At 71.4% G+C, this 57,503-nt stretch carries 52 protein-coding genes, 1 tRNA gene and 1 pseudogene (2 of these 54 only partly in view); 36 read left to right on the top strand and 18 right to left on the bottom strand.

The features are described from left to right. On the top strand, positions 1-159 hold the end of the coding sequence (locus EDF47_RS02605) for a heme o synthase (RefSeq protein ID WP_111083966.1). Its footprint begins 768 nt before the window's first position; 159 of the gene's 927 nt are visible here — the last part of the coding sequence; its start codon lies beyond the left edge, outside the window; its stop codon occupies positions 157-159. A 371-nt stretch (positions 160-530) separates the two neighbouring features. Here the strand turns inward: EDF47_RS02605 and EDF47_RS02600 are convergent, their stop codons facing one another. Then, positions 531-1,508 (bottom strand): COX15/CtaA family protein, encoded by a 978-nt coding sequence (locus tag EDF47_RS02600; protein WP_131880196.1) that lies wholly within the window; start codon positions 1,506-1,508, stop codon positions 531-533. Between the two features lie 252 nt (positions 1,509-1,760). Between EDF47_RS02600 and sufB the strand changes: the two genes are divergently transcribed. The 5 genes from sufB (at position 1,761) to EDF47_RS02575 (ending at position 5,954) form a co-directional block, all read left to right on the top strand. After that, a complete protein-coding gene (gene sufB, locus EDF47_RS02595) occupies positions 1,761-3,179 on the top strand; it encodes a Fe-S cluster assembly protein SufB (protein ID WP_111083968.1) in 1,419 nt (472 codons plus the stop codon). After that, positions 3,180-4,445, top strand: coding sequence for a Fe-S cluster assembly protein SufD (gene sufD / locus EDF47_RS02590; protein ID WP_131880194.1), 1,266 nt, complete (start codon positions 3,180-3,182; stop codon positions 4,443-4,445). Further along, positions 4,445-4,771 carry a non-heme iron oxygenase ferredoxin subunit gene (locus EDF47_RS02585; protein WP_111083970.1) on the top strand — a complete coding sequence of 109 codons (327 nt, stop codon included), beginning with the start codon at positions 4,445-4,447 and terminating at the stop codon, positions 4,769-4,771. Before sufD ends, EDF47_RS02585 begins: the two co-directional genes overlap by 1 nt. Before the next feature lie 71 nt (positions 4,772-4,842). Further along, complete coding sequence (gene sufC, locus EDF47_RS02580; protein ID WP_111083971.1) at positions 4,843-5,625, top strand: Fe-S cluster assembly ATPase SufC; 783 nt, start codon at positions 4,843-4,845, stop codon at positions 5,623-5,625. Next, on the top strand, positions 5,625-5,954 hold the full coding sequence (locus EDF47_RS02575; RefSeq protein ID WP_111083972.1) for a metal-sulfur cluster assembly factor: 330 nt from the start codon (positions 5,625-5,627) through the stop codon (positions 5,952-5,954). Before sufC ends, EDF47_RS02575 begins: the two co-directional genes overlap by 1 nt. A 287-nt stretch (positions 5,955-6,241) precedes the next feature. Here EDF47_RS02575 and EDF47_RS02570 read toward each other — a convergent pair whose 3' ends face one another. Beyond that, a complete protein-coding gene (locus tag EDF47_RS02570; RefSeq protein WP_123294377.1) occupies positions 6,242-6,841 on the bottom strand; it encodes a biotin transporter BioY in 600 nt (199 codons plus the stop codon). Between the two features lie 115 nt (positions 6,842-6,956). On the opposite strand from EDF47_RS02570, the gene EDF47_RS02565 reads away from it, so the two are divergent. Continuing rightward, positions 6,957-8,555, top strand: coding sequence for an ABC-F family ATP-binding cassette domain-containing protein (locus EDF47_RS02565; RefSeq protein WP_123294378.1), 1,599 nt, complete (start codon positions 6,957-6,959; stop codon positions 8,553-8,555). Between the two features lie 329 nt (positions 8,556-8,884). On the opposite strand, the gene EDF47_RS02560 is transcribed toward EDF47_RS02565, so the two are convergent. From EDF47_RS02560 to EDF47_RS02550, 3 genes and pseudogenes are all read right to left on the bottom strand, one after another. After that, entirely contained in the window at positions 8,885-9,865 is a 981-nt protein-coding gene (locus EDF47_RS02560) for an SURF1 family protein (protein WP_131880192.1), read from the bottom strand. A gap of 98 nt (positions 9,866-9,963) precedes the next feature. After that, a pseudogene (locus EDF47_RS02555) lies at positions 9,964-10,170 on the bottom strand (hypothetical protein); the annotation flags it as partial. Then, positions 10,170-10,592 carry a DUF3099 domain-containing protein gene (locus tag EDF47_RS02550; protein WP_123294380.1) on the bottom strand — a complete coding sequence of 141 codons (423 nt, stop codon included), beginning with the start codon at positions 10,590-10,592 and terminating at the stop codon, positions 10,170-10,172. The pseudogene EDF47_RS02555 and the gene EDF47_RS02550, both read right to left, overlap by 1 nt. Before the next feature lie 165 nt (positions 10,593-10,757). Here EDF47_RS02550 and fabG point away from each other — a divergent pair, with 165 nt between their 5' ends. Next, complete coding sequence (gene fabG, locus EDF47_RS02545) at positions 10,758-11,471, top strand: 3-oxoacyl-ACP reductase FabG (RefSeq protein ID WP_131880190.1); 714 nt, start codon at positions 10,758-10,760, stop codon at positions 11,469-11,471. 92 nt (positions 11,472-11,563) lie between these two features. Here fabG and serB read toward each other — a convergent pair whose 3' ends face one another. Both serB and glgC read right to left on the bottom strand, forming a co-directional pair. Further along, the gene (gene serB / locus EDF47_RS02540; protein WP_131880188.1) at positions 11,564-12,202 is read right to left on the bottom strand and encodes a phosphoserine phosphatase SerB; all 639 of its coding nucleotides are present in this window, start codon (positions 12,200-12,202) and stop codon (positions 11,564-11,566) included. Between the two features lie 99 nt (positions 12,203-12,301). Beyond that, entirely contained in the window at positions 12,302-13,543 is a 1,242-nt protein-coding gene (gene glgC, locus EDF47_RS02535) for a glucose-1-phosphate adenylyltransferase (protein WP_123294454.1), read from the bottom strand. A 47-nt stretch (positions 13,544-13,590) separates the two neighbouring features. On the opposite strand from glgC, the gene glgA reads away from it, so the two are divergent. The 3 genes from glgA (at position 13,591) to EDF47_RS02520 (ending at position 15,939) form a co-directional block, all read left to right on the top strand. Then, the gene (gene glgA, locus EDF47_RS02530) at positions 13,591-14,790 is read left to right on the top strand and encodes a glycogen synthase (protein ID WP_131880186.1); all 1,200 of its coding nucleotides are present in this window, start codon (positions 13,591-13,593) and stop codon (positions 14,788-14,790) included. A 9-nt stretch (positions 14,791-14,799) separates the two neighbouring features. Further along, the gene (locus EDF47_RS02525; RefSeq protein ID WP_111083979.1) at positions 14,800-15,582 is read left to right on the top strand and encodes an ABC transporter ATP-binding protein; all 783 of its coding nucleotides are present in this window, start codon (positions 14,800-14,802) and stop codon (positions 15,580-15,582) included. 108 nt (positions 15,583-15,690) lie between these two features. Beyond that, on the top strand, positions 15,691-15,939 hold the full coding sequence (locus EDF47_RS02520) for a type B 50S ribosomal protein L31 (protein WP_017887280.1): 249 nt from the start codon (positions 15,691-15,693) through the stop codon (positions 15,937-15,939). Positions 15,940-16,018: 79 nt separating this feature from the next. On the opposite strand, the gene EDF47_RS02515 is transcribed toward EDF47_RS02520, so the two are convergent. Continuing rightward, positions 16,019-16,783, bottom strand: coding sequence for a 3'-5' exonuclease (locus EDF47_RS02515; protein ID WP_243648775.1), 765 nt, complete (start codon positions 16,781-16,783; stop codon positions 16,019-16,021). Between the two features lie 37 nt (positions 16,784-16,820). Beyond that, on the bottom strand, positions 16,821-18,530 hold the full coding sequence (gene treS / locus EDF47_RS02510) for a maltose alpha-D-glucosyltransferase (protein WP_111084171.1): 1,710 nt from the start codon (positions 18,528-18,530) through the stop codon (positions 16,821-16,823). Between the two features lie 113 nt (positions 18,531-18,643). On the opposite strand from treS, the gene EDF47_RS02505 reads away from it, so the two are divergent. Together EDF47_RS02505 and EDF47_RS02500 are read left to right on the top strand one after the other, a co-directional pair. Further along, a complete protein-coding gene (locus tag EDF47_RS02505; protein ID WP_131880184.1) occupies positions 18,644-19,651 on the top strand; it encodes an alpha/beta hydrolase in 1,008 nt (335 codons plus the stop codon). A 5-nt stretch (positions 19,652-19,656) separates the two neighbouring features. Next, entirely contained in the window at positions 19,657-20,730 is a 1,074-nt protein-coding gene (locus EDF47_RS02500) for a glycosyltransferase (RefSeq protein ID WP_131880245.1), read from the top strand. A gap of 104 nt (positions 20,731-20,834) precedes the next feature. On the opposite strand, the gene EDF47_RS02495 is transcribed toward EDF47_RS02500, so the two are convergent. From EDF47_RS02495 to EDF47_RS02485, 3 genes are read right to left on the bottom strand one after another with little or no spacing between them, the layout of a single operon-like run. Continuing rightward, positions 20,835-21,575, bottom strand: coding sequence for a hypothetical protein (locus EDF47_RS02495; RefSeq protein ID WP_131880182.1), 741 nt, complete (start codon positions 21,573-21,575; stop codon positions 20,835-20,837). Positions 21,576-21,632: 57 nt separating this feature from the next. Then, on the bottom strand, positions 21,633-22,271 hold the full coding sequence (locus EDF47_RS02490) for a histidine phosphatase family protein (protein ID WP_133936603.1): 639 nt from the start codon (positions 22,269-22,271) through the stop codon (positions 21,633-21,635). Further along, the gene (locus EDF47_RS02485; RefSeq protein ID WP_166673177.1) at positions 22,268-23,149 is read right to left on the bottom strand and encodes a Sir2 family NAD-dependent protein deacetylase; all 882 of its coding nucleotides are present in this window, start codon (positions 23,147-23,149) and stop codon (positions 22,268-22,270) included. The genes EDF47_RS02490 and EDF47_RS02485 overlap by 4 nt, the downstream gene beginning before the upstream one ends. Positions 23,150-23,323: 174 nt before the next feature. Between EDF47_RS02485 and EDF47_RS02480 the strand changes: the two genes are divergently transcribed. Then, on the top strand, positions 23,324-24,142 hold the full coding sequence (locus tag EDF47_RS02480) for an RNA methyltransferase (protein ID WP_131847417.1): 819 nt from the start codon (positions 23,324-23,326) through the stop codon (positions 24,140-24,142). A 35-nt stretch (positions 24,143-24,177) separates the two neighbouring features. Here EDF47_RS02480 and EDF47_RS02475 read toward each other — a convergent pair whose 3' ends face one another. The 3 genes from EDF47_RS02475 to EDF47_RS02465 are packed head-to-tail and all read right to left on the bottom strand — an operon-like array spanning position 24,178 to position 27,589. Beyond that, positions 24,178-25,800: an AtzH-like domain-containing protein gene (locus EDF47_RS02475; RefSeq protein WP_131880176.1), complete on the bottom strand. Its 1,623-nt coding sequence runs from the start codon at positions 25,798-25,800 to the stop codon at positions 24,178-24,180. Further along, a complete protein-coding gene (locus EDF47_RS02470; protein WP_131880174.1) occupies positions 25,797-26,897 on the bottom strand; it encodes an acetamidase/formamidase family protein in 1,101 nt (366 codons plus the stop codon). Before EDF47_RS02470 ends, EDF47_RS02475 begins: the two co-directional genes overlap by 4 nt. Then, the gene (locus tag EDF47_RS02465; RefSeq protein ID WP_123294389.1) at positions 26,897-27,589 is read right to left on the bottom strand and encodes a FadR/GntR family transcriptional regulator; all 693 of its coding nucleotides are present in this window, start codon (positions 27,587-27,589) and stop codon (positions 26,897-26,899) included. The genes EDF47_RS02470 and EDF47_RS02465 overlap by 1 nt, the downstream gene beginning before the upstream one ends. A gap of 146 nt (positions 27,590-27,735) precedes the next feature. Here EDF47_RS02465 and EDF47_RS02460 point away from each other — a divergent pair, with 146 nt between their 5' ends. The 4 genes from EDF47_RS02460 to EDF47_RS02445 are packed head-to-tail and all read left to right on the top strand — an operon-like array spanning position 27,736 to position 32,326. Further along, positions 27,736-29,067, top strand: coding sequence for an amidohydrolase family protein (locus tag EDF47_RS02460; RefSeq protein WP_123937879.1), 1,332 nt, complete (start codon positions 27,736-27,738; stop codon positions 29,065-29,067). Then, positions 29,060-29,638, top strand: coding sequence for a DUF1097 domain-containing protein (locus EDF47_RS02455; RefSeq protein WP_243648776.1), 579 nt, complete (start codon positions 29,060-29,062; stop codon positions 29,636-29,638). Before EDF47_RS02460 ends, EDF47_RS02455 begins: the two co-directional genes overlap by 8 nt. Positions 29,639-29,663: 25 nt before the next feature. After that, complete coding sequence (locus EDF47_RS02450) at positions 29,664-30,893, top strand: D-alanyl-D-alanine carboxypeptidase (protein WP_123294391.1); 1,230 nt, start codon at positions 29,664-29,666, stop codon at positions 30,891-30,893. Positions 30,894-30,943: 50 nt separating this feature from the next. Continuing rightward, positions 30,944-32,326, top strand: a complete 1,383-nt coding sequence (locus EDF47_RS02445; RefSeq protein WP_131880172.1) for a serine hydrolase — start codon at positions 30,944-30,946, stop codon at positions 32,324-32,326. A 134-nt stretch (positions 32,327-32,460) separates the two neighbouring features. Here the strand turns inward: EDF47_RS02445 and EDF47_RS02440 are convergent, their stop codons facing one another. Further along, positions 32,461-33,267: an SGNH/GDSL hydrolase family protein gene (locus EDF47_RS02440; RefSeq protein WP_243833989.1), complete on the bottom strand. Its 807-nt coding sequence runs from the start codon at positions 33,265-33,267 to the stop codon at positions 32,461-32,463. A gap of 11 nt (positions 33,268-33,278) precedes the next feature. Here EDF47_RS02440 and EDF47_RS02435 point away from each other — a divergent pair, with 11 nt between their 5' ends. From EDF47_RS02435 to EDF47_RS02410, 6 genes are all read left to right on the top strand, one after another. Next, complete coding sequence (locus EDF47_RS02435; protein ID WP_133936606.1) at positions 33,279-34,442, top strand: acyl-CoA dehydrogenase family protein; 1,164 nt, start codon at positions 33,279-33,281, stop codon at positions 34,440-34,442. Between the two features lie 190 nt (positions 34,443-34,632). Then, complete coding sequence (locus tag EDF47_RS02430) at positions 34,633-36,960, top strand: FUSC family protein (RefSeq protein WP_131880156.1); 2,328 nt, start codon at positions 34,633-34,635, stop codon at positions 36,958-36,960. 37 nt (positions 36,961-36,997) lie between these two features. Beyond that, positions 36,998-38,242 (top strand): DNA polymerase IV, encoded by a 1,245-nt coding sequence (dinB, locus tag EDF47_RS02425; RefSeq protein ID WP_131880154.1) that lies wholly within the window; start codon positions 36,998-37,000, stop codon positions 38,240-38,242. Positions 38,243-38,418: 176 nt separating this feature from the next. Next, positions 38,419-40,212: a DEAD/DEAH box helicase gene (locus EDF47_RS02420; protein WP_131880243.1), complete on the top strand. Its 1,794-nt coding sequence runs from the start codon at positions 38,419-38,421 to the stop codon at positions 40,210-40,212. Between the two features lie 25 nt (positions 40,213-40,237). Then, a complete protein-coding gene (locus tag EDF47_RS02415) occupies positions 40,238-40,435 on the top strand; it encodes a hypothetical protein (RefSeq protein ID WP_123294394.1) in 198 nt (65 codons plus the stop codon). A gap of 59 nt (positions 40,436-40,494) precedes the next feature. Further along, positions 40,495-41,823, top strand: a complete 1,329-nt coding sequence (locus tag EDF47_RS02410; RefSeq protein ID WP_131880152.1) for an FAD-dependent oxidoreductase — start codon at positions 40,495-40,497, stop codon at positions 41,821-41,823. A 421-nt stretch (positions 41,824-42,244) separates the two neighbouring features. On the opposite strand, the gene EDF47_RS02405 is transcribed toward EDF47_RS02410, so the two are convergent. Beyond that, a tRNA-Leu gene (locus EDF47_RS02405) sits at positions 42,245-42,330 on the bottom strand. Positions 42,331-42,513: 183 nt separating this feature from the next. Between EDF47_RS02405 and EDF47_RS02400 the strand changes: the two genes are divergently transcribed. Genes EDF47_RS02400 through mshC form a run of 3 tightly spaced genes read left to right on the top strand, consistent with a single transcriptional unit; the run spans position 42,514 to position 45,962 of the window. Next, on the top strand, positions 42,514-43,830 hold the full coding sequence (locus tag EDF47_RS02400; protein WP_131880150.1) for a M20/M25/M40 family metallo-hydrolase: 1,317 nt from the start codon (positions 42,514-42,516) through the stop codon (positions 43,828-43,830). A 60-nt stretch (positions 43,831-43,890) separates the two neighbouring features. Then, positions 43,891-44,721, top strand: a complete 831-nt coding sequence (locus EDF47_RS02395) for an undecaprenyl-diphosphate phosphatase (protein ID WP_111083996.1) — start codon at positions 43,891-43,893, stop codon at positions 44,719-44,721. Continuing rightward, a complete protein-coding gene (mshC, locus tag EDF47_RS02390; protein ID WP_123294396.1) occupies positions 44,718-45,962 on the top strand; it encodes a cysteine--1-D-myo-inosityl 2-amino-2-deoxy-alpha-D-glucopyranoside ligase in 1,245 nt (414 codons plus the stop codon). The genes EDF47_RS02395 and mshC overlap by 4 nt, the downstream gene beginning before the upstream one ends. Before the next feature lie 316 nt (positions 45,963-46,278). Here the strand turns inward: mshC and EDF47_RS02385 are convergent, their stop codons facing one another. After that, entirely contained in the window at positions 46,279-47,214 is a 936-nt protein-coding gene (locus EDF47_RS02385) for a PAC2 family protein (RefSeq protein WP_123312593.1), read from the bottom strand. Between the two features lie 150 nt (positions 47,215-47,364). Between EDF47_RS02385 and EDF47_RS02380 the strand changes: the two genes are divergently transcribed. The 9 genes from EDF47_RS02380 to EDF47_RS02340 all read left to right on the top strand — a co-directional run. Further along, positions 47,365-48,123: an HAD family phosphatase gene (locus tag EDF47_RS02380; protein WP_243698093.1), complete on the top strand. Its 759-nt coding sequence runs from the start codon at positions 47,365-47,367 to the stop codon at positions 48,121-48,123. Next, on the top strand, positions 48,120-49,226 hold the full coding sequence (locus EDF47_RS02375; RefSeq protein ID WP_235035825.1) for a tRNA (adenine-N1)-methyltransferase: 1,107 nt from the start codon (positions 48,120-48,122) through the stop codon (positions 49,224-49,226). Before EDF47_RS02380 ends, EDF47_RS02375 begins: the two co-directional genes overlap by 4 nt. A gap of 43 nt (positions 49,227-49,269) precedes the next feature. Beyond that, the gene (locus EDF47_RS02370) at positions 49,270-50,196 is read left to right on the top strand and encodes a hypothetical protein (protein ID WP_131880148.1); all 927 of its coding nucleotides are present in this window, start codon (positions 49,270-49,272) and stop codon (positions 50,194-50,196) included. Between the two features lie 71 nt (positions 50,197-50,267). Next, positions 50,268-51,299: a WYL domain-containing protein gene (locus tag EDF47_RS02365; RefSeq protein ID WP_123294400.1), complete on the top strand. Its 1,032-nt coding sequence runs from the start codon at positions 50,268-50,270 to the stop codon at positions 51,297-51,299. Further along, positions 51,292-52,263, top strand: a complete 972-nt coding sequence (locus tag EDF47_RS02360; RefSeq protein ID WP_123937905.1) for a WYL domain-containing protein — start codon at positions 51,292-51,294, stop codon at positions 52,261-52,263. Before EDF47_RS02365 ends, EDF47_RS02360 begins: the two co-directional genes overlap by 8 nt. A 149-nt stretch (positions 52,264-52,412) precedes the next feature. Beyond that, positions 52,413-53,165 (top strand): twin-arginine translocase subunit TatC, encoded by a 753-nt coding sequence (gene tatC / locus EDF47_RS02355; RefSeq protein WP_111084003.1) that lies wholly within the window; start codon positions 52,413-52,415, stop codon positions 53,163-53,165. Continuing rightward, complete coding sequence (locus tag EDF47_RS02350) at positions 53,162-55,606, top strand: DEAD/DEAH box helicase (protein ID WP_123339651.1); 2,445 nt, start codon at positions 53,162-53,164, stop codon at positions 55,604-55,606. Before tatC ends, EDF47_RS02350 begins: the two co-directional genes overlap by 4 nt. Positions 55,607-55,617: 11 nt before the next feature. Beyond that, positions 55,618-57,210, top strand: a complete 1,593-nt coding sequence (gene lnt / locus EDF47_RS02345) for an apolipoprotein N-acyltransferase (protein ID WP_243833988.1) — start codon at positions 55,618-55,620, stop codon at positions 57,208-57,210. 145 nt (positions 57,211-57,355) lie between these two features. Beyond that, positions 57,356-57,503, top strand: the 5' end (the start) of a protein-coding gene (locus EDF47_RS02340; protein ID WP_111084006.1) for an RNA polymerase-binding protein RbpA. 203 nt of this gene lie beyond the right edge of the window; only the first 148 of its 351 coding nucleotides appear in the window; its start codon is at positions 57,356-57,358; its stop codon lies beyond the right edge, outside the window.

Raw genomic sequence — 57,503 nt, 5'->3', positions numbered from 1 at the left:
TGGTTCGTCGTCGAGTCGCACCGGCTGTACTCGCGGGCGATCCAGCACGTCGAGCACGTGCAGCCGATGCGTGTGTTCCACAGCTCGATCACGTACCTGACGCTGCTCTTCATCGCCGTGGGCATCGACCCGCTGCTGCCGCAGGTCTTCACCTTCTAGGCACTGCGGGCCGCCACTGGGCGACGTCGTACGACGAACTCGATGTCGTACGACGTCCTTCGTCGTCGGTGCGCGTGCGCGACGGTTGCGCGCGCGGGGATGCGACGTCCTCGACGTCGTGCGACGTCGAGGACGTCGTTCGGGGTCAGCGCGCGATCTGGCGCGGCTGTGGACGTGCGCACGGGGCAGACGGGAGGCGCGGGGCGGCGCCGCCACGGGCCTCCTGGCCGCCGGGGGCGTACGTGGGCGCGGGGCGCACGCGTGTGGTTGCGCCCCGCGTGACCCTGCGCACCGCGAACACGACACCCCGCGAGTCGATCGACTCGTGGGGTGTCGCAGAACGGGTGTTGCGCGTGCGACGCGCCCGGGCGTCAGGCGGCGTCGAGTGGTTCGCGCACGGCTTCGCGACCGGCGCTGGCGCGCGTGGCGAGCACGACCGCCGTGGTGGCCCCGACGAGCAGCCCGGCGAGCACCATGTGCGTGCCCACCAGCCCGACGGGCAGGCCGGTGCGGGCCTGGGTCAGACCGACGGCGATCTGCAGGAACTCGACGACGAGCAGCAACAGCGCCCACTTGCTCGAGATCCGGAGCCGGACGGCGCCGACGACGAGCACGAGGGTCAGCGCGAACAGGGCGTACGCGGGCCAGGCGTGCACGTGCTCCATGACCGCGGGGTCGAAGCCCGTGCGGTGCAGTATCCCGCCGTCGACGGCCTCGTCGGCACCGGCGTGCGGGCCGCTGCCGGTCGTCAGGATGCCGACGAGCACGGTGACCACGACGGCGGCGACCGTGCCGCGGACGACGCCGGTGTACCAGCCGGGAACGAGGCGGTGGCTGGTGCGGGGGCCGTGCATCGTCCGGTAGACCAGGGCCGCGGTGACCGAGGTCAGGGCGGCGGACACGACGAAGTGCAGCCCGACGACGAACGGGTTGAGGTTCGTGAGCACGCTGAGCCCGCCGATGACGGCCTGGACCGGGATCGCGACGCCCTGAGCGAACGCGAGCCAGAACAGTTCGGGGCGCGTGCGGAGCATCCGGACGACCGCCAGGAACATCGCGATCGCCACGATGACGAGCACGAAGGTGAGCAGTCGGTTGCCGAACTCGATGATCCCGTGGATGCCCATCTCGGGCGTGGAGACGAGCGAATCGGCCGTGCACTTGGGCCAGGTGGGGCATCCGAGGCCCGACGCGGTCAGGCGGACGAGGCCGCCGGTGCCGATCAACACGACCTCGACCACGAACGAGGCCCACGCCAGCGCGATGACCCGGCGGTCGACGACCCGGGGGAGCGACCACCACCGTGCGGTCCGGAGATCCTGGTCGACGGGGGGTCCGACGCGAGTCACGAGGGTGGTGCCTTCCTGTTGTTCCGTGCAGTGAACCTGTAGGATTCGAGGGTTCAGCAGCAGTCAAGTCTAGGCAGGCGCCGGCTCCGAATGGGCCGAGATCGCCGATCGATCCAGGGACTGCGTGGAACCATTGTCGTTGCGAGGGAGCAGCACCGTGTCCGCCTGTCGGCGGTCTGCGGTGGAATGGCGTCCAGACGCCACGGGTTCACACCTGAAGACGCTGCCCCGCGAGAAGGAAACGAGGAGACCATGTCCGACGTGCTCATCGACCGTCCCGAGCTCGAAGGGCTCGGGCAATACGAGTTCGGCTGGTCCGACTCCGACTCGGCCGGGGCCTCGGCCCGCCGTGGGGTCTCGGACGAGGTCGTCACCGACATCTCGAACCTCAAGCACGAGCCCGAGTGGATGCTCAAGAACCGGCTCAAGGGCCTGCAGCTCTTCGGCCGCAAGCCGATGCCGACGTGGGGTGCCGACCTGACGGGCATCGACTTCGACAACATCAAGTACTTCGTGCGCTCGACCGAGAAGCAGGCGCAGTCGTGGGAGGACCTCCCCGAGGACATCCGCGCGACCTACGAGAAGCTCGGCATCCCCGAGGCCGAGCGCCAGCGCCTCGTCGCCGGTGTCGCCGCGCAGTACGAGTCCGAGGTCGTGTACCACCAGATCCGCGAGGACCTGGAGCAGCAGGGTGTCATCTTCATGGACACCGACACCGCGCTCCGCGAGCACCCCGAGCTCTTCCAGGAGTACTTCGGCACCGTGATCCCGGCCGGCGACAACAAGTTCGCCGCGCTGAACACGGCCGTGTGGTCCGGCGGCTCGTTCGTCTACGTCCCCAAGGGCGTCCACGTCGAGATCCCGCTCCAGGCCTACTTCCGGATCAACACCGAGAACATGGGCCAGTTCGAGCGGACGCTGATCATCGCGGACGAGGACTCCTACGTCCACTACATCGAGGGCTGCACCGCCCCGATCTACAAGTCGGACTCGCTGCACTCGGCCGTCGTCGAGATCATCGTGAAGAAGAACGCCCGCGTTCGGTACACGACGATCCAGAACTGGTCGAACAACGTCTACAACCTCGTGACCAAGCGTGCGATCGCGCACGAGGGCGCCACGATGGAGTGGATCGACGGCAACATCGGCTCCAAGGTGACGATGAAGTACCCGTCGATCTACCTCGCCGGTGAGCACGCCAAGGGCGAGACCCTGTCCGTCGCGTTCGCTGGCCCCGGCCAGCACCAGGACGCCGGCGCGAAGATGATCCACATGGCGCCGTACACGACGTCGTCGATCGTCTCGAAGTCGATCGCCCGTGGCGGCGGTCGCGCGGGGTACCGCGGCGAGGTCCGGGTGGACCCGGCGGCGCACCACGCGGCGAACACCGTGCGGTGTGACGCGCTGCTGGTCGACACGATCAGCCGGAGCGACACGTACCCGGCGATCGACATCCGCGTCGACGACGTCCAGCTCGGGCACGAGGCCACGGTCTCGCGCGTGAGCGAGGAGCAGCTCTTCTACCTGATGTCCCGCGGCATGGCCGAGGACGAAGCGATGGCGATGATCGTCCGTGGCTTCATCGAGCCGATCGCCCGCGAGCTCCCGATGGAGTACGCGCTCGAACTCAACAAGCTCATCGAGATGAGCATGGAAGGATCCGTCGGCTAGATGTCCAGCACCACCCCTCCCCACATCGACCAGCCGATCGAGCCCGCGGCACCCGCCCAGGGTGCCGAACAGCACGGCGCCGGAGCCCACTCCGACGGCGGCTGGGACGCCCCGGACAAGAAGATCCCGGTCCAGACCCGCTCCGAGCGGTTCCAGTCCGGCGACCTCGACGCGTTCCCGACCGTCACCGGCCGCGAGGTGAACTGGAAGTTCGCGCCATTGGCGAAGCTCCAGCCGCTCCTCGACGGTGGTCTCGACGGATCCGCCTACCGGTTCCTCGCCCGCCAGTCCGACGGTGCCGACGTCGAGTGGGGTCGCAGCGACGACCCCCGCGTCGGGACCGCCGGTCTGCCCGAGGACCGTGCAGCGGCCGCTGCGTGGTCCGCGCGCGACGCCGTCCTCGCCGTCACCGTCAAGGCAACCGAGGCGCACGAGTTCATCACCATCACGCGTTCCGACTTCGGCACGCAGCCCCGAGCGGCGCACACGGTCATCACGGCCGAGCCGCACGCCCAGGGCATCGTCGTGCTCGACAACCGCGGCAGCGCACTGCTCAGCGAGAACATCGAGATCGTCGTGCAGGACGGCGCACGCCTGACCGTCGTCAGCCTGCAGGACTGGGACGACGACGCGGTGCACGTCTCGACGCACTTCGCCGAGGTCGGCCGAGACGCCTTCCTGAAGCACGTCGTGGTCTCGCTCGGCGGCGACGTCATCCGGGTCAACCCCTCGACGCACCTCGGTGCGCAGGGCGCCGACACCGAGATGTACGGCGTGTACTTCGCCGACGCCGGTCAGTACATCGAGCAGCAGGTCTACGTGAACCACGACGCGCCGAACACGCGCGGTCGGGTCAACTACAAGGGCGCGCTGCAGGGCAAGGGCGCGCACACCGTGTGGATCGGTGACGTGCTCATCGGTCGCGCCGGTGACGGCACCGACTCGTACGAGCAGAACCGCAACCTCGTGCTGACCGACGGCACCCGTGCCGACAGCATCCCGAACCTCGAGATCGAGACGGGCAACATCGAGGGTGCCGGCCACGCGAGTGCGACCGGTCGCTTCGACGACGAGCAGCTGTTCTACCTGCAGGCCCGCGGCATCCCCGAGGAAGAAGCGCGTCGTCTCGTCGTGCTCGGCTTCCTGGTCGAGGTCATCCAGAAGATCGGTGCGCCCGAGCTCGAGGAACGACTCATCGCCGCGGTCGAGCAGGAGCTCGCCGAGGGCCGCTCGGTGATCGTCGCGCCGGCGGAGGCCGACGCCTGATGCCCACGAAGGTCTGCGCGGAGTCCGAGATCGCGGTGGACAGCCCCATGCGCGCCGTCGTCGACGGCACCGCGGTGGCCATCGTGAAGGACTCGTCCGGCACCGTGCACGCCATCGGCGACACGTGCACCCACGGGGACATCTCGCTGGCCGAGGGGTTCATCGAGGGCGACACGCTCGAGTGCTGGGCCCACGGCTCCCGCTTCTCGCTCGCCACGGGGAAGCCGCAGAACTTCCCGGCGTACGAGCCCGTCCCGGTGTTCCGGGTCGAGGTGCGCGAGGGCGACGTCTACGTCGACGTGCACGACCCCGTGCCCGTCGACTGACACCGCCTCCCGGCCCCCACACTTTCCGCGGCCCGTCCGCGACACGACAGAAAACCGAAGGAACCCACGCAATGTCCACTCTGGAAATCCGCGACCTCCAGGTCTCGATCGACACCGATCAGGGCACCAAGGAGATCCTCAAGGGTGTCGACCTCACGATCAACGAGGGCGAGATCCACGCGATCATGGGGCCGAACGGCTCCGGCAAGTCCACGCTGGCGTACACGATCGCCGGTCACCCCCGGTACAACGTCGTCGGTGGCTCGATCACCCTCGACGGCGAGGACGTCCTCGCGATGAGCGTCGACGAGCGCGCCCGTGCCGGCATGTTCCTGGCGATGCAGTACCCGGTCGAGATCCCCGGCGTGACGGTGTCGAACTTCCTCCGCACCGCCAAGACGGCGATCGACGGCGAGGCCCCGGCCCTGCGCGGCTGGATCAAGGAACTCCGCCAGTCGATGGCCGACCTCAAGATGGACTCGTCGTTCGCCGAGCGCAACGTCAACGAGGGCTTCTCCGGTGGCGAGAAGAAGCGCCACGAGATCATGCAGCTCGAGCTCCTCAAGCCCCGCTTCGCCGTGCTCGACGAGACCGACTCCGGCCTCGACGTCGACGCGCTGAAGATCGTGTCCGAGGGCGTGAACCGCGCCAAGGCCGCGACCGGCCTGGGCGTGCTGCTCATCACGCACTACACGCGCATCCTCCGCTACATCAAGCCGGACTTCGTGCACGTGTTCGTCGCGGGCAAGGTCGCCGAGCAGGGTGGCCCCGAGCTCGCCGACCGCCTGGAGAACGAGGGCTACGACCGCTACGTGCAGGCCGCGGCGGCGTCCGCCGCAGAGGCGCAGGCCTGATGATCGCGGCACTCGCCCCGGAGAAGTTCGACGAGGTCGTCGAGGGCCTGAAGGAGGTCCAGGACCCGGAGCTCGGCGTCAACATCGTCGACCTCGGCCTGATCTACGACCTGGCCTGGGACGACGAGGCCTCGGCGCTCGTGATCAGCATGACGCTGACGAGTGCCGGCTGCCCGCTGACAGACGTCATCGAGGGCGACACCGCGAACGCCCTCGACGGCATCGTGGACGCCTTCCGCATCAACTGGGTCTGGATGCCGCCGTGGGGTCCGGAACGGATCACCGACGACGGGCGCGAGATGATGCGCGCGCTCGGGTTCGCGATCTAGTCGCGACCACACCGCAGACGGGAGGCCCGGTGCCAGCTGGCACCGGGCCTCCCGTCTGTCCGTGGTCGCGCCACGCGCGGGGCGCGCCGCCGAGTGGTCGCAACCGCCCGCTCGCGTTCGCCGAGTGGTCACGTTCTGTCGGCCGACCGCGCTCCGGGCGACGGAAGGTGACCACTCGGCGTCCGGCTGGCGGGGAGTCGTGACCGACCCACGGCCCGCCGCCCCGCACGCAGCGGACGCAGAACGGCCCCGCACCGATCGGTGCGGGGCCGTTGTCGTGCGCAGCGTCAGCGGCGGCCGAGCGCCTTCCACGCGAGCGGCACGATGCCCGCGGCGATGAGCGCCTTCGCGATCCCACCGACGATGAACGGGTACAGGCCGGCGGCGAGCACCGACTGCAGGTCGTTCGGTGCGCCGAGCTGCCCGAGCACGACCGCCAGGTACGGCAGGCCGGTCACGAACGGGATGGCACTCGCGAGCAGCATCGCGACGGCTGCGCGCCCGAAGTGTCGGTCCCAGTTGCGGCGGGCCAGCCAACCGACGACGCCCGCGGCGGGGATGAACCCGATGACGTAGCCGAAGCTCGGCACGGCCAGGGCCTGCAGGCCGCCGGTCATGTCGGCGAAGAACGGTGCGCCCGCGAGGCCGGCGACGGCGTAGACGAGCAGCGAGAGCATGCCGCGTCGGGCACCCAGGGTCGCGCCGACGAGCACGACGGCGAGCGTCTGCCCGGTGATCGGGACCGGCCACATCGGGACCTCGAGCTGTGCCATCGCAGCGGTGAACAGGGCTCCGCCGGCGACGAGGGCGGCGTTCGTGGCCAGCCCGTGCGTCCGCAGACGGTCGGCGAGGACTGCGCGGGGAGCGAACCCGGTGGCGTTCGTCATGGATTCTCCTAGAATGGACTGCTGGTCCCGTTCGGAACCATCGGTCCCGTCAGCGTAGCGGTGCACCTCACGCACACGTCGTTGTGCAAACCCACCAACTGATTGGACGTCCACTGTGCTTGCCGTGCACGAACTCGAGATCCGCGTCGGAGCTCGTCTCCTCATGGAAGACGTGTCCTTCCGTGTCGAGAAGGGCGAGAAGATCGGACTCGTCGGCCGCAACGGCGCGGGGAAGACGACGATGACCAAGGCCCTCGCGGGCGAGACGCAGCCGAACGGCGGCACGATCGACCGCGGTGGTGAGATCGGCTACCTGCCGCAGGACCCCCGCTCCGGCGACCCGGAGGAGACCGCGCGGAAGCGCATCCTCGACGCCCGCGGGCTCGGTGAGCTCGTGGAGGGCATCCGCCTCGCCACGCTCGACATGGCGAGCGAGGACACCGCCGTCGCCGAGAAGGCGATGCGCCGGTACAGCCGGCTCGACGACCAGTTCAACGCGCTCGGCGGCTACGCGGCCGAGGCCGAGGCGGCGTCGATCGCGTCGAACCTCAAGCTGCCGGACCGCATCCTCGACCAGCAGCTCAAGACGCTGTCCGGTGGTCAGCGTCGTCGCATCGAGCTCGCGCGGATCCTGTTCTCGGATGCCGAGACGATGATCCTCGACGAGCCCACGAACCACCTCGACGCCGACTCGGTCGTGTGGCTGCGCGAGCACCTGAAGACCTACCCCGGCGGCGTCATCATCATCTCCCACGACGTCGAGCTCGTGGAAGAGGTCGTCAACCGCGTGTTCTACCTCGACGCCAACCGTCAGACCATCGACATCTACAACATGGGCTGGAAGCTCTACCAGCGGCAGCGCGTCGCCGACGAGGAGCGTCGTCGCAAGGAGCGCGCCGGCGCCGAGAAGAAGGCCGCGACCTTGAAGGACCAGGCCGCTCGGTTCGGTGCGAAGGCCTCGAAGGCCGCCGCGGCGCACCAGATGGTCGCGCGTGCCGACAAGCTGCTCGCGGGCCTGGAGGACGAGCGCGTCGCCGACCGGGTCGCCAAGATCCGCTTCCCCACGCCGGCCCCGTGCGGCCGCACGCCGCTCATGGCCGAGGGGCTGTCGAAGTCCTACGGGTCGCTCGAGATCTTCGCGGGCGTCGACCTGGCGATCGACCGCGGTTCGCGCGTCGTCATCCTCGGGTTCAACGGTGCCGGCAAGACGACGCTGCTCCGGATCCTCGCGGGTGCTGACCTGCCCGACACAGGTGAGATCCAGCCCGGCCACGGTCTGCGCATCGGGTACTACGCGCAGGAGCACGAGAACATCGACATCAACCGCACCGTGATCGAGAACATGGTGTCGGCGTCGACTGACCTCAACGAGACCGAGGCCCGTCGCGTGCTCGGTTCGTTCCTGTTCACCGGGGACGACGGCTACAAGAAGGCCGGGGTCCTGTCCGGCGGTGAGAAGACGCGTCTGTCGCTCGCGATGATCGTCGTCTCGGGCGCGAACGTGCTGCTGCTCGACGAACCGACGAACAACCTGGACCCGGCGTCGCGCGAGGAGATCCTCAACGCCCTCGCTGGGTTCGAGGGCGCCGTCGTCCTGGTGTCGCACGACGCCGGTGCCGTCGAGGCGCTCAACCCCGAGCGCGTGCTGCTCCTGCCGGACGGCACCGAGGACCACTGGAACAAGGACTACGCGGAGCTCATCGAGCTCGCCTAGCGGGCGGTCACGACACCCCGCTCAGGTTCGCCGAGTGGTCACCATGTGTCGTCGCCGTCGCCGGCGAGCGACGGTTCGTGACCGCTCCGCGGCACGCGTGCGAGCGCGTCGTGACCAGCGGCCGGGCGGCGTGCGGTGGTCGACGTGACCGTAGGACGGACGGGAGGCCCGTGGCGACGCCGCCACGGGCCTCCCGTCCGCTGTCCCGTCGGTCAAGGCAACCCGCTCACGTCCGCCGAGTGGTCACCACGTGGCGTCACCGGCGTCGACGGGCGACGGTTCGTGACCGCTCGGCGGCGCGCCCGCGGCGAGCGGCCCGGCGCAGCGCGTCAGCGGCGGGACGCGATCAGGTCGTCCTCGATCTCGGCGTCGGTCTTCGGCTTGGCGTCCTTGCGGCGCTGCCGCTCCTGGGCGCGCTCGCGTTCCTCTGGGTCGTCCTGGTTGAGGTTCCGGTACTCCTGCACCATCACGTACGCCAGGAACCCGAAGCCGCCGGCCGCGAACAGGAACCACTGGATGAAGTAGCTCAGGTGCAGGCCGGTGTCGGCGGTGGGACGCTCCCAGCCGAGCGGGCGCGCCTCGGTCGGGGCGGGGGACTCGGAGGCGAGCTCGCCGTACGCACCGGTCCAGATGGGGGTGTCGACCTTCTTCGCGACGTCGGCCAGGGTCACCGACTGCACCTGGTCCGTGTGCGCGGGGTCGGTGCGGCCGGGGATCCGGGGCTCGCTCTGCTGCAGGCGGACGATCGCCGTGACCTCGCCCGACGGGGGAGCGGGCACGTGGTCGGGGGCGTCCTGCGCGTTGCCGGTCGGGACCCAGCCGCGGTCGACGATGAACGCCCGGCCGTCGTCGGTGACCAGGGGGGTCAGGACCTCGAAGCCGGGCTGGCCGTTGTGCACGCGGTTGCGGACGAGCAGCTGTGCGTCGATGTCGTAGCGGCCGGTCACGGAGACGCGGAGCCACTCCTGCTCGTCCTGCCAGCTCGACGCCGTCGGCAGCGCCTGGTCGAGGGGGACCGGGGTGTGGTCGTAGTTCTGGGCGACCTGCTCGTTCTGACGCACGGCCTCGTTGCGGCGGTCCCACTGCCACATGCCGAACAGGGCGCAGACGATCGCGAAGGCCACGGCGATCGCGAAGTACCCGAGCCAGCGGCGACTGCGGACGAAGTGCCAGCCGACGAAGGGCTCGTCCGGGTCCTGGGTGGGGCGTTCGTCGTCCGGCACGGAGCGACGGGCGTGGTCGGCGGCGCGTTGCAGCTTGGCAGCGTGCTTCCGGCCGTACCGGGAGTGCGGGTCGAAGTCGTCGGTCATCGACCGGTGCCGGTGGAGCGCACCCCGACGTCGTTCTTCGGCGACGAGGCGGGGTCGCGTTCGTCGTCGAGCCGGTCGACGTCCTCGTGCATGCCGGTGACGCGCACCGGGAAGGTGCGGGACCGCAGGTAGTCGGCGAGGAAGTCGCGGTGCTCCTCGCACGCGGCCCAGATCTTCACGCGGTCGGCGGAGTGGATCCGGGGGTTGCGCCAGTTCACCCGCCACGCTGCCGTGTTGGAGCAGCCGGCTCGGGAGCAGACCGGGGTCGAGCCCGGTTCGGTGTGCAGGTCGAAGGTCGCGCCCATCAGCGGGGTCCCCACATCTTCGAGCGGTCGCCGTTGCGCTGCCACTCGTCCTGCGCGTGCTGAGCCTGCTGCCGGAGGCGGTCCTGCTCGTCGCGGTAGGCCTGGGCCCGGTCCTCTTCCTGCTGCTCGCGGAGGCCGGGGTCGACGGCGTCGTAGAGCTGCATCGCACCGGCGGGCGAGATCATGTCGCTCTCGGTCCGGCTGCCGGCGTTCGCGACGATCACGGCGACCCAGGGGATCACGGCGGCGAGGACGATCGGCACGACGGCGATCCAGGAGTGCCAGATGGAGTAGACGAGCACGGCCACGACGAAGAGGACGACGCGGATGGCCATCTGCCACACGTAGCGGGACAGGCGGTGCGCCCGGTCCAGCTCCGGCGAATCCGGGAGCGTGGTGATGCTCGTGTGCGTGCTCTTCATACAGATGGTCTCCGTCTACCCGTGGTCCAGCCTAAGCCTCCGGGGCCGATCGTGGGTGCGCCGCGCGCGAACGGGCTGCGGTGCTGGCTCCGCTACGCTCGTCCGGGCGTGTCCGCCGACCCGTCGGCACGACACGACCGCACACCACCACCGAACGGAGCGACCATGAGCACCCCCCGTACCGTCCTGATCACCGGCGGAAACCGCGGCATCGGCCACGCCCTCGCCGAGCGTTTCGTCGCCGCCGGGCACCGCGTCGCGGTCACGTCGCGCAGCGGACAGGGCGGACCCGAAGGGGCCCTCACCGTGCAGGCCGACATCACCGACACGGCCTCGGTGGACGCCGCCTTCACGCAGGTCGAGGCCGAGCTCGGACCGATCGAGGTGCTCGTGGCCAACGCCGGTATCACGAACGACCAGCTGCTGCTCCGCATGTCCGAGGACGACTTCACGAGCGTCGTCGACACCAACCTGACCGGCACGTTCCGGGTCGTGAAGCGCGCCACCAAGGGCATGATGAAGGCCAAGTTCGGCCGCATCGTGCTCATGTCGAGCGTCGTCGGCGCCTACGGCCAGATCGGCCAGGTCAACTACGCGTCGTCGAAGGCCGCCCTGGTCGGCATGGCCCGGTCGATCACCCGTGAGCTCGGCTCGCGCGGAATCACCGCCAACGTCGTCGCGCCCGGGTTCATCCAGACCGACATGACGGCCGCGCTGTCCGACGAGCTGCAGACCGAGTTCAAGAAGGCGATCCCGGCGGCCCGGTACGGCACGGTCGACGACGTCGCCGACGCCACGCTGTTCCTGGCGAGCGACGGGGCCGGCTACGTCTCCGGCGCGATCATCCCGGTCGACGGCGGCCTCGGCATGGGCCACTAGCCAGCGCCTGCGCGTCGTTTCGTGCTCAGCGACAGTTCACGGGTGCTCGCGCGCGTGACGTGTCGCTGAGCGCGAAGAACCGGACGGTCCGCTCAGCCGCGCAGGCCGAGCGTCGCGAGCACAGCGGACAGGTCGCGGTCCACGACGGCGACGTCCGCCTGCTCCCGCACGCGCGGCTTCGCGTCGAACGCCACCGACAGGGCGGCGACGCGCATCATCTCGAGGTCGTTCGCCCCGTCGCCGATCGCGACGGTGCGGACCGCGTCCACGCCGTCGGCCTCGGCCCACTCGCGCAGGGCGACGGCCTTGGCGTGCGCGTCCACGACGTCGCCGAGCACACGTCCCGTCAGCACGCCGTCAGCGACCTCGAGCCGGTTCGCGCGGCAGTGGTCGAGACCGAGTCGCTCGGCGAACGGGTCGAGGACCTCGTGGAACCCGCCGGACACGACACCGACGGTCCCACCGGCGGCGTGCACGCCGCGGACGAGTTGGTCGGCACCCCGCGTCACGCGGACCGCCTGCTGTGCGCGTCGGAAGACGTCGACCGGGAGGCCCGCAAGGGTCGCGACTCGCTCCCGGAGGCTCTCGGCGAAGTCGATCTCCCCGCGCATGGCGCGCTCCGTGATCGCCGCGACCTGTGGCCGGGTCCCGGCGGTGTCGGCGAGGAGTTCGATCACCTCGTCCTCGAGGAGGGTGGAATCGGCATCGAGGACGACGAGGAAGCGGGGCACGGACCAACGGTACCGACAGACGGAGGCACGGCCCGCGTCCGAGACGCGAGCCGTGCCTCCTGACCGTCCGTTCGTCGGTGTCGACGTAACCGGCCGACGCTACGCGTCGACGCGGACGCCCTTGCCGACCACGGTGATGCCGGACTCGGTCACGGTGAAGCCGCGGGCCTCGTCGGCCTCACGGTCGATGCCGACCTGCGCACCCGGCGCGATGACGACGTCCTTGTCCAGGATCGCCCGGTTCACGACCGAACCGGCGCCGATCGTCGCCCGCTCGAACACGATCGAGTCGAGGACCTTCGCGCCGGAGTCGATCCCGCACCACGGGCCGATCATGCTGCGTTCGACCTGTGCGCCCGACACCAGGCATCCGAGCGACACGAGCGAGTCGACCGTCGAGCCGGTGTTGCCGTTGGCGTCCCGCACGAACTTCGCCGGCGGCAGGTTCGTCTGCTGGTTGAAGATCGGCCAGTCCTGGTTGTACAGGTTGAACACCGGCACCGGGGCGATGAGGTCCATGTGGGCGTCGAAGAACGAGTCGATCGTCCCCACGTCGCGCCAGTAGTACTTGTCACGGTCGGTGGACCCGGGGACCTCGTTGCGCTGCAGGTCGTAGACCCCGGCGTCGCCGCGGTCCACGAAGTCGGGGACGATGTCGCCGCCCATGTCGTGCGCGGACGACTCGACCTGGCCGTCGCGGAGCACCGCGTCGACGAGGGCGTCCGCGTTGAACACGTAGTTGCCCATCGAGGCGAGGACCTCGCCAGGGGAGTCAGCGAGCCCGACCGGGTTCTTCGGCTTCTCGAGGAAGGCGTCGATCTTCGTCGGGTCGTCGGCGTCCACCTGGATGACGCCGAACTGGTCGGCGAGCTCGATGGGCTGACGGATCGCCGCGACGGTGGCGCTGCGACCCGAGGCGATGTGCGCCTCGACCATCTGGTGGAAGTCCATCCGGTACACGTGGTCGGCGCCGACCACGACGACGATGTCGGGACGCTCGTCGCGGAGCAGGTTGAGCGACTGCAGGATCGCGTCGGCCGAGCCGGCGAACCAGCGCTTGCCGAGTCGCTGCTGCGCGGGGACCGACGCCACGTAGGACCCGAGCAGGCCCTCCATGCGCCAGGTCTCGGCGACGTGCCGGTCGAGACTGTGCGACTTGTACTGGGTGAGGACGACGATCTTCTGCAGACCGGAGTTCACCAGGTTCGACAGCGCGAAGTCGATGAGACGGAAGTTCCCGCCGAACGGGACTGCGGGCTTCGCCCGGTCGGCCGTGAGCGGCATGAGCCGTTTCCCCTCGCCGCCAGCGAGCACGATGCCGAAGACCTTCTTTGGTGCCATGCCGCTCACAGTAGGCGTCAGCACTGGGAACCGGTTACCTTGAACCCGTGCGAGTCGATCTACTGACCAGGGAGTATCCGCCGGAGGTCTACGGCGGAGCGGGTGTCCACGTGGCCGAACTGACTGCTGCGTTGCGGTCGGGGACCGACACCGACGTCCGGGTCCGGGCCTTCGGGGCCTTCCGCGACGAAGCCGACGTCTGGGGGTACCGCACGCCGGCCGGCCTCGAACAGGCGAACGGTGCACTGCAGGCGCTCGGCACCGACGTGGCCATCGCCGCCGACGTCGAGGGCGCCGATCTCGTGCACTCGCACACCTGGTACGCGAACTCGGCGGGCCGGATCGCGCAGTTGACCTACGGGATCCCCCACGTCGTCACGGCGCACAGCCTCGAGCCGCTCCGCCCGTGGAAGGCCGAGCAGCTCGGCGGCGGCTACCGCCTGTCGAGCTGGATGGAACGCGAGGCGTTCGAGAACGCCGACGGTGTCATCGCGGTGTCGAAGGCCATGCGCGCCGACATCCTGCGCTCGTACCCGTCGATCGACCCGTCGAAGGTGCACGTCGTCTACAACGGCATCGACATCGACGCCTGGAAGCCGCAGGTCGACGAGGACGCCGTCCGCGCCCTCGGCATCGACCCGTCGCGCCCCAGCGTCGTCTTCGTCGGTCGCATCACCCGGCAGAAGGGACTGCCCTACCTGCTCCGCGCCGTGGCGTCGCTCCCCGAGGACGTCCAGATCGTGCTGTGCGCCGGTGCCCCGGACACCCCGGAGATCCTCGCCGAGGTCACCGGGCTGGTCGAGGGCCTGCGTGAGCAGCGCGAGGGCGTCGTCTGGATCGACCGGATGCTCGCGCACGAGGAGATCGTGAACGTGCTGTCCTCGGGCACGGTGTTCGTGTGCCCGTCGATCTACGAACCGCTCGGCATCGTGAACCTCGAGGCCATGGCGTGCGGCATCCCCGTCGTCGGCACCGGCACCGGGGGCATCCCCGAGGTCGTCGCGGACGGCTTCACCGGTCGCATCGTGCCGATCGACCAGGCGCAGGACGGCACGGGCACCCCGACCGACCCCGACAAGTACGTGGCGGACCTGGCCGCGACCCTCAACGAGGTGCTCGCCGACGAGGGGCTCGCGAAGCTCATGGGCCGCGCCGGACGCCTGCGCGTCGAGTCCGAGTTCACCTGGGACGCGATCGCCACGAGGACACGGCAGGTCTACGACGAGGTGCTCGGCCGGACCCCGTAGGCTGGTCGCATGCCCTCGGTCGTGCGCTTGTCAGACGTCTCCGTGGTCCGCAACGGGGCCACCATCCTCGACTCGATCTCGTGGGGGGTGCAGGACGACGAACGCTGGGTCGTGCTCGGCGCGAACGGCGCCGGCAAGACCACGCTGCTGCAGGTCGCCGGTGCCCAGACGTTCCCGACCTCGGGTGACGTCGAGGTGCTCGGCACCGAGCTGGGCGGCGCCGACCTGTTCGAGCTCCGCCCGCGCATCGGCTTCGCGTCGACCGCCCTGGCCCGTCGCATCCCGGTGACCGAGAAGGTCATCGACGTCGTGCTGACGGCCGCGTACTCGGTCACGGGTCGCTGGAACGAGGAGTACGAGGAGCTCGACGTCCGCCGTGCCCAGCGCGTGCTCGAGGAGTGGGGCCTGGGGTCGTTCACCGACCGCACCTTCGGCGAGCTGAGCGACGGCGAGCAGAAGCGCGTCCAGATCGCCCGCGCCGTGATGACCGACCCGGAGATCCTGTTCCTGGACGAACCGGCCGCCTCGCTCGACCTCGGCGCCCGTGAGAGCCTCGTCCGCACCCTCGGCGGCTACGCCCAGAGCGCCGACTCGCCAGCCATCGTGATCGTGACCCACCACGTCGAGGAGATCCCCGCCGGGTTCACCCACGCGCTGGTGCTCGCCGACGGCCACGTCCAAGCCGCCGGGCCCATCGACGAGGTCCTGACCGACCAGACCCTGACCGAGGCGTTCGGCATCGCGCTGTCCGTCACGAAGGACGCCGGTCGGTACACGGCGCGCGCGTCCTAGCGCTGCGATCGCGCCGTCCGTCTGGTAACGTTGACGGCTGGCGCAAGCCGATGACTTCCCGCGCATCTCGCGCAATCCCACCACCGCTACCGCTATCGAGGAAACTCCATGAAGACCGACACCCACCCCGAGTACCGCGCCATCGTCTTCCGTGACCTGGCCTCCGGTGAGACCTTCCTGACGCGTTCGACCGCGAACAGCGACAAGACGATCGAGCTCGACGGTGCCACCTACCCGGTGATCGACGTCGAGATCTCGTCCGCCTCGCACCCGTTCTACACGGGCAAGCAGCGCATCCTCGACTCGGCCGGTCGCGTCGAGAAGTTCAACCAGCGCTTCAAGGGCTTCTCCAAGTAAGCAGCCCCACAGCACGTCGGAACGGGCGGTCCTCCTTCGGGAGGACCGCCCGTTCTGCGTCGTGCGGCCGGTGCGCGGGTCAGGCGCCGTTGCGGTGCGGCCAGCGACCGTCGGCGGTGAAGGACGGGTCGCGCTTCTTGCGCATGTACTCCTGGAACGAGGTCGCCTGCTCGGCGCACCACCCGACCTGCTTGCGGTGGAGCTCTTCCGCCGAGATGCCGAGCTCGTCCTGGTACTTGCCGGCGATGGCCTGGGCGACGCGACCGGCCGCGATGGCGTCGGCACCGGCGTCGTGCGCGTCGTCGAGGGTGACGCCGTACAGCTCGGACGCCGCCTCGAGCGTGCGCTTGCCCTTGCGGAAGGTGTCGAGTGCCTTGTCGATCACGAGCGGGTCGACGACGTTGCCGATGACGGGGGAGGCGAACCCGTGCCGCTTTGCCTCGCGGTCGAGGACCGTCAGGTCGTACGGGGCGTTGTAGATCACCAGCGGGATGCCGCGGGCGAACACCGCCTCGATCGCGGCGATGATCTCGGCGACGACCTCGGCCGCGGGACGCCCCTCGGCCTGGGCGCGCTCGGTGGTGTAGCCGTGCACGGCCGCGGCGCCCTCGGGGATCGCGATGCCCGGGTCGGCGATCCACGCGCCCTCGGCGATGGAGGCACCCGTCATGTCGATGAGGCCGACGTGCGCCGTGACGATCCGCGCCGTCTCGACGTCGACACCGGTGGTCTCGAGGTCGAAGACGCCGAGGGCGTGCCACCAGGGGCGTCCGGAGAGGTCCTGCGCCGGGACGGGCGTGTCGAGCTGTGCTGTCGGATCCAGCTGTGCTGTGGGGAACGTCACGCGGTCAGGCTAACGGGACGCACCGACACGACCGGTGCTACCCGACCGGCGCGCCGACGTGCAGCCAGTAGAACGACTGCGTCCCGAGGGTCAGCGTGACGGTGCCGTCCTCGTCGAACGCGGGGAACGAACCGCCGCCGAACAGGTCGTAGAGCGGCCGACCGGCGAACTCGGGAGCCGAGACCGTGACCGACGTCGGGTTCGTGGCGAACGAGAACACGCACAGCACGTCCTCCGCCGACGGCCCGAACTGCTGGCCGGAGCCCTCCCACGAGCGCACGAACGCGAGCACCGACTCGTTCGAGGTCTCCTGCACGTGCAGGGTCCCGAGCCCGAAGACCGGGTGGGCCTTCCGCACGTGGATGACGTTGCGCACCCAGTGCAGCAGGGAGCGGGACTGGGCGAGCTGCGCCTCGACGTTGACCTGCGCGTAGTTGTACACGAGCGACTGCACCACGGGCAGGTAGAGCTTGCCCGGGTCTGCCGTGGAGAACCCGGCGTTTCGGTCGGGGGTCCACTGCATCGGCGTGCGGGACGAGTCGCGGTCGGGCAGCCAGATGTTGTCGCCCATCCCGATCTCGTCGCCGTAGTACAGGAACGGCGAGCCCGGCAGCGAGAACAGCAGCGCGTGGATGAGTTCGAGTTCGGCTCGCGAGTTGTCGAGCAGGGGAGCGAGCCGGCGCCGGATGCCGATGTTCGAGCGCATCCGGGGGTCGTAGCCGTACCAGCCGTACATGGCCTGCCGGTACTCCTCGCTGACCATCTCGAGCGTGAGCTCGTCGTGGTTGCGGAGGAACACGCCCCAGGCTGCCGCGGACGGTACGTCGAGCGTCTCGGACAGGATCGCCGACAGCTCCTTGGCGTGCTGGGCACGGAGCGAGTAGAAGATACGGGGCATCACCGGGAAGTCGAACGCCATGTGGCACTCGGGCTCCTCGTCGGTGCCGAAGAAGGCGGCGGTCTCGCGCGGCCACTGGTTCGCCTCGGCGAGCAGGACACGGCCGGGGTACTCGTCGTCCACCATCGCGCGCATCTTCTTGATGAACTCGTGGGTCTCCGGTTCGCCCTCGCCGTTGCCCTCTTCCGACTCGAACAGGTACGGGATCGCGTCGAGCCGCAGACCGTCGACACCGAGGTCGAGCCAGTGCCGCACGACGTCGTACACGGCCTCGACCACCGCGGGGTTCTCGAAGTTCAGGTCGGGCTGGTGCGAGAAGAACCGGTGGAAGAAGAACTGCCGGCGGACCGGGTCGAACGTCCAGTTCGACTCCTCGGTGTCGACGAAGATGACCCGGATGTTCGGGTACTCCTCGTCGGTGTCCCGCCAGACGTAGAAGTCACCGAAGGGGCCGTCGGGGTCCTCGCGCGACTGCTGGAACCACTCGTGCTGGTCGCTGGTGTGGTTGATCACCATGTCGATGACGATGCGCATGTTGCGCTCGTGCGACTTCGTGACGAGCTCGCGGAAGTCGTCGAGCGTGCCGAACTCCGGCAGGATCGCCTTGTAGTCGGCGATGTCGTACCCGCCGTCGCGCATCGGCGACTGGAAGAACGGCGGCAGCCACAGGGCGTCGACGCCGAGCCACTGCAGGTAGTCGAGCTTGCCGATCACGCCCTGCAGGTCACCGATCCCGTCGCCGTTCGAATCGACGAACGAGCGGATCATGCACTCGTAGAAGACCGAGCGCTTGTACCACTGCGGGTCGAGCGTCAGGCCGGGCAGCTGGATCGGGGCTGTGAAGGTCACCGTGCTCCTCGTCGTCATCGACGGGCCGGTCGACGGCCCGCCCCGGACACGATAGGCGCGCGATGCTGCGGGTGTCCGGGGTTTCGTGCGGTTGTCTTCGTAGACTGGCGCCGATGCAACCGCCCGTGCTCTCCCCGTACCAGTCGCTCATGGCCGCCACACCGGTGGTCCACCGGTCCGTGCAGGTCGACGGCCGCACCACGCACTACTGGGAGTACGGGCCGTCCGACTCGACGCAGACCGTCCTGGCGGTGCACGGGTTCCGCGGCGACCACCACGGCCTCGAGACGATCGCCGCGCACCTGCAGGACGTCCGCGTGATCGTCCCCGACCTGCCCGGCTTCGGCGTGTCCGACCCGCTGCCGGTGTCCGACATCGAGTCGTACGTCGGCTGGCTGCGCGCGTTCCACGAGGCGCTCGGGCTCGGCCGCGACGCCGTCGTCCTCGGCCACTCGTTCGGGTCGATCGTGGTGTCCGCCACCGTGGCCGCCGGGCTCGACACCCGGCTGCTCGTCCTCGTGAACCCGATCGCCGCGCCGGCGCTGCAGGGGCCCCGCGCGGTGGGCACCGGGATCGCGATCGGCTACTACAGGGCCGGCGCGGTGCTGCCGAAGCCGATCGGGCTCGGGATCCTGCGGAACGCCGCCATCGTCCGCGTGATGAGCATCGCGATGCTCAAGTCGCACGACCGCGGGATGCGCCGCTGGGTGCACGACCAGCACGACCGGTACTTCTCGGCCTTCGCGAACCGCACGAGCGTGCTCGAGGCGTTCCGCACCTCGGTCACCCACGACGTGTCCGAGTACGCGGACCGCATCGACGTGCCGGTGCTGATGATCGCCGCGGAGCACGACGACATCACGGCCGTCCCCCAGCAACGCGCCCTGGCCGCCCGCCTGCGCGATGCCGAAGTCGTGGTCATCCCCGGGGTCGGGCACCTGGTGCACTACGAGACACCGGCGCCGGCCGCTGCGGCGGTGCTGCGCCGGATGGCGGACACGGCCGCGCGCCCTGGACGGGGCCGCGGCACCAAGGCGGGCCGATCGTCGGGCGCGGGACGGGCCTCCCGGACGACCGCGACGAAGACGACGACGAGCGACGCGAAGGAGACCGACGCGTGACGCGCCTGCGGATCGGCCTCGATTGCCGCTACGTCCGGATCGGCCGCCACGACGGCATCAGCCGGTTCACCGCCGGGGTCGCCTGGAACCTGCCCGACCGGCACGACGTCGTGCTGCTCGTCCACGACGAGCGCCAGCTCGAGTCCCTGCCGCGCGACCTGCCGTGGGAGCTGCTGCCGGCGCCCACCGACGCGGGGGAGCCGCTCGTCGCACGACGGGTGAACCGGCTCGGCCTCGACGCGGTGTTCTCGCCGATGCAGACGATGGGCTCGCGGGGGCGCGACTACGCGCTCGTGCTCACACTGCACGACCTGATCTACTACCGGAACCGGACGCCTCCGCGCGAGTTCTCGTGGCCGCTCCGGCTCGGGTGGCGCGCGTTCCACCTGTCGTGGGTGCCGCAGCGCGTCCTGCTGAACGGCGCCGACGGGGTGGTCACGGTGTCCGAGACCACCGCGGGGCTCATCGCCGAGCACCGGCTGACGAAGCGTCCCGTGACGGTGGCGTACAACGCTGCCGACCCGGCGGCTCCGCGTGCGGCGGGTGCGCCGCGGGAGCGCTCGCTCGTCTACATGGGGTCGTTCATGCCGTACAAGAACGTCGAGACGCTGGCGGCCGCGCTGCCGCTGCTCGGAGCGGACTGGACCCTGCACTGCATGTCGCGGGTGTCCGACGCCGACCGCGCACGGATCGAGGGGCTCGCGCCGACCGGCTCGATCGTGTTCCACGACGGTGCGACCGACGAGGAGTACCTGTCGGTGCTCCGATCCGCCACGGCCCTGGCGACGGCGTCGTACGACGAGGGCTTCGGCATCCCGCTGGTCGAGGCGATGGGCGTCGGGACCCCGGTCGTCGTGAGCGACATCCCGATCTTCCGCGAGATCGGGGGCGATGCGGCCGAGTACTTCGACCCGGCGTCGCCGTCGGCGGTGGCGGCTGCGGTGCGGCGGGTCGAGGAGCGGTGGGACGAGGCGTCGGCGCAGTCGGTCGAGCGGGCCGCGCGGTTCCGGTGGCAGGACTCGGCGGAGCAGGTCGTGCGGGCGGTCGAGCGGGCCGTGGCCGACCGGCGCGCGCGGTAGCGGGGCGCGGGGGCGGGGGGCGCGTCGGTCGATGCGATACGACATGGTCGACGTCGTACGACATCGGATTCGTCGTTCCGCGTCGGCCACACGACCGGCGACCGCTACTTCGCCGCGACCACCTCGACGCTCGCCCCGGGGAACACCTTGTGCGTCTCCTCGGTCACCCGCGCCACGATCGGCGGGACGGCGGCCCCTCGCCCCGGGGTCTCGACGACGATCGACTGGTCGGCGGCGCGGTCCGACGGCGTGCCACCGCGTTCCCACGAGCAGCGGACGGCCGTGACCCCGCCGATGTGGTCGAGCGTGTCCGCCAGCACCAGGCGCTTCGCGGTCACCGTGCGCGAGTCGGAGACACCCACCTCGAGGGTGCCGAGGTCGGCGATCGCGACGACCCGGACGCCGTTGCCACCGGCCGAGTCGGTCGCGCGGCTCAGCGTCTCGACCAGGTCGGTGCGCGCGGCAGGGTCGAGCGACGGGTCGGCCGTGATCGTCGCGGTGGCGTCGTAGCTCGCGAAGCCGGTCTTCTCGGCCGGGTGGTGGCGGACCTCGGTGACGCCCGGCACGTCGGCGAGCCGGTCGTCGAGGCGGTCGAGTGCCAGGTCCGGCCGGGGGAACACGCCGCCGATGCCGGTCTGCACGCTGCCGATGATGGTACCGAGCACGAGGGCGATCACCCCGGCGACGACGACGGTGCTGCCGCCGATGACGAGCCAGGTGCGTGCCCGTTGCCCGATCGTGCGGGTCTGCACGCTGGCGGTCTCGGGGCCGAAGGCACGGTCGAGGTCGTCGTCCTGCTGGTCAGTGGCTTGCCAGCCACCCGGGTCGGTTCCGTCGGTCACCATGTCGCCCCCTGGTTCGGGTGCGTCGGAGCCTAGTCGCAGGACGGCCGCGCCGCCCGCTCAGCCCCGGCGTTCCAGCGGGTTCTGGTAGTCGAACGCGTACCGCCCGGGCCCGTCCGAGACGTCGTCGATCGGGTCGTCGAACCGGACGAGCTCCGCGTGGAAGCGTTCGGGGTCCCAGCGGAACGAGTGGATCGAGCCGTTGCGGATCGGAGTGGCGTGCCGGTCGGCGGTACCGGGCGCCGCCTCGTTGACCACGCTCCGGATCACCGCGCCGTGGGTGGCGACGACCACGACCCCGCCGTCGAAGCGCACCGCGATCTCACCGAGCGTCTCCGTGATGCGGGCGAGCAGCGCGGACCGGGACTCGCGGCCCGGGATGTCGTCGTGCGGGTACTCCGCCGTGACCTCGGTGTCGGTGAGCCCCTCGGCTTCGCCGTAGGACCGTTCGGCCAGCCCGGCGTACGTCACGGGTGCCGCGAGCCCGAGCCGGTCGGCGATGATCGCCCCGGTCTCGGCGGCACGGGACAGCGGCGAGGCGACGACGGCGTCGAACTGCCGGCGGGTGAGCAGTTCGGCGGCCTCGGCGGCCTGTCGCCGTCCGGTGTCGTTGAGCGGGATGTCGGTGGAACCCTGGATGCGGCGCTGCGCGTTCCAGTCGGTCTCACCGTGCCGGACCAGGTACAGGAGCGTCGTCACCCGTCGATCATCCCAGACGCCGCGGGACCGGCTGCCGCGGGACCGGCTGCCGGGCGACCCGACCCCAGCCGCTCGGCCAGGTGCACCAGCGTCTCGGTCGTCCCGCCGTCGAGCTTCACGGCGGCACGGCGGTCGCTGCGGGTCGCACCGCGGTTCACGATGACCACCGGGTTCTTGCGGCGGGCAGCGTGGTCGACGAGCCGCACGCCGGAGTTCACCGTCAGCGACGACCCCACCACGAGCAGCGCCTCGGCGTCGGCGACGATCGACACCGCCTCGTGGAACTTCTCGGTGGGCACGAACTCGCCGAAGAAGACGACGTCGGGCTTGAGCATCCCGCCGCACACCGAGCAGTCCGGCACCACGAAGCGCTCGACGTCGGTGATCTCGACGTCGCCGTCGGGCTGCAGCTGCACCGAGCCGGGCTCGTCGATCCACGGGTTGGCGCGGTCGATGGTCGTGGCGAGGTCGGCGCGCGAGAACACCTGCCCGCACGTCAGGCAGAGGGCGCGGTCCATCGACCCGTGGATCTCGACCACGCGCCGGGATCCGGCGCGCAGGTGCAGGCCGTCGACGTTCTGCGTGATGACGCCCGTGACGACACCGGCGTCCTCGAGGGCGGCGAGCGCCCGGTGCCCCTCGTTCGGTCGGGCGGCGGCGAAGCTCCGCCAGCCGAGGTGCGAGCCGGCCCAGTACCGCTGCCGTTTGGCGGCGTCGGCGCGGAACTCCTGGAAGGTCATCGGCTTGCGCACGACCCGCCCGGCGCCGCGGTAGTCGGGGATGCCGGAGTCGGTGCTCAGGCCGGCTCCGGAGAGCACGGCGACGCGCTTGCCGGCGAGCACCTCGAGCACGCGGTCGAGGTCCGCCGCGGTCGGCAGACCGGTCGGCTGACCGGTCGTCGCCCCGGTGGGCGGTCCGGTCGTCGACGCAGCATCATCCAGCACCCTGTTCACGGTACCCTCAACAGCCGACCGTCCCGGTCGCTTCCCCTTCGGCGAGACGCGGCGAGACACCGGCTGGCCCACCACCTGCACCACACCGAAACGAGCCCCGTGCACCCCGTCCGCATCGACTCCCTCGACGACCCCCGCCTCGACGACTTCGCCCGTCTGACCGACGTGGCGCTCCGCCGGGTGAGCGAACCGGAGGGCGGCCTGTACATCGCCGAGTCGAACACGGTCATCGAGCGCGCGGTCCGTGCCGGGCACACCCCGCGGAGCATCCTGGTGCAGGAGAAGTGGCTCGACAGCGTGCTGCCCCTGGTCGCCGACCACGACGGTCCGGTCTTCGTGGGCCCGGACGCCCTGCTGGAGGAGCTCACCGGTTTCCGCATGCACCGTGGCGCGATCGCCGCCGTGCAGCGCCCCGAGCTGCCGACGGTCGCCGACGTGGTGCGGGACGCGAAGCTCGTCGTCGTGCTCGAGGACATCGTCGACCACACGAACGTCGGTGCCGTCTTCCGCAGCGTCGCCGGCCTGGGCGCGGACGCGGTCCTCGTGAGCCCGCGCTGCGCCGACCCGCTGTACCGCCGGAGCGTCCGGGTGAGCATGGGCACGGTCCTGCAGATCCCGTGGACCCGCATCGGCGAGTGGCCGGCGGCGGGCGAGGAACTGCGCGCGCAGGGCTTCCACCTCGCCGCGATGGCGCTCACCGACGAGTCGGTCGACCTCGCTGAGTTCACCCGGGACGTCCCCGGCAAGGTCGCGCTCGTAATGGGTACCGAGGGGCAGGGGCTGACGCCCGCCGCGATCGCGTCGGCGGACACCACGGTGCGGATCCCGATGGCGCACGGTGTCGACTCGCTCAACATCGCCGCGGCGAGCGCCGTCGGACTGTGGGCGGTCACCCAGGCCCAGCGGCTCGCTTCCTAGCCACGCCACGGGCGGACCGGGAGGCCCGACTCGCCTCAGTGCTGCAGCATCCGTCCGGCGCGGATCACCAGGGCACGGTCGGTGCCCGGTTCCCCGACCAGGCACACGCCGACGGGGGCTCCGTCGACGGTGAGCGCCGGTGCGCTGACCGCCGGTGTGCCGCCGACGCTCGCGAGGCTCGTCATCGCCGTCGTCGCGGTCCGGGTGCGTTCGAGTGCCGCCGTGTCGGCGGCGATGAGCGGTGCCGGCCCGGGGACCGTCGGGAACAGCAGGGTCCGGCCGGCGAGGGCCGTGCGGATCGTCGCCCGGACGCCGTCGAGTCGCGCGACGGCGTCGGCGGTGGCTGCGGGGTCGTTCGCCCGGGCTGCGGCGAACCGGTCGCCGACGACGGCGCTCAGGCCGCCGGGGTGGGCGTCGATCCAGGCACCGTGGGCGGCGACGGCCTCGGCGGCCTGCACGAGGCGCAGCAGTTCACGCAGGTCGTCGAGGGGCGGGATCCCGAGGTCGGCGAGCCGCACGGTGCCGATCGGGTGGCCGTGCCCTGCGACGAACGCGGTGAAGGCCTCGGCGACGGCCGGCTCGACGAGGTCCAGGAGCTCGGCGGGGACGAAGAGCTCCGGCTCCGCAGGAGCGACCGGATCCGACGGCACCGTGGCGTCGAGCGCCGCGAGCAGGACGTCGGCGCTCCGGGTGAGCCACCCCACCGTGTCGAACGACGGCGCGAGGGGGAGCAGTCCCTGCCGGGAGACCGCGCCGTGGGTCGTCCGGAGGCCCCAGAGTCCCTGGTACGAGGCGGGGACCCGCACCGATCCCGCGGTGTCCGTGCCGATCCCGATCTCGGCCGTGCCGAGACGGACGGCCGATGCGGATCCGCTGGACGAGCCTCCTGGCAGTCGGGTCGGGACCGCCCCGTTGGGCGGGGTGCCGTGGTGTTCGTTGCGTCCGGTCAGGTTGTAGGCGAACTCGTCGGTGCGCGCGATGCCGCGGATCGCGGCGCCGGCGTCGAGGAGCGCCGCGACGGCCGCTGCCGGCGTCGCCTGGACGGGGGACTCGCGCAGGTAGGTCGGGTTGCCGGCGCCGACGGGCTGGCCGGGGACGGCGTAGAGGTCCTTCACCGCGACGGTGAGCCCGTCGAGCGGTCCGGACGCGGTGGGGGCGACGAGCGGGTCGCCGACGGCGCGCCAGACGGTGGTGTCGAAGGCCTTCGGGCGGCCGGTGACGTGGGCTGCCTCGATGCGCCAGCGCGGACCGGCGTCGCCGTGGTCGCTGTTGCTGTTGCTGTTGCTGTTGCTGTTGCTGTTGCTGTTGGTGTCGCTGTCGCGTCGCCACAGCTGCGTCTGGAGGCCCTGCCCGCCCGCCGCGAACTCGGACACCGACACGACGAGGGCGAGTCCCTCGGCCAGGGGGCGGACCTCGACGCGCGTCAGCGACCGGGTCTGGACCCCACCCCGTGCCCCGCGGAACGCGCTGATCGCGTCGTGCCCGACGAGCAGGCCGCGGTCGTCACCGCGCATCGTGCCGGGGGCGTCGACGAATGCGGCGTCGAGCGCGTCGAGGTCGTTCGCGGCGAGGGCGGCCTCGTACGCGTCGAGCGCGTCGAGCAAGCCCTCCGGTGCCGCGGTGCTGGTCTCGTGCGTGCTCGTCTCGTGCGGGCTCATCGTGCGGGCTCCTCGAAGTCGGCCTTGCGGATGCGGGCGTGCGCGCCGGTGACCAGGTCGACCACCTGCGAGATGTTGAAGTCCGTCGCCGCCGACAGGTAGGCGTACGCCAGGTGCGGCTCCATGCCCCAGCGGGCGCCGAGGATCGCGACCGCGTGCCGGACACAGGCGCGGACGGCCTCGTCGAGGTCCGGGTCCATGCCCGTCGGCACGAGGAACTCGTGGGTCTCGACGAGCGGCCAGACCAGGTCGCCGAACTGCTGCGCTGCCTCGGCGGCGGGTGTCACGTCGAACCGGACGGTCGCGCGGAGCGACGCCTCCATCGCGGTGAGCGCGACCTCGCCGTCCCCCTGCGCGAAGTGCGGGTCACCGACGTACGCGAGCACCCCGGGGACCAGGACCGGCAGGTGCAGCTGCGCGCCGACCTGCAGCAGGTTCACGTCGACGTTGCCGCCGTGCCGGCCCGGCGGCACCGAGTGCAGCCGCTCGCCGGGGGTGGCGACGCCCATGATCCCGAGGAAGGGGGCGAGCGGGAAGTGCGCGAAGCGGTCGCGGGCGCCGGTCAGGGGGATGCGGCCCCGCTGACCCGCGGCCGTCTCGACCAGGTCGGCGAAGACGCTGACCGTGGTGCCGTCGACCGGGTACTCGCCGTGCAGGGCGCCGCGGCCGTGCCGGTTCGACACGACGCCGTAGTGCACCCGTGGCAGTGTCTCGAGCACCGTCATGGTCAGGACGTCGCCCGGCTCGGCGCCCGCGATGGCGATCGGACCGGAGACCACGTGCGGGCCGTCGGTGGCAGGGTCCCGGTGGCCGCTCCTGGCGATCGCGACGGCGTCGTCGAGGACGTGCTCCGCGGCGACGCCGTGCGACGCGAAGTACGCGCGGGGGTCACTGCCCTGGTCGGGCAGGATCCCCTCGTGGCTGACGGTGTCGATCGTGACGTCCTCACCGGACGCGATCGTGATGACCGGGCGGTCGTCGGCGTTCGGCAGCCGACCCCACAGGACCGTGTCCGGGTCGACGGGCAGGTACCGGGCCGACCGGATCGGGCCGGCGCCGGGCTGCAGGGTCGGGATCGCGGGGGTGTGTGTGGTCATCATCGGTCGGCCTTCCGTTCGACGAGGTGGGCGACGTCGGCGAGGTGGGCGGTCATCGCGTCACGGGCGCCGTCCTCGTCGTGCCGTCGGATGCAGTCGAGGATCCGTTCGTGCCAGACGAACGACGAGCGGCGACCTTCGCTGGTGCTGTGCGACCGGGCACGGACGTCCTGCACCCACCCGCTGCTGAGCTCGCACAGGGACACCAGCAACGGGTTGCCGGAGGTGCGCGCGACCTGCACGTGGAAGGCGACGTCCTGTGCCAGCGACTCCTCGGGACTGAGTCCCGCGTGCGTGGCGGCGAGGATGCGTTCGAGGGCGAGCAGGTCCGCTTCGCCGGCACGGACGGCGGCGAGACCGGCGACCCGGGGCTCGACCACCGTGCGGAACTCGGCGACGTGCTCGGCCCGCCGCGCCAGGTCGTCGCCGTGCGCTGCGCCCGTCTGCTGTTCGAGCAGGGCGGTCGCCTCCTCGGAGCGCGGCAGCACGACGGTGCCACGGCCGGGTGTCCGGGAGACGAGCCTGCGGCGCTCGAGCTCCTGCATGGCCTCACGCACCGTGGTGCGGGACACGGCGAGGTCCTCGGCCAGGGTCCGTTCCGGCGGGAGCTTGTCGCCGGGTGCGAGGTCCTCGAGCACCAGGCGGGCCAGGTGCGCGGCGGTCGCGGCGCTCAGGGTGCGGCCTCTCTGCATGGACAGGAGCCTAGGGTCCCTTGGTCCGCTTGGTTCATTGGTACGACCAACTTTTACACGCTCGTCACACGTGGCGTCCGAGTCGGAAACACGGCGGGCGAAGGGTGGGTCACGTCCGACCCATCCGATCCGAGGAAGACCCCACCATGGACCTGATCCTGCGCACGGCCCGCCTGACCGACGGCCGCCTGGTCGACGTCCACGTCGCCGACGGCACGATCGTCCGGGTCGCCGAAGCGGGCACAGAGGTCGCCGAAGCGGGCACGGAGGTCGCCGAAGCGGGCACGGAGGTCGAGCCGACCGAGGCGGCGCGCGTCGTGGACTGTGCCGGTCGCGTCGTGATCCCCGGGCTCATCGAGTCCCACCTGCACGTCGACAAGGCACTGCTCGACCGTGAACGACCGAACCCCGACGGCACCCTCGCCGGTGCGATCGCGGTGACGGGGGAACTCAAACGCGGCTTCACCCACGACTCCGTCCGTGACCGCGCCCGGACCCTGCTCGACCAGGCGATCGCCAACGGCACGACACTCGTCCGGGCGCACCCCGACGTCGACCCCGTCGTCGGACTGACCGGCGTCGAGGTGCTCCTCGCCCTGCGCGACGAGTACCGCGACGCCCTGGACCTGCAGATCGTCGCGTTCCCGCAGGAGGGGATCGCGAAGGCGCCGGGCACGCTCGCCCTGCTCCGCCAGGCGCTCGCCGCCGGGGCCGACGTGATCGGTGGCTGCACCTACAACGAGGCGACCCTGGCCGCATGCCACGAGCACGTCGAGACCGTCCTCGACCTCGCCGAGGAGTTCGACGTGCCGGCCGACCTGCACGCCGACTTCGCCGACGACACGTCCGACCCGCGGTTCGCCCTCGCCGGGCACATCGCCGACCGTGTCGCCGCTCGCGGGCTGCGGGACCGGGTCGCCCTCGGACACGTGACCTCGCTCGCCAGTCTGCCCCCGGTCTCGCGCAGCGCCGTGCTCGCGAAACTCGCCGCAGCGGGTGTCGCGGTGGTGCCGCTGCCCGCCACGGACCTGCACCTCGGCGGTCGCTCGGACGACCGGGACGTCCGCCGAGGGGTCGTCCCGGTGCGCGAGCTCTGGGACGCCGGCGTCACGAGCGCCTACTCGTCGAACAACGTCCGCAACGCGTTCACGCCGTTCGGCAACGCGGACCTGCTCGACATCGGGTTGCTGCTCGCGCAGGTGGGGCACCTGTCCGGCCCGGCCGACCTCGGGCGCGTGCTCGAGATGGCCACGTCGTCCGCGGCCCGCGTCGTCGGGGTCTCCGACACCCACGGCATCCGGCCCGGAGCCGCCGCCGACCTCGTCGTCCTGTCGACGACCGACCCCGCGGGCGTCCTGCTCGACCGCCCCGACCGGAACCTCGTGGTCAAGCGCGGCCGCGTCGTCGCGGAGACCACCAGGACCACCCGACTCACTACCGGACCCACCACTCGATCGAAGGAGCTCACCCATGCGTGAACGGATCCCGCACGAGATCGTCGCCTCGGTCCTCGCCGGCACCACGGCGTTCATCGGCGGCAACGCGCTGCACCTGCCCACCTGGGCGATCTTCATCAGCTGGGCGGGGATGTTCCTGCTCGGGGCGAAGCCCACGCTCCGGAACGCCACCCGGCTCTGGGCGGCGATGCCGATCGGGTCCGCCTTCGGCCTCGTGATCGTGCTGCTCGACCAGCGGTTCGGCACGGTGCTCGGCGAGGGGCAGGCCGCGCAGAACACCGTGCTCGCGCTGCTCATCCTGGTCGTCAACTGCGCGCTGATGTACACGGGTCGGACGCGGCTGTTCGGGCTCGTGCCCGGCATGTTCCTCGGGTTCGCGTCCTTCTTCGCCACGTGCTTCGGCGGCTTCGGGTTCGATCCGGGCAACGCGTGGGCGGCATGGGCGTCGGTCGTCGTGATGAACGCGCTCGGTCCGGCGTTCGCGTACCTGTCCCGGCGGCTGACGTTCGCGCGGCCGACCCAGCCCGGCGCGACGACGGACACGCCCACGACGACCCCCGCCGTCGAGCAGCCGGTCGCAGCCAGGGTCTAGGCACCGACCGGTACGCTCGGTTCCCGTGTCACGAGTCGTCCGTCGCCCCCGCTCCGCCGTCCGGAGGCCCGTGACGATCTCCGTCGTCGCGGTCCTGGTGCTCGTCGCCGGGTACCTCGTGGCCGCCGCCGTCGTGCCGTTCGGTCCGGCGAGCGCCGCGACCACCACGTACTCGGCCCCGACGTCGAGCGTGCCGGCGCTGAGCTTCCCCGGCTACGGCGCCACCGCGGTCGAGGCCACCGACTTCCCGGAGAGCCTGCGCACCAGCGGTGACACGAAGCCCCGGTCGATCGCGAGCATCACCAAGATCGTCACGGCGCTCGTGGTCCTCGACGAGAAGCCGATGGCGGCGGGGGAGTCCGGCCCGGCGATCACCTTCACGCCGAAGATGGAGTCGCTCTACGCCAAGTACGCGGCGATGAACGGCGAGGTCGCGCCGATGCCCGCCGGCCTGAAGCTCACCGAGCACCAGGCGTTCCAGGTGATGCTCATGAAGTCGGCGAACAACTACGCCGGCGCCCTCGCCATCTGGGCCTTCGGGTCGATCGCCGAGTACGAGCAGGCGGCGACGAAGTGGCTCGAGGAGCACGACCTCGACGACACCACGATCCACGAGCCGACCGGTCTCGACCCGCAGAACACCTCGACCGCGACCGACCTGGTCGACCTCGGGCAGCTCGCCCTCGCGAACCCGGTGGTAAAGGAGATCGTCGGCACCAAGGACGTCACGATCCCGACGGTCGGCGAGATCGAGAACTCGAACAAACTGCTCGGCCTGGACGGCATCGAGGGCATCAAGACCGGCACCCTCGACGAGGCCGGCGCCTGCCTGCTGTTCGCGGCGACGTACGAGCGCGGCGGCCGTGACGTGACGGTCATCGGCGTGATGCTCGGCGGTGTCGACCACGACTCGCTCGACGTCGACGTGCAACGGCTGCTCCGGTCGGTCGCGGACAACTTCCAGGTCGTGCCCCTGACCCACGCCGGCCAGACCTTCGGCACGTTCTCCACCCCCTGGCAGGACGAGGCCGACGCGGTCACCGCGAAGGCGGCCGAGGTCCTGGTCTGGGGCAAGACGAAGGTCCGGGCGAAGGCGCACCTCGACGAGGTCACCCTCGGGACGAAGGGCGAGCGGGTCGGGAAGGTCCGCTTCACGGTCACGAACCACGACCCGGTGTCGGTGCCGCTCGTGCTCGAGCGGACGATCGACGACCCCGGCGTCTGGTGGCGCTGGACGAACCCGTTCCAGGGCTGACGGTGCTCGCGCGCTGACGCGCACCACCCGGAGTCCGTACTGTCGGACGGGTGACGACGACGAAGACGTTCCCCCGGACCACCCCCTCCGCCCTCGACATCGACGCCCGCGGTGTGCTCGCGTTCGTCGACGCCCTCGAGTCGACCCCCGGTGTCGAGCCGCACAGCCTGATGCTGCTCCGCCACGGCCAGGTCGCTGCCGAGGGGTGGTGGCAGCCGTACGCAGCCGACCGGGTGCACCTGCTCTACTCGCTCAGCAAGAGCTTCACCGCAGCGGCGGTCGGCATCGCGGTGCGCGAGGGATTGATCGACCTCGACGCGACCGCACTGTCGTACTTCCCCGAGCTCGACGACGAGATCACGGACGAAGGCAGCCGCCGCATCCGGGTCCGGCACCTGCTCGCGATGGCGAGCGGGCACCGCGAGGACGCCATCGACCGGGCTCGTGAGGCCGACCGCATGGACGTCGTGCGTGGCTTCCTGCTCCTGCCGCCGGACGAGGAGCCCGGCTCGCTCTTCACCTACAACCAGCCGTGCACGTACACGCTCGCCGCGATCGTCCGGCGGGTCAGCGGCGGTTCGCTGGTCGACTACCTGCGTCCCCGGCTGCTCGACCCGCTCGGCATCGACGACCTCGCCTGGCGCCGCGACGAGTCCGGCGGCGAGCTCGGCTTCAGTGGCTGCTACACCACGACGTCGGCGGTCGCCGCGCTCGGGCAGCTGTACCTGCAGCGCGGCGTCTGGGAGGGCGAGCGGATCCTCGACGAGGACTGGGTCGCGGCCGCCACGCGCAAGCAGATCGACAACCTCGACGAGGAGAACCCGGACTGGTCGCAGGGCTACGGCTTCCAGTTCTGGATGGCCCGCCACGGCTTCCGCGGCGACGGCGCCTACGGCCAGTTCTGCGTCGTCCTGCCGGAGCACGACGTCGTCCTCGCGATCACGGGACAGAGCCTCGACATGCAGGCGGTCCTCGACGCGGCCTGGCAGCACCTGCTGCCCGCCGTCGACCGGCCGTCCGACACGGGTGCGGACACCGTCCTGGAGGCCCGGCTCGCCTCCCTGGGGCTGCCCGCGGTGAGTGGCGCCGCGGTCCCCGAGCACGTGGCCGGTCGTGCACTCCGCGTGCTGCCCGGTGCGGCGCTCGACGCCGTGGGCTTCGACCGCGGGGCCCACGGGATCCGGCTGACCGTGTCGGCCGACGGAGCGTCGGCGTCGGTGCCGGTCGGCGAGGGGGAGTGGGCCGTCGAGGGTGCCCTCGCAGCGAGCGCCGCGACCCAGCCGGACGGCGCCGTGCTCGTCGCGCTCCGTTTCGTGGAGACACCGCACCTGCTGCACCTGCGCGTCGACCTCGACGCGGGCACGGTCGGGACGACGTGGGAGACCGAACCGCTGCACGACGGCGCGCTGACGCTGCACCGGCCCGCCGACTGACCTCTGCCGACCACAGGGTGCGCACGTCGCGGTTCGCGCCCCCGTGCCGTCATCGCGCCCTGGGGAGTCGGGGCGCGATGACCGTGGTGGGGTGCGGCCGGGGAGGCGTGCGGACTCGGATGGGCGTCGTCCGGCTACGGGGTGTCGGACTTGTGCTCGACGACGTCCTGCAGCTCGGGGCGCTTGGCGGAGACGCCGTCGCCCGACGAGGTGTGCTTGATGCGGCGGACGACCCACGGCACCAGGTACTCCTTCGCCCAGCCGAGGTCCTCGGCGCGGGCCTCACGCCACGGCCGGGCCTCGAGCGGTTCGGGGTTGAACGGTTCCAGACCGTGCGGCGCGCCGAGGGCGTCGAGCACCGCGGCGGCGATCGTGGCGTGCCCCGTGGGGGAGTGGTGGAGCCGGTCCGGTGCCCACATGCGCGGGTCGCGGAGCACCCGGAGGGCCCACATGTCCGCCACCAGTGCGCCGTGCTTCAGGGCGATCGCGTGCAGGTTCTCGTTGTAGATCGCCGTCTTGCCGCGCACCATGCCGAGCACCGGCGTCATGCCGACGTCGGGCCCGGTGAACAGCACCACGGTGGCGCCGTCGCTCTGCAGCCTGGACACCATGGCGTCCACCCGCTCGGCGAGTTCGTCGGGATCGGAGCCCGGCCGGATGATGTCGTTGCCCCCGGCGGACACCGTGACCAGGTCCGGACGGAGCGCGAGCGCCGGTTCGACCTGATCGTCGATGATCTGCTGCAGCAGCCGCCCGCGGATCGCCAGGTTGGCGTACGCGAAGTCGTCGGACCCGTGGGCGAGCACCTCGGCCACTCGGTCCGCCCAACCCCGGTTCCCCCCGGGGACGGTGGGGTCGGGGTCGCCGATCCCCTCGGTGAACGAGTCACCGATCGCGACGTACCTGGACCACGGATGACGATCTGACACGCTCCGGACCATAGTCTCGTGCCATGACGAAGGCCAACACGGGCGCAGCCGCCTGGACCGTGCCGGACGACCTGCTCGCCCGCATCGCCGAACGCGCCCCCGGGTACGACGCCGCCAACGCGTTCTGCGCCGAGGACCTCGAGGAACTCCGCGCCGCGGGCTACCTGCGCATCGGGGTGCCGGTGGCGCAGGGTGGCTCTGGTCTCGGCCTCCGCGCCACGGTCGGTGTCCAGCGGACCCTCGCCCAGGCCGCACCGGCGACGGCGCTCGGCCTGGGGATGCACCAGGTGTGGGTGCAGGCGGCGCGCGCCGTGACTGCGCGAGGTGCGTCGTTCCTCCAGGCCGTCACCGACCACGCGTCGGACGACCACCTGCTGGCCTTCGGGGTGAGCGAACCCGGCAACGACGCCGTCCTGTTCGACTCGTCGACGACGGCGGAGCCGGACGGCGACGGCGGGTACCGCTTCACCGGTACCAAGGTCTTCACCTCGCTCGCACCGGCGTGGGACGTCCTGAGCGTGTTCGGCAAGGACACCTCCGGCCCGGAACCGCGGCTGGTGCACGGCTTCGTGCTCCGGTCCGACGGCGACGTCGAGCACCTGGACGACTGGGACACCCTCGGCATGCGGGCCACGCAGAGCCGCACGACGAAGCTGCACGGCGTGCACGTCCCCGCCGACCGCATCGTCCGGTCGCTGCCGGTCGGGCCGAACCAGGACCCGCTCGTGTTCGGGGTCTTCGCGGCGTTCGAGCTGCTCATCGCCTCGGTGTACGTCGGGATCGCCGAACGTGCGATCACGCTGGCGGTGTCCGCCGTCGGACGTCGCGTCGCGGCAGACGGCTCGCTCCGGTCGCAGGACCCGGACGTCCGGCGTGCGATCGCGGACCTGCGCGGCGCCGTCGACGCGATCACCCTGCAGGTCGACGCGCTCGCCCGATCGGTGGACGAACAGGACGACCTCGGTGCCCGGTGGTTCCCGCTGCTCGTCGGCACGAAGGCGCGGGCGGTGGACACCGCCCAGCACGTGGTGGACGAGGCCATGCGGGTGGTCGGGGGCTCGGCGTTCCGGTCCTCGAGCGAACTCGCCCGCCTGGCGCGCGACGTCCGGGCCGGCCAGTACCACCCGTCGTCGCGGGACTCGGCGGCGCGCACGCTCGCGGCGTCGGTGCTCGGCCCGCCCGCCTGACGCGGACGCGTGCGGCCGGCCGCGTGCCCCGGTGCGAGGTTGATCCCTCCGTGCGGCCCTGTAGCGCCGCACCGAGCGATCAACCTCGCACCGAGCGCCGAAGGCCGCACCGTGCGGCTGCCGACCGCACAGCCGGATAGTTAGCATCCGGTACGATTAGCCTCCCGAGCGCAGAGGAGGCGGCCGACTCGTGCCGAGGACCGACACCACGAACCGGACCGCTCCCCGTCGACGGACCCGCTCCCGGCGACTCGCCGACGCGGCCCTCGCGCTCGACCCCGGGCTCGTGAAGACCGACGGCGCCCTCCGCACCCTGGTCGCGGTGCCCGCCGGCATGGCCGTGGGGTACGCCGTCGCGACAGCGTTCGGCCTGCCCGCGATCCTGGGCGTGATGATCGGCGCGATGCCCGCGTTCATCACCTGCCTGGTCATCGTCGACCCGAGCACCGGCCGGACGGCTGCCCGCACCGGAGCCGTCCTCGTGCCGTTCGTCGTCGCCCTCGCCGGCAGCATCGCCCTGCAGCCGTTCCGGCTCCTCGAGCTCGTGCTCATCGTCGTGCTGCTGTTCCTGCAGTTCGCCGCGGCCGCGTGGGGCGCGTGGGCCGCCGACGCCGCGATCGTCGGGTTCGCCGGGTACCTGTGCGGGCTGCTCCTCCCGCTGCCCGAGACGAGTGTCGTGCCGCTCGGCCTGGTCGTGGCCGCTTCGCTCGCTGCGACGGTCCTGGTCCGCCTGGTGCTCCGACCGGACGCGCACCGTGCCCTGTTGCGTACCCGCCGTGGTTTCGTCGCCCGTGGCTCGGCCGTGCTCGAGGCCGCTGCCGCCGTCCTCGCCGCGGCGGACGACCCGGCCGCACGACGCCGCACCCTGCGCCGCCTCCGTCGCAGCCGCGACCGGTACCACGAGATCGCGTTGACGGTCGACGGGATGCTCGCCGCGAGCGGGGTGGACGCCGACACCACGGCCGAGGAGCTCCACCGGCTCGTGTTCGACACGCACTTCGCCGTCGACGAGCTCGGGCGCGGTGCCGGTGCCCTCGTCGAGCACGGCGCGCCGTCGGACGTCCGGCACGCCGCGCTCCGTGCCGTCACGATCGTCCTGCGCCACGGCGGCGGGCACGGCGAGGACGCCGCACAGACCCTGCTCGCCCGCTACGGCATCACGGCGTCCGCCGGCGACCCCGACTCGCGCACGACGGCCGTCGTCCGTCGGATGGCCGCCGAGTTCACCGACCTGCAGGGCGCCGGGCTGCGGTGGCGCGAGCTCCGCGACGAACTGCCGCGCCGCGGCGACGGCGTCGCGTTGGCAGCGCCCTTCGTCACGCCCGTCGTCCTCGCCGGCGGCCGCCCGGCCGGGGCCGTGCCGGTGCTCGCCGACACCGTCGCCGACGGCCCCTGGCGCCGCTGGCGACTCTCCGTCTCGCTGCGCACCGCGGTGCACGCCGCGATCGCCGTCGCGATCGTCGAGCCCCTCGCGCTGCTGCTCGACGGCCCGCGGTTCTACTGGGGCGTGATCGGCGTGATGATCGTCCTCGCCGGCACGAACACCACGCACGAGCGGGTCCGCAAGGGCCTGCACCGCGCCGTCGGCACGGTCGTCGGCGGCGCCGTCGGCATCGTCCTCGTGCACGTCGTCGGCACGGCGCACCCCTGGTTCACGCTCGTGCTCGTCTGCGTCCTGCTCGCGGTCGGCACGTACGGTTTCGGCGGCGTCTACTCGGTCTGGGTCGCGTGCCTGGTCGTCGTCCTGTGCCAGGTGTACGCGTTCTCCGGCAGCTTCACCGACTCGCTCATCCCGATCCGCCTCGCCGAGAACCTGCTCGGCGCCGCGGTCGCCGTGCTCGTGAGCGCCGTCGTCCTCCCGATCGCCACCCGGGCCGTCATCCGACGGGCCGTGCGCCGGCAGCTGACCGCGGTCCGGGCGTTCGTGCTCGCGCTGGTCGGGGTCGATGCGGACGCCGAGGCGGACGCGACCGACGGTGCGGGCGCGAGCCGGGCCTCCCGGTCCGCCGACACGGCCACCGATGCCGCCGCACCCGACCTGCGCGCACGATCGCGCGCCGTCGACGCGGCCACCTACCAACTGGACGCCGTCCTGCGCCCGATGGTGCGGTTCCCGACGGGCGGACCCGCCCGCGCGGATGCCAGGACCCGGACGTCCCTGCAGGCGGCGGCGACGTTCGCGCGCGAGGCGGCCGGGAGGCTCGGCTCGCCCCCGCAGGACCCGCCCGCCGCCCTGGTCGGTGCCGCCCACCGCCTCGCCGCGTCGATCGCGGACCTGGCCGACGGCATCGTGGCCGGGCCACGGTCCGCCGCGCCGGCGCCGGTCTGGGCGCGGGTCGGCGACCAGCTCGACACGGCGGTGGGCGCGGCGGCGGGTGGTCCGGACCAGCAGACCGTCGAGGTCGCGGCGCACGCGCTGGGCCGCATCGACGAGGCGCTCGCGCTGCTGGCCGACCGGCACCGGGCGACCGTTCTCGGCGAGACCGCCACGCGTTCGGCGGCCCCCGGCGCACGGTGAGCCCGGCGATGTCGGTGGTCCCTGGCATCATCTCGGTGTGAGCAAGCAGGACGGAAGCAACCGGCTCGTCTCCGACGCGCCAGTGCACGACGTCTCGGCGACCGTGCTGCACGTCGACATGGACGCCTTCTTCGCGTCCGTCGAACTGCTCGACCGACCCGACCTGGTGGGTCTGCCGGTCATCGTCGGCCACGACTCCGACCGCTCCGTGGTCACCGCTGCCACCTACGAAGCCCGTCGGTACGGCGTGAACTCCGCCATGCCGATGGCCATCGCGAAGCGCCGCTGCCCGAACGCGATCATCGTCGAGCCGCACTTCGAGAAGTACCGCGACCAGTCCGCCGCGGTGATGGCGGTCTTCGACCGGTTCACGCCGCGGGTCGAACGGCTCGGCATCGACGAAGCGTTCCTCGACGTCGCCGGCGCGCTCCGGCTGTACGGCACGCCGTGGGAGATCGGCCGGGCCATCCGGCGCACGGTCCACGCCGAGACGGGCCTGCACTGCTCGGTCGGCGCCGCGTCGACCAAGTTCGTGGCGAAGCTCGCATCGAGCCGGTCCAAGCCGGACGGGCTGCTCGTCGTGCCCGCGGCCGACACCATCGCGTTCCTGCACCCGCAGCCGGTCTCGGCGCTGTGGGGCGTGGGTGGCAAGACGCAGGAGACCCTCGAGCGCCGCGGCATCCGCACCGTCGGCGACCTGGCGAACACGCCCCTCGGGTCACTCGTGTCCGCGCTCGGGCCAGCCGGTGGCCAGCGCCTGCACGACCTGTCCTGGGGGCGCGACCCACGCGTCGTCGACACCGGCGTGGGCGAGAAGTCCATCGGGCACGAGGTCACGTTCGGCCACGACCTGACCGAGCGGGACGACGTCGCGCGCGAGCTCCTGCGCCTCGCCGACAAGGTCGCCGTCCGCCTGCGCCACGCCGACGTGCAGGCCCGCACCGTCGCGCTCAAGGTCCGCTACACCGACTTCACCACGCTCACCCGGTCGCGCACCCTCGCCGAGCCCACCGACGTCGCCAAGCGGCTGCACCGCGAAGCCGTCGAGCTGTACGACGTGCTGCACCGACCGGGCAACCGGATCCGGCTCATCGGGGTCCGCGGCGAGAACCTCGTGCCGGCCGCCGCGAGCAACGCGCTCTGGGACGACGACGCGCCGTGGCGCGAGACCGAGACCACGGTCGACGCGGTCGCCGCGCGCTTCGGCGCAGGCGTGCTGCGACCGGCATCCCTGGTCCGCCGGACCCCCGACGGCCACGTCCCGCACGCCAGGCAGGACTGACGGTGGCGGTAGAATCAGGTCCAGTGAGCGCAGCGGAGTACGAACATCAGCAGCCCGCCACGCTGTGGGCCGAGTCGGGGGACGATCACACGTCGTCGACGTCTTCGTCGTCGGTGTCCGCGCAGTCATCGGCGCACGCCGACGCCGTGGCACGGGACGAAGCCGACGCGGCCGCCCTGGCCGAGGCAGCCGGCAACTCGGCCGTCCAGCACCTGTCGCCGGCGTTCCCGGACCGAGCCGCGTGGGGCACCGCGTCGAAGCTCCGGGCGTGGCAGGTCGAAGCCCTCACGAAGTACTTCGAGTCCGAGCCGCGTGACTTCCTGACGGCCGCGACGCCCGGCGCCGGCAAGACGACGTTCGCGCTCCGCCTGGCCACCGAGCTGCTGGCGCGCGGCACCGTCGACCGCATCGTGGTCGTCGCCCCCACCGAGCACCTGAAGCGGCAGTGGGCGGACTCCGCTGACCGCGTGGGCATCCGCATCGACCCGATGTTCAAGAACGGCGACGGCATGTTCGGCCGGCACTACCAGGGCGTCGCGATCACGTACGCCCAGGTCGGCATGAACCCCGAGGTGCACAAGACGATCACCGAGGGCGGGCGCACCCTGGTCGTACTCGACGAGGTCCACCACGGCGGCGACGCACTCACCTGGGGCGACGGCATCCGGGAAGCCTTCTCCGGTGCCACCCGACGGCTCTCGCTGTCGGGCACGCCGTTCCGGTCCGACACCGCGCCGATCCCGTTCGTCCAGTACGCCCCCGACGAGCAGGGCATCCGCACCTCGATCTCCGACTACAACTACGGCTACGGCCGGGCGCTCAAGGACGGCGTCGTCCGGCCCGTGCTGTTCATGGCGTACGCCGGCCAGATGCGCTGGAAGACCCGGATGGGCGACGAGATGTCGGCTTCCCTGGGCGAACAGGTCACGAAGGACATCACCGCGCAGGCCTGGCGCACCGCGCTGTCGCCCGAGGGTGAGTGGATGCCGGCCGTGCTGTCCGCCGCCGACAAGCGCCTGACCGAGGTGCGCCGTGGCGTGCCCGACGCCGGTGGTCTGGTCATCGCGACGGACACCACCACGGCCCGCGCCTACGCCCGGATCCTGCAGCAGATCACGGGGGAGCGGCCGACGGTCGTCCTGTCCGACGAAGCCGCCGGGTCCAGCCGGATCAGCGCGTTCGCCGACGACACCTCGCGGTGGATGGTCGCCGTGCGCATGGTGTCCGAGGGCGTCGACGTCCCGCGGCTCTGCGTCGGCGTGTACGCCACGAGCGCGAGCACCCCGCTGTTCTTCGCCCAGGTGATCGGTCGCTTCGTGCGTGCTCGGCGCCGTGGCGAGACCGCCTCGGTGTTCCTGCCGAGCGTGCCCGGACTGATGGCACTGGCGGCGACGCTCGAGCTCGAACGCGACCACGCCCTCGACCGTCCGAAGGACGCCGACGACGGCATGTACAACCCCGAAGACGCGATGGTGGCCGAGGCCACCAAGGAAGACCGCGCGTCCGAGAGCCTGCTCGAGGTCCAGCCGTTCGAGGCGCTCGACTCGCAGGCGTCGTTCGACCGCGTCCTCTACGACGGCGGCGAGTTCGGCACCGGCGGCGAGGTCGGGTCGCTCGAGGAACTCGACTTCATCGGCATCCCGGGGCTCCTCGAACCCGACCAGGTGCGCGACCTGCTCCGGGCGCGCCAGGCGACCCAGGCGAAGCGCTCCAAGGGCCGGGCGGTCAAGGACGGCCAGCCGAAGGCCGCCGAGCCCGAGAACCGCCCGATGTACATGACCATCAAGGAGCAGCGGACCGAGCTCGCGCGACTCGTGTCGATCTGGTCCCGGCACTCCAACGAGCCGCACGGCTCCATCCACGCCGAACTCCGGCGCATCAGCGGTGGGCCGGCCGTGGCACAGGCGAGCATCGAGCAGATCCAGAAGCGCATCGACGTCCTGCGCTCCCGCATCGGCGGGCGCCGGTGACGGGTCCGGTCCGGGCGGTCCGCCCGTGATCGAGTCCGTCGACGACCGCACCTGGTACGTCAAGCGCGACGCCGAGTCCTCCCCAGAGGCGATCATCGACCGGTTCGGCGGTGGGTACCGGTTGCGACGGTTCTCGCTGACCGAGTCCCGACGCACCGCGCACGGGGTCTACATGGGTCTCGACCTCGCTGAGACGGCCTGGTGGCGACTCCGAGAGCGCTGATTCGCTCAGGAAGTGCGGCGTTCATGACGTTGACGGCCCGTATCCGGTAGACCGGAGGAATGGCAGACTCGATCCCTCACGTCCTCGTCCTCGGCGGCGGCTCCGCTGGCTACAGCACCGTCAAGCAGCTGCAGAAGCACGCCGCGACCGTGCCCATGCGCATCACGCTCGTGGACCAGAACACCTACTACACGTACCTGCCGTTCCTGCCCGAGGTCGCCGGCGGCCACATCGCCCCGAAGGACGTGACCGTCGAGCTGCGCCGTGCGCTCCGCAAGACGCGCGTCATCCAGGGCAAGGTCACCGGCATCTCGTCGAAGGACAAGACCGTCTCGATCGCGACCGCCGGTGGCGACGACCGCACGCTCGGCTACGACCAGCTCGTCGTCGCACTCGGCTCGGTCACCCGCACCTTCCCGACCCCCGGACTCGAGGAGTACGGCGTCGGCTTCAAGAGCGTGGAAGAGGCCGCCTACGTGCGCGCCAAGCTCCTCGACAACATCGCCAAGGCCGCTGCCACCCGTGACGAGGACGAGCGTCGTCGTCTGCTGACCAGCGTCTTCGTCGGCGGTGGCTACACCGGCGTCGAGGCGATCGGCGAGCTGTTCGACGTCTCGCAGGCCGCCATCAAGACCTACCCGTCGCTCGCGGGGGAGCACCCCCGCTGGATCCTCATCGACGCGCTCGACCGTGTCGCGCCCGAGGTCGGCCCGGAGCTGTCCAAGTGGACGCTCGAGTCGCTCCGCGCCCGCGGCATCGACGTGCGCCTGAAGACCACCATGCCGAGCGCCGAGGGCGGCATCGTCAAGCTCTCCGACGGCGACGAGATCCCCACCGGGCTGCTCGTCTGGACCGCCGGCGTGAAGCCGAACCCGCTGCTCGACGCCTCCGACCTGCCCCGCGGACCGAAGGGCCACCTCGCCGCCAACGCGAAGCTCCAGGTCGAGGCCGAGGACACGCACGAAGTGGTCCCGGGTGTCTGGGGTCTCGGCGACGTCGCACAGGTGCCCGACCTGACCGCCGACAAGCAGCCGGCGTTCTACCCGCCGAACGCGCAGAACGCCGTCCGTCAGGCCGTCGTCGCGGCGGACAACGTCGTCGCGACGATCACCGGCAAGCCCCTCGAGGAGTACCGCCACCCCTCGATCGGCACGGTTGCCTCGTACGGTGTCGCCAAGGGTGCCGCCAACATCAAGGGCATCAAGATGACGAACCTGCTCGCCTGGCTCGCCCACCGCGCGTACCACGTGTACGCGATGCCGACGCTGAACCGCAAGGCGCGCATCGTCATCGGCTGGGTCACCGGTGCCGTCTCAGGCCGCGACGCGACCTCGCTCATCAAGGAGACGGACCCGCGCCGCAACTTCGTCGAGGCGTCGAAGTCCTAGACGCAACCACCTGACGGACGGGAGGCGCGGTGTCAGCTGGCACCGCGCCTCCCGTCCGTTCGTGCGTGCGCTGTCTTGCTCGCTGCCGGATGCGTGCGCATCTTCCGACGCTCCACTTGTCGATCGACGCGTGCTCCGTCGGAAGATGCGCACTCATCCAGTGCGTGTGCATGTTCCGACAGCACACGAGTCGTTCCCCTGGTGGTCTGTCGGAACTTGCTCACGCATCGGCCGTGAGCGCAGCGAACTGGCCGTGCCCCCACCCCTGGCCGTGAGCGCAGCGAACTGGCGGGCGGTGGCCGTGAGCGCAGCGAACTGGCCGAGGCGGTGACGCCCTGAGCGCAGCGATGGCGGCACTCGCCGGGAGACGCAACAGAAAATGCCCCCGGACCGAAAGGTCAGGGGGCATTGCATGTTTCTGTGTCCGAAGGGGGACTTGAACCCCCACGCCCTAATACGGGCACTAGCACCTCAAGCTAGCGCGTCTACCAATTCCGCCATCCGGACTGGATGTGTGGCAATTTCCCCGGGTTTCCCCGGCGTCCCTGCCGAGAGAAAACACTAGCACGGGTCTGAACGCCCGATGAACACGGCCGCGCATCCCGGGCGCGTCCAGAGGGCTGGGTACCCGGCGCGTCCTCCGGCGTCACCGGGCCGGGGCGCGTCGGTGCGGACCGATACCGTGGTGGCATGACGAACCCGGAGCCGACCGCGCCCGAGCTCGAGGCCACCGCGGCGATCGCGCGCGACCTCATCCGCATCGACACCACGAACTGGGGCGAGGGGAAGTCGCGCGGCGAGACCGAGGCGGCGCACTACGTCGAGGACAAGTTGCGCGGGCTGGGCCTCGAGCCGCAGCTGTTCGAGTCCGAGCCGGATCGTGTGAGCGTCGTCGCGCGGGTGCCCGGCCGCGATCGTGACAAGCCGGCCCTGGTGGTGCACGGGCACCTCGACGTCGTGCCGGCCGATCCGGCGAACTGGTCGGTCGACCCCTTCGGCGGTGTCGTCAAGGACGGCTCGCTGTGGGGGCGGGGCGCCGTCGACATGAAGAACATGGACGCGATGATGCTCACGTCGCTGTCGGACGTCATCGCGGCGCAGGGGGCTCCCGAGCGCGACTTGGTGATCGCGTACTTCGCCGACGAGGAAGCCGGGGGAGTCCTCGGCTCGCACCACGTCGTCGAGCACCACCCCGAGGTCTTCGCCGGGGCCAGCGCCGCCATCAGCGAGGTGGGCGGGTACTCGATCACCCTCGGCGACCGTCGTGCCTACCTGCTGCAGACGGGCGAGAAGGCGCTGATGTGGATCAAGCTCGTCGCCCGCGGTACGGCTGCGCACGGTTCGCACGTCATCCGCGACAACGCCGTGACGAAGCTCGCCGCGGCGGTCGCCCGGATCGGCAGCGAGGAGTGGCCGGTGCGTCTGTCGGCGACGACGGACGCGATGGTCGCCGAGGTCGCTCGGTTCCTGGGCGTCGACCCGACCGTGACGGGCCCGGACGAGGTCGCGCTCGCCACCGGTTCGGCCTCGCGGTTCATCCACGCCGCACTGCACACCACGACGAACCCGACGGTCCTGACCGCGGGCTACAAGCACAACGTGATCCCGGACACGGCCGAGGCGCTCGTCGACATCCGCTGCCTGCCGGGGGACGAGGAGTCGGTGCTGGCGCGTGTGCGGGAGCTCGCCGGTGACGAGGTCGAGGTCGTGATGTCCTTCCGCGACATCGGTCTCGAGCAGGACTTCGGCGGACCGCTCGTCGACGCCGTCCGCGACGTCCTCGGCCGCCACGACCCGGGAGCCCCGGTGCTGCCGTACCTGCTGTCCGGCGGCACGGACAACAAGGCGCTGTCGACGCTCGGGATCGCCGGGTACGGCTTCGTGCCGCTGCAGCTGCCCGCCGGCGTGGACTTCCCGGCGATGTTCCACGGTGTCGACGAGCGGGTTCCGCTCGACTCGCTGGCCTTCGGTCGGCGTGTTCTCGGGGACCTCCTGGCCACGTACTGATATTGTTCATGGTCGCCTGCGTGGCGGTGTCCTGACCGACCTCCCCCGAAAGGCCCGTGCGTGCACATCCTCGAGGCGATCTTCCTCGGCTTCGTCCAGGGGCTCACCGAGTTCCTGCCGGTGTCCTCCAGCGCGCACCTGCGCATCGTCGGGCTGTTCCTGCCCGACGCGAAGGACCCGGGCGCGGCCTTCACCGCGGTGACGCAGCTCGGCACCGAGACCGCGGTGCTCATCTACTTCTGGAAGGACATCACCCGGATCATCGGGCGGTGGTTCCGCTCCGTGTTCCGGCGCGACGTCCCGAAGGGCGACCCCGACGTGCGCCTCGGGTGGCTCGTGATCCTCGGCACCATCCCGATCGGCATCGCGGGGCTCCTGCTGAAGGACTCCATCGAGACCACGTTCCGCTCGCTCTGGATCGTCGCGATCGTGCTCATCGTCTTCGGCATCGTGCTCGGGGTGCTCGACGTCGTCGGCCGCAAGGAGCGTCGGATCGAGCACATGACCTTCGGTGGCGGCATCCTGATCGGGCTCGCGCAGGTGCTCGCACTCGTCCCCGGGGTCTCCCGCTCCGGCGCGACCGTGTCGATGGGGCTCGCGCTCGGTTACACGCGGCCGGCCGCGGCGCGGTTCGCGTTCCTGCTGGCCGTCCCCGCGGTGTTCCTGTCCGGCCTGTACGAGGCCGCGACGAGCCTCGGCGACCACGGAGCGCCGTTCGGACTCGCCGACACGCTCATCGCGACGGTGGTGGCCTTCGTCGTCGGGTTCGTGGTGATCGCGGCGTTCATGAACTACATCAGCAAGCGCAGCTTCATGCCGTTCGTCGTGTACCGCATCGCACTCGGTATCGTTCTCATCGTGTTGTTGTCGCTCGGAGTGATCCAGCCGTGAGGGCCTGGCAGGCCCCGTCCGTCCCCGACGTCCCCGGCGCAGCGCCGCGGCCCGTCGTGCACGACACCGCCACCGGCAAGCCGGTCGACCCGACGCAGGGCGAGGAGCGCGCTGCGCTGTACGTCTGCGGGATCACCCCGTACGACGCCACCCACCTCGGGCACGCGGCGACCTACCTGGCGTTCGACACGCTCGGCCGCGCGTGGCGCGACGCCGGCCTCGACGTCGAGTACGCGCAGAACGTCACCGACGTCGACGACCCGCTGCTCGAGCGCGCCACCCGCGACGGCGTCGACTGGCGCGAGCTCGCCGCGTCGCAGATCGACCTGTTCCGTCGCGACATGGAGTCGCTGCGGATCCTGCCGCCCGACGACTTCGTGGCCGTCACCGACGAGGTCGACCGCGTCGCCGAGGCCGTTGCGTTCCTGCAGGAGACCGGCTCCGCCTACGAGGTCCCCACCCCGGACGCCGAGGGCGATGACCTGTACTTCGACGTGAACCACCCCACCGACGCGTGGTCGCTCGGCGACGAGAGCGGCCTGGACCGCGAGACCATGCTCACGCTCGCTGCCGAGCGCGGCGGCGACCCGGAGCGACCCGGCAAGCGCGACCCGCTCGACCCGCTGCTCTGGCGTGCGGCCCGCGACGGTGAGCCGAGCTGGGACTCCGAGATCGGCCCCGGCCGGCCCGGCTGGCACATCGAGTGCAGCGTCATCGCCGGCGACCGCCTCGGCCTGCCGATCAGCGTGCAGGGCGGCGGCAGTGACCTCGTCTTCCCGCACCACGAGATGAGCGCGGGACACGCAGCGGCCCTGGCGCACCAGCCCCTGGCACACGCGTTCGTGCACACCGGGATGATCGCCTACCAGGGCACGAAGATTTCGAAGTCGCTCGGCAACCTCGTCACCGTGCGGGGGCTGCTCGACGACGGCGCGGACCCCCGCGCGATCCGGCTCGCGCTGCTGTCGCACAAGTACTCCGACGACTGGGAGTGGTTCGACGCCGAGCTCACGAGTGCCACGACGCGCCTGGCGACCTGGGACGCCTGGGCATCGGGTGCATCCGCCGGGCACGCCGACGATGCGGCCGACGTGGCGTCCCGGATCCGGGCGCGGGTGTCCGACGACCTCGACACGCCGGGTGCGGTCGCCGCGGTCGACACTGCGATCGCCGGGGGCACTGCGTGCACGCCGGAGCTCGCCGACCTGATCGACGCGCTGCTCGGCATCCGTCTGGCCTGAGCTCGGGCCGGCGGCGTCGTTGTCGGCCTGCGTCGACAGGTGACGACACGTCGTGTGCCGGTCGCCGTTCGGTCAGGAACTGTCGCCTGAGCGAGCGGCAACCGACAATTCGCGACCACCCTGCGGAGGTGAGCGGGCTGCCGTGACCGTTCGCGACCCCCGGACGGGAGGCCCGTGGCGGACCCGCCCCGTGCCTCCCGTCCGCCGTGCGGTCGCAACACGTCGCGTGCGTGCCGGCGACAGGTCACGAACTGTCGCCGAGGCTGGCGGCAGCCGACAGTCCGCGACCTCTCGGCGGAACCGAGCGGGGTGTCGGCTACTGCTGGGGCGGCTGCGGGGGCCGCCAGGGCCCCTCGCCACCAGCGGTACCGCCGTCCTTGCCGTCCTTGTGCTCGCGGCGCCGCAGGTACTGCTCGAACTCCTGCGCGATCGCGTCGCCCGAGGCCTCGGGGGAGTCGACGGTGTCGCGGGCCTGCTCGAGCTGCCCGATGTACGAGGCCATGTCCTCGTCGTCGGCAGCGAGGGCGTCGATGCCGTCCTCCCACTCGGTGGCGTCGTCGAGCAGGGTGCCACGGGGCACGGTGACGTCGGTGAGCTCCTCGATCTTGTCGAGCAGCGAGAGGGTGGCCTTGGGCGACGGCGAGTTGTGCACGTAGTGCGGGACCGAGGCCCAGAGCGACAGCGTGGTCAGCCCGGCCTTGTCCATCGCGTCGGCCAGGACGCCGAGGATGCCGGTCGGACCCTCGTACGAGGACTTGTCGACGTCGAACGCGGTGCGGACGCCTGCGTTCTCGCTCGAGACGAAGACCGAGATCGGTCGGGTGTGCGGCACGTCGGCCAGCATCGCGCCGACGAAGACGACGGCGTCGATCGAGTACACGTCGGCGAGGTCGATGATCTCGGCGCAGAAGCCGCGCCAGGTGCGGGAGGGCTCCGGACCGACGAGGACGAACACGTCGCGGTCGGTCGGGGAGCCGGTGGCGCCGATGACCGGACGGCCCTCGGCCCCGGGGCCGTGCAGCACGATGCGGGGCCACTGCACCCCGCGGGCGCCGGTCTCGTCGGATCCCATGGTCGGACGGTTGAACTGGTAGTCGACGTACCGCTCCCCGTCGAGCTCGCGCAGCTCGTCGAGCCCGAGGGACTCGACGATGCGGCGGGCGAGTCCGCTCGCGGCTTCGCCGGCGTCGTTCCAGCCCTCGAAGGCGACGACGAGCAACCGGCCGTCGCTGAAGGGGGAGTGCTGTGGCACGGAGCGGACCTCCTGGTGGTGGAGCGGAGCGGGGCGGGCACGACGAGGCACCCGGCCGGACACGATGCAGGCATCCACTGTAGGCCCCGGCGACGCCCGCGGGCATGCCCGTCCGCGCCCAGCGGAACGGCCCCGGTAGACTCGTCGCCCGTGACCGCGCATCCTCCTGCCCTCGTCCCGCCCGCAGCCGTGCTGTGGGACATGGACGGCACGATCATCGACACCGAGCCGATCTGGCAGCGCTCCCAGGTCGACCTGACGAACCGCTACGGCGCCGAGTGGACCCACGAGGACGGCCTGTCCCTGGTCGGCTCCGGCCTCGAGCGCTCCGGCGAGCTCCTGCGCGCCAAGGGCGTCGACATGGAGGTCGAGGAGATCATCCAGTGGATGACCGAATACGTGATGGAGCACCTGCGCGCAGGTGAGCTGCCGTGGCGCCCGGGTGCCCGCGAACTCGTCGAGGAGCTCCACGCCCGCGGCATCCCCACCGCGCTGGTGACGATGTCCCGCCGCAAGATGGCACTCGTCGCCGCCGAGGCACTGGGCGAGCGCGGGTTCCGCGTCGTCGTGGCCGGTGACGACGTCGACCGTCCGAAGCCGTACCCGGACGCCTACCTCTCCGCCGCCGCCCAGCTCGGCGTCGAGCCGACCGCGTGCGTCGCGATCGAGGACTCCGCCACCGGCGTCGCCTCGGCCGTCGCCTCCGGCGCCGTCACGGTCGCCGTCGAGCACATCGTCCCGCTGTCCGAGATCGCCGGCGGTGACGTGCACCTGACCACCCTGTCGGGTGTCGACGTCGACCGCCTGGTCGAGTTGACGGGGCCGGCGCTGGCCGCGCGCGCTGCCGTGACGGGAGGCCCGGCTCCTGACCCGGCGCACGCTGCGGACACCGAGGGAGTCACCCGATGAGCCACACCGACGACCCGACAGCGGCCCTGCCGCACACCGCCGGTGGCGCGCCCCACACGCCGCCGCGTGGCCCGTTCCGGGCCGGCGACCGAGTGCAGCTCACCGGCCCGAAGGGCAAGCTCACGACGCTGTCCCTCGAGACCGCCGGCGAGTACCACACGCACCGCGGGGTCCTGCGGCACGACGACGTCATCGGCCAGCCCGACGGCTCGGTGATCCGGGCCAGCACGGGCGACGAGTACCTCGCGCTCCGTCCGCTGCTCAACGACTACGTGATGTCGATGCCGCGCGGTGCCGCCATCGTCTACCCGAAGGACGCCGCCCAGATCGTGGCGTTCGCGGACGTCTTCCCGGGCGCCCGGGTGGTCGAGGCCGGCGTCGGTTCCGGTGCCCTCTCCCTGTTCCTGCTGCGGGCGATCGGTCCGACGGGGCAGCTGCAGTCCTTCGAGCGTCGCGAGGAGTTCGCCGCGATCGCACAGGGCAACGTCGGCACGTTCCTCGGCGCCGTCCCGGACAACTGGTCGGTGACCGTCGGAGACCTGGTCGAGGAGCTGCCCGGCGCCGTCGACGAGCAGAGTGTCGACCGCGTGGTGCTCGACATGCTCGCGCCGTGGGAGTGCGTCGACGCCGCAGCCGACGCCCTCGTGCCCGGCGGACTCATCGTCTGCTACGTCGCGACCGTCACCCAGCTGTCCCGCACTGCCGAGGCCCTGCGCGACACCGGCCGCTTCACCGACCCGATGCCGAGCGAGACCCTGGTGCGCACCTGGCACGTCGAGGGGCTCGCCGTCCGACCGGACCACCGCATGGTCGGGCACACCGGGTTCCTCATCACGGCCCGTCGTCTCGCCGACGGCACCGTCCTGCCGAACCTGAAGCGCCGCGCGGGCAAGGTCGAGTTCTCCGACGAGGACATCGAAGCCTGGACCCCCGGCGCCGTGGGCGAGCGCGCGACGAGCGACAAGAAGCTCCGCAAGGTCGCACGGCAGTCGGCGGCACAGGCCCGCAAGGTCGCCGCTGCCGAGGCCGGGTCCGCAGCAGCCGCTGCCGAGGGGTCCGAGCCCGTCAGCGACGCGTCCGAGCCGACCGACGGCGAACGGTAGGCTGACGGTCGTGCTCGTCCTGCATCGAACGGAAAGAGGGTCCGTGCGCACCATCCCCGCACTCCTGGTCACCATCGGTCTCGTGGCGTCGCTCACGGCGTGCGCCTCGAACGGCGCCGGCACCACCCCCTCGAGCTGCGCCGCACCCGGTGCGGCGTCCGAAGCGGTGACGGCCACCGGCGCGTTCGGCAAGGAGCCGAAGGTGTCGATCCCGAGCGGACTCACCACGAAGGGCACGCAGGTCTCCGTCCTGAAGCAGGGCGACGGCCGCACGATCGACGACGGCACCCCCGTCCTGATCGAGTACACGCTCGTCGACGGCGCCACCGGCGAGGTCGCGCAGACCAGCGGGTACTCCGGGCAGACGGCTCCGATCACCGCCGGTGCGAGCAACTACGGCGCCCTCGGCGAGTCGCTCGAGTGCGCGCAGGTCGGCGACCGCCTGGCCGTCGCGCTGCCGAAGAGCGCCCTCAGCAGCTCGGACACCAGCGCGACCACCGACAGCGGCTCGTCGGCGAAGACCGAGGACGCCGTCATCGCCGTCATCGACGTCAAGCGGGCCTTCGACGCCCGCGCGACCGGCACCCCGCAGCTCGCTGGCGACAAGATGCCCGCCGTCGTGCTCGCACCGTCCGGCGCCCCCGGCATCACGATCCCGTCGTGGAACGCGCCGAAGTCGAACGAGACGCACCTGCTCCGCAAGGGGTCCGGTCGCGTGCTCACCGCCAAGGACACCGCGGTCATCAAGTACACCGCCGTGACGTGGGGCGCTGACCCGTCCGTGGCCGGCTCCAGCTGGACCGACGGCTCGGGCGCGCAGACCGTGCCGCTCACCAAGGGCCAGGTCGACGAGGGCGTGCGGAACGCCATCGTCGGGCACCACGTCGGCGACCAGGTCCTGGCCGTCGTGAACCAGCAGGGCACCGCCTACGCGTACGTCATCGACGTGCTCGGAGCGATGTCGAGCTGACGCTCCCACACCGTCCACCGACCGCGGCGCGGGTGCACTCCGGTGCACCCGCGCTGCCGTAGGATCGCCTCGTGCCAGCGACCCGTGTGCCCCGTGTGCCCGCAGAGGAGCGGCTGTTCAGCCTCGTGCTCGCGCTGCTCTCGACGGAGTCCGGGCTGACCAAGGCGGAGATCCTGACCAACGTGCAGGGCTACCGCCAGCGGTTCACACCGGGTGGGGACAACGCCTCGCTCGAGCGGCAGTTCGAGCGCGACAAGGACGACGTCCGCGAGCTCGGCATCCCGCTCGAGACCATCGAGACACCGGGCGCCGCCGGCAACAACCAGACGCTGCGCTACCGGATCCCGAAGGGCGAGTACGACCTGCCCGTCGACGTCCGCTTCACCCCGGACGAGTCGGCCCTGCTGTCGCTGGCCGCCATGGCCTGGCGCGAAGGCGCGCTGTCCGCTGACTCGCGTCGCGGGCTGCTGAAGGTCCGGTCCGCGGGTTCCGAGGACGACGACGGCGCACTCCAGCTCGGCGTCGACGCGTACGCCCCGCGGCTCCGAGCACGCGACGCGGCGTTCGAGCCGCTCCGCTCCGCCCTCGACCGCGGTGCCGCCGTCCGGTTCGACTACATCACGCCGGGCCAGCACGAGGCCCGTCGTCGCGAGCTCGCCCCGCTCGCCCTGGTGCAGCACGGCGGCCGCTGGATGCTCGCCGCCCACGAGTTCGCCACGGACTCGGACAAGAACTACCTGCTCTCACGCATCGTCGGACCCGTCACGCAGTACGACGTCGGGCAGCACACCGCCCCGGTGGGCGCGGGGGAGCGCACGCTCGCCGAACTCGAACGGATCTGGTCAGCCCGCACGGCGCGCATCGCGGTGACCCCCGGCTCCGACGCCGAGCGGCGGCTCGCCCGCCGTCGTGACACCGAGACCGACGCCGACGGCGCACTCGTGCTGCACCACGTCGACCCGCAGATCCTGGCTGAGGAACTCGCCGCCTTCGGACCCGAGGTCCGGGTGCTCGAGCCGGAGGACCTGCGGCTGCGCGTCGTCGAGCGGCTCCGTGCGCTCGTGCGCGACCACAGCGACGGAGAGGAGTCCGCCCGTGGCTGACGCCCAACCCCTGCAGGCGCAGGACAAGCTCGCCTTCCTGCTCGCCCTGGTGCCGTACCTGATCGACCGCGAGCGCGTCTCCGTGGCCGAGGCCGCGCGCCACTTCGGCGTCCCCGAGGCCCGCATCCGCCGCGCCGTCGAGCTCATCGCGGTGTCGGGGGTCCCCGGCGAGACGATGCAGTACCAGCACGGCGACCTGTTCGACATCGCCTGGGACGACTTCGACCAGAACGAGATGATCGTCCTCACGAACCTCGTCGCCATCGACGACTCGCCCCGACTGTCCGCGCGAGAGGCTTCGGCGCTCATCGCCGGGCTGCAGTACCTCTCCGCGCTGCCCGAGGCCGCTGACCGCGACGCCATCCGAGCACTCATGGCGAAGCTGTCGCGCGGTGCCGGCGGTGCCGCCTCGACGGTGGCCGTGGGGCAGGACCTGCACGACGTCGCCCTCGCCACGATCCGTCGTGCGATGGCCGGCGGCCGCGGGTTGTCCTTCGAGTACGCCGGTCCGCGCACCCAGGGCGGCACCCGCCGGGTCGACCCGCTCCGCGTCGAGTCGATCGACACCGACTGGTACCTCCGCGCCTGGGACCTCGACCGGCAGGCGCTCCGGACCTTCCGCCTCGACCGGATGTCCGGTGCACGCGTCGACGACCGTGCGGTGGAGAAGTCGGCGGACCAGGTGGTGATCCCGGACACGCTGTTCCAGCAGTCGGCAGAGGACGTCATCGTCACCGTCGAACTCGACTCGTCGTCGCTGCCGCTCGTGGCCGACTTCCTCGCCGACACCGCGGACGCCCCCGACGCCGAGGCGCGTGTACGCATCCGGCTCGCGGCGTCGAACGGCTTCGACGGCGTGGTCCGGCTCGTCGCTGGGCTGCCCGGCCGCGCCGTGGTGCTCGACCCGCCCGCCGCGCGGGACGCGGTGCGCGACTTCGCCGCCGCCGCCCTCGCCGCCGGCTGACCGGGCCGGCTGGCCGCCTCTGCATGTGCGTTCGCACGGAGCGCGCCGAACTGTCGGTCCCCACCCCGTAGGATCGACCCATGGCTTCGACGACCGCGCGCGGGCGAGCGAGGCGGCAAGGGCGCCGTGACAACGACGCCGAAGGCCGCATGTCGCTCGGGCAGCACCTCATCGAGCTGCGCAACCGCCTGTTCCGCGCAGTGATCGCCGTGGTCATCGCCGCGGTCGGTGGATGGTTCCTGACCCCGTTCGTGCTGGACTCGCTCCGGGCACCGGTGGCCGAGCTCGCCAAGGTCGGCGGGCACACGGCCGAGCTGAACTTCCCGATGATCACGGGCGCGTTCGACCTCAAGCTGCAGATCGCGATCACGATCGGCATCGTCATCGCCAGCCCGGTGTGGCTCTACCAGATCTGGGCGTTCATCGTGCCCGCCCTGGTCCGGCGCGAGAAGCAGTACGTGTGGGGCTTCCTCGGCACCGCGATCCCGCTGTTCTTCGCCGGGTGCTACTTCGGGTGGTACATCCTGCCCCACGTGGTCGGCATCCTCGGCAGCTTCGTGTCGAGCCAGGACACCTCGATCGTCGACGCGAAGGCGTACTACGACTTCGTCATCAAGCTCATCGTCGCGGTCGGCATCGCGTTCGTGCTGCCGGTCTTCATCGTGCTGCTGAACTTCGTCGGCGTCCTGTCGGCGGCGGCGATCATCAAGTCCTGGCGCATCGCGATCCTGTGCATCCTGGTCTTCTGCGCGATCGTCACGCCGAGCGCCGACGTCATCTCGATGTTCCTGCTGGCCGTCCCGATGGTGGTGCTCTACATCGCCGCGTGCGTCGTGGCCTGGTTCCACGACCGCAGGGTGGCGAAGAAGCAGGCCAAGCTCGACGAAGAGTACGGCCTGTGACGGGCGCGGACCTCAGCGCGGCCGAGCGCTTCGCCGCCGCCAAGGTCCGGAACCGCTCCCGCAACCTGGAGCTGTTCCGCGCCGACCTGCGCTTCGACCTCGACCCGTTCCAGTTCGCCGCGTGCGACGCCCTCGACCAGGGCCGCAGCGTCCTCGTGGCCGCGCCGACCGGTGCCGGCAAGACGATCGTGGCCGAGTTCGCGATCTGGCTGGCGATGCGGCAGCCGACGGCGAAGGTGTTCTACACGACGCCGATGAAGGCCCTGAGCAACCAGAAGTACGCCGAGCTGGTCGAGGTCTACGGCGAGTCCGAGGTGGGCCTGCTCACCGGTGACACGAACGTGAACCCGCGGGCGCGGGTCGTCGTGATGACGACCGAGGTCCTGCGGAACATGATCTACGCCGACTCCGACCTGCTCGACGACCTGGCCTGGGTCGTCCTCGACGAGGTCCACTACCTGGCCGACCGGTTCCGCGGTGCGGTGTGGGAAGAAGTGATCCTGCACCTGCCGACCGAGGTCCGGCTGGTCTCGCTCAGCGCGACGGTGTCCAACGCGGAGGAGTTCGGCGACTGGCTGCAGGCCGTCCGCGGGGACACCGACGTCATCGTGTCGGAAGACCGCCCGGTCCCGCTCGAGCAGCACGTCCTGGTCGGTTCGAAGATGGTCGACCTGTTCGACTCCAGCGGTGCGGCGGCGACGAACCGCGTCAACCCGGAACTGCTCCGCATGGTCGGCGGTGCCTCGCGCAGCGAACGGCACGGCGGCGGCCACCGTGGCGGACGAGGGCGTGGGGGATACCACGACCGCCGTGGGCCGCGTACCGAGAAACTGCACCGCGAACGCATCGCACACATGCTCGACGAGCGGATGCTGTTGCCCGCGATCTTCTTCGTGTTCAGCCGCGCCGGGTGCGACCAGGGCGTCCGCAACGTCCTGCGCTCCGGCCTGTCGCTCACCACGGTCCCGGAGCGCAACGAGATCCGCGAGACCGCGGAGTACCACTGCCGCACCCTGCCGGACGAGGACCTCGCCGTCCTCGGTTACTGGGAGTTCCTCGAGGGCCTGGAGCGCGGGGTCGCCGCGCACCACGCCGGCATGCTCCCCGCGTTCAAGGAAGTGGTCGAGAACCTCTTCCAACGCAAGCTGCTCAAGGTGGTGTTCGCCACCGAGACCCTCGCGCTCGGTGTGAACATGCCCGCACGCACGGTGGTGCTCGAGAAGCTCGAGAAGTTCAACGGCGAGGCCCGTGTCCCGATCACCCCGGGGGAGTACACCCAGCTCACCGGGCGTGCCGGACGCCGTGGCATCGACGTCGAGGGGCACTCGGTCATCCAGTGGACCGACGGCCTCGACCCGCAGGCCGTCGCCTCGCTCGCCAGCCGACGCACCTACCCGCTGAACTCGTCGTTCAAGCCGACGTACAACATGGCCGTCAACCTGATCGACCAGTTCGGGCGGCAGCGCACGCGTGAGGTCCTCGAGACCTCGTTCGCGCAGTTCCAGGCCGACCGGTCCGTGGTCGACCTGGCCCGCAAGGTCCGCTCGCAGCAGGAGTCCCTCGAGGGCTACCGCGAGGCCATGCAGTGCCACCTCGGCGACTTCACCGAGTACTCGACGCTCCGCCGCGAGCTCTCCGACCTCGAGCGCACGAACGTGCCCGGTGGGCGCGAGGCCTCGCACGGCGCACGGCAGGAACGGCAGGCCGCGATCACGGCGGTCCGTCGCCAGATGCAGCGGCACCCCTGCCACGCCTGCCCCGACCGCGAGGCGCACGCCCGTTGGGCGGAGCGCTGGTGGAAGCTCAAGCGCGTCAACGACAAGCTGCTCCAGCAGATCCGGTCCCGCACCGGTGCCGTGGCGACCACGTTCGACCGGGTCACCGACGTGCTCCTGCAGCTCGGCTACCTCGTCGACGCCGGCAACGGCGAGGCCACCGTGGCCGCTGGTGGTCGCCGCCTGCAGCGCATCTACGGTGACCGCGACCTGCTCGTCGCCGAGTGCCTCGAGGCGGGCGTCTGGAAGGACCTCACCCCGGCGCAGCTCGCCGCGATGGCCGCCACGATCATCTACCAGCCCCGCCGCGACGACGCCCCCGGCACCGAGCACGCACTGCCGCGCGGCGCGTTCCGTCCGGCGCTCGACGAGACCCTGACGATCTGGTCGCGCCTCGACGACATCGAGCGCGACGCCCGTCTGGCCGGTTCGGTGCCGCCCACCCCGGCGATGGCGGTCGGCATGTTCCGCTGGGCCTCCGGCTCGGCCCTCGACGACGTCCTCCGCACCCTCGACCTGCCCGCCGGCGACTTCGTCCGCTGGTCGAAGCAGGTCATCGACCTGCTCGACCAGATCCGGAACGCCGGTGACGACGACCTCGCCCAGACCGCCCGACGTGCGACCGACGCGGTGCGCCGCGGCATCGTCGCCTACGCCGCGGTCTGACAGGAGGCACGGTGCGGGTTCCGGAGACCGGTGTGCGCGGGGTGCCCGCGCGCGTGGGCCGCGGTGCGGTCGCGGACGGCCCGTTCGCGGCGCTCCCGCTGGGCAGCGCGCTGCCCCTGGCCGTCATCGGCGGGGTGCTCTTCGCGCTCGCGTTCCCGTCGCCCGGCTGGTGGTTCCTGGCCTTCCCGGCGCTCGCGTGCATGCTGCTCGCCGCGATGGGCCAGCGTGCCCGCAGGGCCGCGTGGCTCGGCTACGTGGCCGGTGCCGCGTTCTGGATCCCGGCCATCTCGTGGGCTGGGCGCTACCTGGGACCCGTCCCGTGGTTCGCACTGGCGTTGTTGGAGGCGGCGTTCTTCGCCCTCGGCAGCGTCGCGATCGCCCTCGCGTACCGCTGGGTCGCGCGCGTGGTGCCCTCGACCGCCGGACGCGTGTGGGGCCTCCCGGCCGTGGTCGCCGCACTGTGGACCGGACGCGAGTGGTTCTCCGGGAGCTGGCCGTACGGCGGCTTCGCCTGGGGGCGCGTCGGCCTGTCGCAGTCGCAGGGTCCGTTCACCCACCTGGCCGCGTACGTCGGCGTCCTCGGGGTGACGTTCGTGGTCGTCTACTGCGTCGCGGTCGTCGTGTCGCTCGCCCTCGTGTCCCCGCGGGCGCCGGGCGCGACCCTGCGGCTGCCGGTCCGGGTCGCGACGGCCGGGTTGCTGGTCGCCGCCGTGCTGGCGGTGCCGGCCTGGCCGACCGCGACCTCCGGCACCATCCGGATCGAGTCGGTGCAGGGCAACGGGCCGGCCGGGTACTTCGACCGTGCGGCGCCGGGCGAGGTCCTGGCGGCGCAGGTCGCGGCGACCGACGTCGATGCGAAGGGCGTCGACCTCGTCGTGTGGCCCGAGGCCTCCGCCGAGTTCGACCCGCGCCAGCAGCCCGTGATCGCGTCGTCGCTCGACGCCGTCGTCGACTCGGTCGGTGCGTCGCTGGTCGCCGGAGCCATCACGCAGACGCCGTCCGGGGTGCTGCACAACACGTCGTTCGTGTGGACCGCCGACGGCTGGCAGTCGTCCTACGACAAGAAGCGCCCGGTGCCCTTCGGCGAGTACGTGCCGGACCGGTGGTTCTTCTCGAAGCTCGCGCCGTCCCTGATCGGCCTGCTGCAGCGCGACTACACGCCGGGGACGAAACCGAACGTCCTGCCGGTGGCGGGGATCAAGGCGGGCATCGCGATCTGCTTCGACATCGTCGACGACGGGCTGACCCGCGACATGGTGCGCGGGGGAGCGCAGGTGATCCTCGCGCAGACGAACAACGCGGACTTCTCCGGCACCGACGAGAACCTGCAGCAACTCGAGATCGCACGGATGCGGGCGATCGAGACCGGTCGGTCCCTCGTCAACATCTCGACCGTCGGCGCCTCGCAGGTCATCGACCCGTCCGGACGCACCATCGACCGGGTCCCCGAGTACACCGCGACCTCGATGGTGACCGACGTGCCGCTCGGTACCTCGACGACTCCGGCGTCGCTCGCTTCGGGGTCGATCGCGTTGTTCCTGTCGCTCGGCGGACTCCTCGTGCTGCTCGCCTGCGCACCGTGGGGACGCCGCAACCGCTCCTGATCCGCCGCCGCGTCCCTGTCCGTCCGAGGCTGTGATCCTGTGCATCGGGGCCACGCACTGGGAACGGACTGTGAATGCGCCCAGTCGGGAACGACGGGGCGTGGGACAGTGTTGTGGAGGGCAGACGAGCGAGAGGAGCACACACATGGCTGATCGGAGTCTCCGCGGCATGCGGCTCGGGAGTCAGAGTCTCCAGAGCGAAGAGGGCGTCGAGCTCTCGGACCGCAAGCGCGCGGTCTACCAGACCGATTCGGGGGAGACCTTCGACATCGTCTTCTCCGCTGACGCAGACG

Origin of the sequence: Curtobacterium sp. PhB190 (genome assembly GCF_004365385.1) — a bacterium.
Lineage (GTDB): Bacteria > Actinomycetota > Actinomycetes > Actinomycetales > Microbacteriaceae > Curtobacterium.
Note: the sequence above shows the minus strand (reverse complement) of the source record. Positions and strands in the feature narration are given on the sequence as shown.

What these genes read in the sequence shown, in the direction of transcription:
- EDF47_RS02495 (WP_131880182.1), bottom strand. Translation starts at nt 21,575, where the DNA reads ATGGTGACCGACGGAACCGACCCGGGTGGCTGGCAAGCCACTGACCAG.
- sufC (WP_111083971.1), top strand. Translation starts at nt 4,843, where the DNA reads ATGTCCACTCTGGAAATCCGCGACCTCCAGGTCTCGATCGACACCGAT.
- glgC (WP_123294454.1), bottom strand. Translation starts at nt 13,543, where the DNA reads ATGGCACCAAAGAAGGTCTTCGGCATCGTGCTCGCTGGCGGCGAGGGG.
- EDF47_RS02570 (WP_123294377.1), bottom strand. Translation starts at nt 6,841, where the DNA reads ATGACGAACGCCACCGGGTTCGCTCCCCGCGCAGTCCTCGCCGACCGT.
- EDF47_RS02520 (WP_017887280.1), top strand. Translation starts at nt 15,691, where the DNA reads ATGAAGACCGACACCCACCCCGAGTACCGCGCCATCGTCTTCCGTGAC.
- EDF47_RS02465 (WP_123294389.1), bottom strand. Translation starts at nt 27,589, where the DNA reads ATGCAGAGAGGCCGCACCCTGAGCGCCGCGACCGCCGCGCACCTGGCC.
- EDF47_RS02525 (WP_111083979.1), top strand. Translation starts at nt 14,800, where the DNA reads ATGCCCTCGGTCGTGCGCTTGTCAGACGTCTCCGTGGTCCGCAACGGG.
- EDF47_RS02560 (WP_131880192.1), bottom strand. Translation starts at nt 9,865, where the DNA reads ATGACCGACGACTTCGACCCGCACTCCCGGTACGGCCGGAAGCACGCT.
- EDF47_RS02470 (WP_131880174.1), bottom strand. Translation starts at nt 26,897, where the DNA reads ATGACCACACACACCCCCGCGATCCCGACCCTGCAGCCCGGCGCCGGC.
- EDF47_RS02455 (WP_243648776.1), top strand. Translation starts at nt 29,060, where the DNA reads ATGCGTGAACGGATCCCGCACGAGATCGTCGCCTCGGTCCTCGCCGGC.
- EDF47_RS02375 (WP_235035825.1), top strand. Translation starts at nt 48,120, where the DNA reads ATGAGCCACACCGACGACCCGACAGCGGCCCTGCCGCACACCGCCGGT.
- EDF47_RS02550 (WP_123294380.1), bottom strand. Translation starts at nt 10,592, where the DNA reads ATGAAGAGCACGCACACGAGCATCACCACGCTCCCGGATTCGCCGGAG.
- EDF47_RS02585 (WP_111083970.1), top strand. Translation starts at nt 4,445, where the DNA reads ATGCCCACGAAGGTCTGCGCGGAGTCCGAGATCGCGGTGGACAGCCCC.
- EDF47_RS02410 (WP_131880152.1), top strand. Translation starts at nt 40,495, where the DNA reads ATGGCAGACTCGATCCCTCACGTCCTCGTCCTCGGCGGCGGCTCCGCT.
- fabG (WP_131880190.1), top strand. Translation starts at nt 10,758, where the DNA reads ATGAGCACCCCCCGTACCGTCCTGATCACCGGCGGAAACCGCGGCATC.
- EDF47_RS02400 (WP_131880150.1), top strand. Translation starts at nt 42,514, where the DNA reads ATGACGAACCCGGAGCCGACCGCGCCCGAGCTCGAGGCCACCGCGGCG.
- EDF47_RS02440 (WP_243833989.1), bottom strand. Translation starts at nt 33,267, where the DNA reads ATGGTCCGGAGCGTGTCAGATCGTCATCCGTGGTCCAGGTACGTCGCG.
- EDF47_RS02505 (WP_131880184.1), top strand. Translation starts at nt 18,644, where the DNA reads ATGCAACCGCCCGTGCTCTCCCCGTACCAGTCGCTCATGGCCGCCACA.
- tatC (WP_111084003.1), top strand. Translation starts at nt 52,413, where the DNA reads ATGTCGCTCGGGCAGCACCTCATCGAGCTGCGCAACCGCCTGTTCCGC.
- EDF47_RS02435 (WP_133936606.1), top strand. Translation starts at nt 33,279, where the DNA reads ATGACGAAGGCCAACACGGGCGCAGCCGCCTGGACCGTGCCGGACGAC.
- EDF47_RS02575 (WP_111083972.1), top strand. Translation starts at nt 5,625, where the DNA reads ATGATCGCGGCACTCGCCCCGGAGAAGTTCGACGAGGTCGTCGAGGGC.
- sufB (WP_111083968.1), top strand. Translation starts at nt 1,761, where the DNA reads ATGTCCGACGTGCTCATCGACCGTCCCGAGCTCGAAGGGCTCGGGCAA.
- EDF47_RS02460 (WP_123937879.1), top strand. Translation starts at nt 27,736, where the DNA reads ATGGACCTGATCCTGCGCACGGCCCGCCTGACCGACGGCCGCCTGGTC.
- EDF47_RS02475 (WP_131880176.1), bottom strand. Translation starts at nt 25,800, where the DNA reads ATGAGCCCGCACGAGACGAGCACGCACGAGACCAGCACCGCGGCACCG.
- sufD (WP_131880194.1), top strand. Translation starts at nt 3,180, where the DNA reads ATGTCCAGCACCACCCCTCCCCACATCGACCAGCCGATCGAGCCCGCG.